This is a genomic window from Bradyrhizobium sp. S3.3.6 (assembly GCF_040546905.1).
Lineage (GTDB): Bacteria > Pseudomonadota > Alphaproteobacteria > Rhizobiales > Xanthobacteraceae > Bradyrhizobium > Bradyrhizobium cytisi.
The window spans coordinates 1-49,278 of sequence record NZ_JBEPOT010000023.1 but is presented as its reverse complement, the minus strand read 5'-3'; the positions used below and the strand labels follow the sequence as shown (position 1 = coordinate 49,278).

Below are 49,278 nucleotides of genomic sequence, written 5' to 3'. Positions count from 1 at the left end.
CTATTGGTCGCATCGTCGACACCTACACGCCCGCAGAATCCACAAACTACTTCGTGGCCGCAGGGTACTTGCAACCTGATCGGCTAACGCTCTAGAACCGAGGAGCCGCGGCGTACTGGATGCCCCGGCCAAGCCGGGGCATGACAGCGGTGTGCGTGGCAGCGCCCCTCACCCGTGCAGATGCAACAAATGCGGCGACCATGCGCCGAGCACGGTCATGCCAAGTCCGGCGAGCGTCAGCAGGCCGGCGATCCAGGCGAGCGGCAGCATGCCGGTGATGATGGTGGCCGACGCCAGCACGATGCCGATCTGGAATGCGGCCGACGCCAGCTCGAAGTGATGGTACTTCGCGGTCGCCTCGTCGCGCACGTGCTCGGCTTCCTTGGCCTTCTCGGCGAGCTGCTCGGTGCCTTCGCCGGTCTCGGGCTCGGAGCGGTAGCGCGCCGCGGTCTTCTGCCAATCGTCGATCTGCTTCTGCACCGCGGCCTTCATGGCGTCGTCGGTGGCGGCGCCCAGTGTCAGCTTGCCCTGGTCGGCGGCGGTCTGGACCACGGTGCGGCGGATGCTCTTGGCCTGGAAGAACGCCCAGAGGTTGGAGGCCTCGACGTTCTTGCTGATCGACTCGGTCTGGGCGCCTTTGCCGAGCGTCTCGGAGATCGCCAGGAACAGCGCCAGCACCGCGATCAACAGGGCGATCTTCTTGTTCTCACCGGATGCGTGCTCGGCATGCTCGGCGTGCTCCATGCTTTCGTGTGCGCTCATAAATCCCTCCTGCCTCGGTTCCGCAACGATTGACCGAACCGCGCGGCCTGCGCAAGAGGCATGCTCGCCAACAGAGCCTGCTATGACAGCTTCATGTCAGGTGTCAGCGCCTTGGATGCGCGCTCGCATAGACTTCCAGCAGCCGCTCGGAATCGATGCCGGTGTAGATCTGCGTGGTCGAGAGCGAGGAGTGGCCAAGCAATTCCTGGATCGCGCGCAGATCGCCGCCGCGCGAGAGCAGATGCGTGGCGAATGAGTGCCGCAGCGCGTGCGGCGTAGCGCTGTCGGGTAGTCCAAGCGCGCCGCGCAGCCGCTCCATCGCGAGCTGGATGATCCGCGGGCTCAGCGGACCGCCGCGGGCGCCGACGAAGATCGGCCCGTCCTGTGGCAGCGCATACGGGCACATCGCAACATATTCCTGCACCAGCGCGAGCACGTTTTGCAGCACCGGCACCATGCGGGTCTTGTTGCCTTTGCCTGTAACGATCAGCACGTCGCCTTCGCCTGCCTTCGGCACCTCGCGGCGCTTCAGGCCCAGCGCTTCGGAGATGCGCAGGCCCGAGCCATACAGCAGTGCCATCACGGCCGCGTCGCGCACCAGAATCCAGGTCTCGCGATCCTCGCCGGCGCGCTCGTCGGCGTCAGCCAGGCGCTTTGCCGACGCCATCGGCAGCGGCTTTGGCAAGGTTTTTGCGACCTTCGGCGCGCGGATCGCGGAGAGTGCTCCGACCTTGCCCTTGCCTTCGCGCTCCAGGAAGCGGCCGAAGGAGCGCAGGCCCGCGAGCGCGCGCATCAGGGAACGGCCGGCAATATCGTCGGCGCGCCGCATCGCCATGAAGGCGCGGATATCGGTGGCTTCCAGCGACGCAAACCGCGCCAGCGTCACGCGTTCACCCCAATGGCTGCACAGGAAATCCAGGCATTGCCGCAAGTCGCGGCCATAGGCCTCCAGCGTCTTCGGCGACAGCCGCCGTTCGGCGCCGAGATGCGCCAGCCAGCGTGCCATCTCCTGCGCGATGTCAGGATCGGCGCTGGCGAGCTCGATTGGAGGGGCGGCCGCTTTGCTCATGCGCTCTGGACGTAATGATTCCGCACAGTATATCGCATCACACCCGTTTACTGTTCGCTAAGGCGACGCCACGGCGCTAGCCTCAACTCCCCCAGGTTCCGATTCTCCGTCCAAAAATCATTCATGGATCATTCGTCGCGCAGCCAGACCGCCCCCGCCACCGCGACCCGCATGGTCGACGTGCTGGTGCCGGTCGCGCTCGACCAGACCTATTCCTACAAGGTGCCGCGCGGCATGGAGCTGAAGGCCGGCGATCTCGTCGGCGTGCCGCTCGGGCCTCGCGAGGTGCTCGCCGTGGTCTGGGCGGAAAACGCCAATCCCGATCCGCGCCTCCACAACCGCCTCAAGGAGGTCAACGAGAAGCTCGATCTTCCCCCGCTCAAGGGTGATCTGCGCGCGGTCGTCGACTGGGTCGCCAATTACACGCTGAGCCCGCGTGGCATGGTGCTGCGCATGTGCCTGCGGATGGGCGAGCATCTCGGGCCCGAGCGCGTGCGTGCCGGCGTGCGTCTGGCCGGCGATCCCCCGCGGCGGCTGACGCCGGCACGTCAACGCGTGATCGAGGTGCTGTCGGACCGGCTGCTGCACGCCAAATCCGAGGCCGCGAAGGAAGCCGGCGTGTCGGCCGGCGTGATCGACGGCCTCGTCGACGAGGGCACGCTCACGGTCGAGCCGATGCCGCCCCCGCCTCCGCCGCCGGCGCCCGATCCGGATTTCGGCCGGCCGGATTTTTCGCCGCTGCAGCGGGCCGGCGTGGATGCGATGCGCGCGCTCGCGGCCAACGGCACCTTCCACGTCGCACTGCTCGACGGCGTCACCGGCTCGGGCAAGACCGAGGTCTACTTCGAAGCCGTTGCGGAATCGATCCGCCGCGGCAAGCAGACGCTGATCCTGATGCCGGAGATCGCGCTCACCGGCCAGTTCCTCGATCGTTTCGCGCAACGTTTTGGCGTGCGCCCGATCGAGTGGCACTCCGAGCTCACGCCGCGTACCCGCGCGCGCAATTGGTCGGCGATTGCCGAGGGCAGCGCGCCGGTCGTGGTCGGCGCGCGCTCGGCGCTGTTTCTGCCTTACGCCAATCTCGGCCTCATCGTCGTCGATGAAGAGCACGACCAGGCCTACAAGCAGGACGAGGGCGTGCATTATCACGCCCGCGACATGGCGGTGGTGCGCGCACATATCGCCAAGATCCCGATCGTGCTGGCCTCTGCCACGCCGTCGGTCGAGTCCGAGGTCAATGCGCGCAAGAACCGCTATCAACGCATCGCGCTGCCGTCGCGCTTCGGCGGCCAGCACATGCCGCATATCGAGGCGATCGACATGCGCCGCGAGCCGCCCGCGCGCGGCCGCTTCATCTCGCCGCGGCTGGCCGGCGAGATCAGAACCGCGATCGAGAAGCGCGAGCAGGCGCTGCTGTTCCTCAATCGCCGCGGTTATGCGCCGCTAACGCTCTGCCGCGCCTGCGGCCATCGCTTCGCCTGCACCATCTGCGATGCCTGGCTGGTCGATCACCGCTTTCGCCAGCGTCTCGTTTGTCATCACTGCGGCTTCTCGATGCCGCGTCCGCAGACCTGCCCGCATTGCGCGGCGGAGGAATCGCTGGTCGCGGTCGGGCCCGGCGTCGAGCGCCTGCAGGAGGAGGCGGCCGCGCTGTTTCCGGAGGCGCGCACCATGGTGCTGTCGAGCGATCTCATCACCTCGATCGAGACCATGCGTTCCGAGCTTGCCGAGATCGCGGAGGGCCGCGTCGACATCATCATCGGCACGCAGCTCGTCGCCAAGGGCCACAATTTTCCGCGGCTCAACCTGGTCGGCGTGGTCGATGCGGATCTCGGCCTTTCCAATGGCGATCCGCGTGCGGCGGAGCGGACCTGGCAATTGCTCAACCAGGTGATCGGCCGTGCCGGGCGTGAGCAGGGCCGCGGCGTCGGCTATCTCCAGACCCATCAGCCGGATCACCCCGTGATGAAGGCGCTGATCGCCTGCGACCGCGAGGCCTTCTACGACAGCGAGATCGATCTGCGCGAGAAGACGCTCTATCCGCCGTTCGGCCGGCTCGCGAGCCTGATCATCTCGGCCGGCGACCGTCCGAGCGCAGAAGGCCTGGGCCGCAAGCTCGTTGCGCTCGCGCCGCGCGACGAGCGCGTGGTGGTGCTGGGCCCGGCCGAAGCCCCACTCGCCGTGATCAAGGGCCGCTACCGCTTCCGCATCCTGGTGAAATCGGCGCGCGGTTTTGATCTCTCCGATTATCTGCGGAACTGGCTCGCGGTATGCCCGAAGCCGAAGGGCAATCAAAAGCTCGAGGTCGATGTCGATCCGCAGAGCTTTTTGTAAGAGATCGCTCTCTCCTCTCGTGCCCCGGACGCGGCGCAGCGTCTCTTCGACGGTGCGCTGCAGAGCCGGGGACCATGTCGCAAGGGAACTCGCTGCTTCTGGGTCCCGGCTCTGCGCCGCAACGCCAAGCGGCGTTGCAGCTTGTCCGGGACACGTGCGTCATGACAGCCAACAAAAAAGCCCGCGGTCCCCCAAGACCACGGGCTTGTCTCACGCGCGCATCAAACTGCTCATGTCCATGCGGACGATGATGAAAACTGCGCGTGCGAGATGAGGCGCGTCGAACGCCGTTAGGAGACGACTTCCGCGGTGACGCGGCCGACGCCGGCGCCGGTGAGGCCGATGGCGCGGGCAGCGCCAGTGGAGAGGTCGAGCACGCGGCCGCGCACGAACGGGCCACGGTCATTGATGGTGACGATGACGCTCGAGCCGCCATGGGTGACGCGCAGCTTGGTCCCGAACGGCAGCGAACGGTGCGCTGCGGTCATGGCGTTCTGGTTGAAGCGCTGGCCCGAGGCGGTGCGGCTGCCGGACTCGTTGCCGTAAAAGGACGCCATGCCCGAGAAGCTGCGGCCCGTGCCCGACGACGGCGTCATCGACGCACTGGCGTTGCGCCAATCGGAGGTCGCGTTGGTATCGTCCTGGGCGTGGTGGCGGTGTTGATGGTGAGAGTAGCTGTGGTGATGCCTGGATTTGGCGGAAGCTTCGGTGGCAGTTCCCCCGACGAGGAGAGTTGCGGCGGCGAAAGCGATCGCCGTAGGCGGCCGGGTCAGAGCGCCCAGCGTCTTCAAAGACAGCATTTAGTGGTCCCTACGCTAGTATTGCCACATATGTGGCCAGTGGAGCCCCCATCAGTTTGTGAGCGGGTTGGCGTTTCGATTCCTAATGAGGCATGAATTGGGCAGTAGTTCTGTTATGTGTCGTGATGAAATATCTTGTGACCCGCGCGGATATTCCCGGGGATGTTCCGTAATCTTTCGCTTTAACAATTTGTTAACCCAAGTATTACTTCAGAATACTGTAGATGGAAGTCGTCGGCTTCAACATTTAGAATTCGATAAGTATTCGACGGACGAGCGCGGCGCGGATCTGGTCACGCCTCAGCGAGCCGTGTTCATGGCCGCTATGCGCTGAGGGCAGGAACGAATGGGCCACTTGCCGACGTAACGGTCGTGGCAATTCCGTGGCATGGCAGGTTCACGGCAGGTTGCTGGCGGGCCGGCGATCGATGACCGCAGCGTGCGACGAACTGGCGGGAAACTGCCGGGCCTTTAAGTTGCCGTCATGTTGCACGTGCGCGCCTGCTATGTTAGCAAAGCCGCGATTTTAACGGACCCGGCACGTCCCGTGTCGGCCGAGAATCAAAGTCCCGCTTGAATTCCAAGGGCTTGGATCGCTAGGCGCCGCTTCGTGGCGACGGTTTTTCCCTTGCGAATTTGACAGCTAAAAGAGCGCGTCTGTGGCTGCAGAAGATACGTCCGTTTCAGGTGTGTCGGGCCGTTATGCAACGGCCTTGTTTGAACTGGCCCGCGACCAGAAGGTGGTCGACGAGGTCAAGGCCGATCTCGAGCGGTTCGAGGGTCTGCTGAATGAAAGCGCCGATCTCAAGCGCCTCGTCCGCAGCCCTGTGTTCGCGGCCGATGCCCAGTCCAGGGCCCTTTCGGCCGTCCTGGACAACGCAGGCCTCGCCGGCATCTCCGCCAATTTCCTGAAAGTGCTGACCGCCAACCGCCGCCTGTTCGTGGTGGCTGACGTCATTCGCGCCTATCGCGCCCTTCTCGCCAAGTTCAAGGGCGAGGCGACCGCGGATGTCACCGTGGCGGAGGCGCTCTCGGACAAGAATCTCGACGCCCTCAAGGTCGCCCTGAAGTCGGTGACCGGCAAGGACGTCGCGCTCAACGTGAAGATCGATCCCTCGATCATCGGTGGCCTCGTCGTGAAGCTTGGCAGCCGCATGATCGATAGCTCGCTTCGCACCAAACTCAATTCGATCAAGCACGCGATGAAAGAGGCAGGCTGATGGACATCCGCGCCGCGGAAATTTCCGCGATCCTCAAGGACCAGATCAAGAATTTCGGCCAGGAAGCTGAGGTCTCCGAAGTCGGACAGGTGCTGTCCGTCGGCGACGGTATCGCTCGCGTCTACGGTCTGGACAACGTCCAGGCCGGTGAAATGGTCGAGTTCGAGAACGGCACCCGCGGCATGGCGCTGAACCTCGAGACCGACAATGTCGGCGTCGTTATTTTCGGTGCCGACCGCGAGATCAAGGAAGGCCAGACCGTCAAGCGTACCCGCGCCATCGTGGACGCGCCGGTCGGCAAGGGCCTGCTCGGCCGCGTTGTCGACGGCCTCGGCAATCCGATCGACGGCAAGGGCCCGATCCAGGCCGACAAGCGCATGCGCGTCGACGTCAAGGCGCCGGGCATCATTCCCCGCAAGTCGGTGAACGAGCCGATGGCGACCGGCCTCAAGGCGATCGATGCCCTGATCCCGATCGGCCGCGGCCAGCGCGAGCTGATCATCGGTGACCGTCAGACCGGCAAGACCGCGATCGCGCTCGACACCATCCTGAACCAGAAGCCGCTCAACGCGCAGCCCGACGAGAACATCAAGCTGTACTGCGTCTACGTCGCGATCGGTCAGAAGCGTTCCACCGTTGCCCAGTTCGTGAAGGTGCTGGAAGAGCAGGGCGCGCTCGAATACTCGATCATCGTCGCCGCCACCGCGTCGGATCCGGCGCCGATGCAGTACATCGCGCCGTTCACCGGCTGCACCATGGGCGAGTATTTCCGCGACAACGGCATGCACGCCGTCATCATCTATGACGATCTGTCCAAGCAGGCCGTCGCTTACCGCCAGATGTCGCTGCTGCTGCGCCGCCCGCCGGGCCGCGAAGCTTATCCCGGCGACGTGTTCTATCTGCACTCCCGCCTGCTCGAGCGCGCGGCGAAGCTGAACAAGGACCAGGGCTCCGGCTCGCTGACGGCATTGCCGGTCATCGAAACCCAGGCCAACGACGTGTCGGCCTACATTCCGACCAACGTCATCTCGATCACCGACGGTCAGATCTTCCTGGAGACCGACCTGTTCTTCCAGGGCATCCGCCCCGCGGTGAACGTCGGTCTGTCGGTGTCGCGCGTCGGTTCTTCGGCGCAGACCAAGGCCACCAAGAAGGTCGCCGGCAAGATCAAGGGCGAGCTCGCGCAGTACCGCGAAATGGCGGCGTTCGCGCAGTTCGGCTCCGACCTCGATGCCTCGACCCAGCGCCTGCTCAATCGCGGCTCGCGCCTGACCGAACTCCTGAAGCAGCCGCAGTTCTCGCCGCTGAAGATGGAGGAGCAGGTCTGCGTGATTTGGGCCGGCACCAACGGCTATCTCGATCCGCTTCCGGTCAACAAGGTGCGCGCGTTCGAGGACGGTCTGCTGTCGCTGCTGCGCGGCAAGAACACCGAGATCCTCAATTCGATCCGCGACACCCGCGACCTCACCGACGACACCGCTGCCAAGCTGAAGTCGGTGGTCGAGGGCTACGCGAAGTCTTTCGCATAAGAACACCGTCACGGCCGGGCTAAAGCGCGAAGCGCGTCTTCGCAATTGATGTCCCGGCCATCCACGCCTTGCCGTGTGGAAGACGAGACGTGGGTGCCCGGGACAGGCCCGGGCATGACGACAGAGACAGGCTAGCGGTTTGACCGCAAGGGATCGAACCGTCGGGGACGAAGAATGGCGTCACTTAAAGACATGCGCGTCCGCATCGCCTCCACCAAGGCGACGCAAAAGATCACCAAGGCCATGCAGATGGTCGCGGCGTCCAGGTTGCGCCGCGCCCAGCAAGCGGCCGAGGCGGCGCGGCCCTATGCCGACAAGATGAGCGCGGTGATCTCCAACATCGCCGGCGCCGCCGCAGGCTCGCCCGGCGCGCCGGCGCTGCTCGCCGGCACCGGCCGTGACCAGGTTCACCTGCTGCTGGTCTGCACCGGCGAGCGCGGCCTGTCCGGCGCCTTCAACTCCTCGATCGTGCGCCTCGCCCGCGAGCGCGCCCAGGCGCTGATCGCCCAGGGCAAGGAAGTCAAATTCTTCTGCGTCGGCCGCAAGGGCTACGAGCAGCTCCGCCGCCTCTACGACAAGCAGATCGTCGAGCACCTCGACCTGCGCGGCGTTCGTCAGCTCGGCTTCATCAACGCCGAGGACATCGCCAGGAAGGTGCTGGCCCGTTTCGACGCCGGCGAGTTCGACGTCTGCACGCTGTTCTACGCGCAGTTCAAGTCGGTGATTGCCCAGATCCCGACCGCGCAGCAGATCATTCCGCTCGTTGTCGAGGAAAAAGCGGCGAACGCGCCGACGACGTCCTATGAATACGAGCCGGAGGAAGATGAACTCCTCTCCGGCCTGTTGCCGCGCAACATCGCGGTGCAGATCTTCCGCGCGCTCCTGGAAAACAACGCCTCGTTCTACGGCGCGCAGATGAGCTCGATGGACAACGCCACCCGCAACGCGGGTGAAATGATTCGCAAGCAAACCCAGATCTACAACCGAACCCGTCAAGCCCAGATCACCAAGGAGCTGATCGAGATCATCTCCGGCGCCGAGGCGGTCTGACGCACGAACCAAACGACGGTCGTTCAAGTACAGAATTTCGAAGGAGAGCTTCATGGCTACAGCAGCTAACCAGGTCGGTCGCGTCACCCAGGTCATGGGCGCCGTCGTCGACGTTCAGTTCGAAGGCCACCTGCCGGCCATTCTCAATTCGCTGGAAACCAAGAACGGCAACATCCGCCTCGTGCTGGAAGTTGCTCAGCATCTCGGTGAGTCCACCGTGCGCACGATCGCGATGGACGTGACCGAAGGTCTGGTGCGCGGCCAGGCCGTGACCGACACCGGCCAGCCGATCGCGGTCCCGGTGGGCGACGGCACCCTCGGCCGCATCATGAACGTCATCGGCGAGCCGATCGACGAAGCCGGTCCGATCAAGTTCGAGGGCAAGCGCGCCATCCATCAGGAAGCGCCGAGCTACACCGACCAGTCGACCGAAGCTGAAATTCTCGTCACCGGCATCAAGGTCGTCGACTTGCTCGCGCCCTACGCCAAGGGCGGCAAGATCGGCCTGTTCGGCGGCGCCGGCGTCGGCAAGACCGTGCTGATTCAGGAGCTGATCAACAACGTCGCGAAGGCGCACGGCGGTTATTCCGTGTTCGCCGGCGTCGGCGAGCGTACCCGCGAGGGCAACGACCTCTATCACGAATTCATCGAGTCCAAGGTCAACGCCGATCCGCACAATCCGGATCCAAGCGTGAAATCGAAGTGCGCGCTGGTGTTCGGCCAGATGAACGAGCCGCCCGGCGCCCGCGCCCGCGTCGGCCTCACCGGTCTGACCGTCGCCGAGCACTTCCGCGACCAGGGCCAGGACGTGCTGTTCTTCGTCGACAACATCTTCCGCTTCACCCAGGCCGGCTCGGAAGTGTCGGCGCTGCTCGGCCGCATCCCGTCGGCGGTGGGTTATCAGCCGACGCTCGCCACCGACATGGGCGCGCTGCAGGAGCGCATCACCACCACGCAGAAGGGCTCGATCACCTCGGTGCAGGCCATTTACGTTCCGGCCGACGACTTGACCGATCCGGCGCCCGCGACCTCGTTCGCGCATTTGGACGCCACCACGGTGTTGAACCGCGCGATCTCGGAAAAGGGCATCTATCCGGCGGTGGATCCGCTCGACTCGACCTCGCGCATGCTCTCGCCGCTCGTCGTCGGCCAGGAGCACTACGACACCGCGCGTCAGGTCCAGCAGGTGCTGCAGCGCTACAAGTCGCTCCAGGACATCATCGCCATTCTCGGCATGGACGAGCTCTCGGAAGAGGACAAGCTGACGGTGGCCCGCGCCCGCAAGATCGAGCGCTTCCTGTCGCAGCCGTTCCACGTCGCCGAAATCTTCACCGGCTCGCCAGGCAAGTTCGTCGACCTCGCGGACACCATCAAGGGCTTCCGCGGCCTCTGCGAAGGCAAGTATGACCACCTGCCGGAAGCCGCCTTCTACATGGTCGGCACCATCGAAGAGGCGATCGAGAAGGGTAAGAAGCTGGCGGCCGAGGCCGCCTAAGCTGGCGAATAGCGAATAGGGAGTGGCGAGTAGAATCTATTCGCCATTCGCTACTCGCCACTCGCCTGGTCGCTACTCACCATTCGCAGGTAACCCATGGCCACCTTCCACTTCGATCTCGTCTCTCCGGAAAAGCTCGCCTTCTCGGGCGAGGTCGATCAGGTCGACATTCCCGGCGCCGAGGGTGATTTCGGCGTGCTTGCGGGTCATGCGCCGGTCGTGGCTGCGATCCGCCCCGGCATCCTCACCATCACCACCGGCGGCCGGCACGAGAAGATCATCGTGCTCGGCGGCCTCGCCGAAGTCTCCGAGAAGGGCCTGACCGTGCTCGCCGACGTCGCGACGTCGCTGGCCGAGCTCGACCGCGCCAAGTTCGCCGAGACCATCTCGGACATGGAAGAGGGCCTCAAGGAGCACGAAGGCACCGAGCTCGATCAGGCCATCGAGCGGCTCGATCACTACAAGAGCATCCAGCAGCAGCTCAGCTCCACGGCTATGCACTAAGCCCCGGCGCACTGCGTCGGGGCTCAAGCCTAGAATTCCTGAAAAAGTTCAGCGCTCGTCACGGTTGTGGCGGGCGCTGAAACTTTGTTGCACCGCGCCGCCGATAGCGGCATTCTGCCGCCGCGGATGAGGTTCCAGGGCTGGTGCAGATGAAGCGCAAGATCGCGGCGATTTTCGCGGCCGATATTGCCGGCTACTCAAGGCTGGTTGCGGAAGACGAGGAGGAGACGCTGCGGCGCCTGGCCTCCTACCGCGAAGTCATCGACGATTTTATCGCAAAGGCAAACGGCCGCATCTTCAACACCGCCGGCGATGCCGTGCTCGCGGAGTTTCCGAGCGCGGTCGATGCGGTGCGCTGCGCGATCGACATTCAGGAAAGCTTGCGAACCCGCAACATGGCCTATCCGCCGAGCCGGCAGATGTCGTTCCGCATCGGCATCACCATCGGCGACGTGGTCGAACGCGACGGCGATCTTCTCGGCGATGGCGTCAACATCGCAGCCCGGCTCGAGGGCCTCGCCGAGGTCGGCGGCATCTGCGTCTCCCGTGCCGTGCATGAGCAGGTCGCCAACAAGCTGTCGGTGCAGTTCGCCGATATCGGCGCGCAGGAAGTGAAGAATATCCCGACGCCCGTGCACGCCTATATGATCGCGATGCGGCGCGAGGACGGGACTTATGCGACGCCGCAGCTGAAGAAGGTCGCCAAGGCGCAGCCCGCGCCGAACTGGATGTGGCCGCTGGTCGTTGGCGTGGTCTCCGTCGTCGCCATCGGCGTCGGCGGCTTCCTCTATTTCACCAAGCTCGAGACCACCCAGCTGTCATCGACTGCGGCTGCGCCTTCGCCGAGCCCGGCCGCTGCGCTATCCCCAAGCCCGACGCCCACGATGGCGACGAAGGCACCGATGCCCTCGCCTGTGCCGACGTCAACACCGACACAAACGGCTGCTCTGACGCCGCCGCCGGCACCGACGCCCTCGCCGCCGGCCGCATCGGGCGGCAAGATCGCCGTGGACGCGGTGCCGTACATCGGCGAGCGCCAGCGCGCCTATCTCAGCAACGAATATTCCGCGGCCGGCGATTACAAGGCCTACGCCCTGAACATCGCCGGCTTCAACGGCTCCGCGCTCAACCAGCCGAACGAGGAGGCCGCGCGCAATGCGGCGCTCGACCAGTGCCAGAAGCGCGCGGACGCGGCGCAATCGCCGCGGCGCTGCGAGCTCTATGCGGTCGGCAACAAGGTCGTCTACAGCCATGGCAGCCCGCCGATGCCGCCGCAGCCCTGGGTGCGGCACGACACCATGACCGAGCGCCCGTTCGTCTCGAAAGACTTTCCGATGCTGCGTGATCAGGCCAGGACCCGGGTCGAGAACATCTACGCGCCAGCGGCAAAGTCGCGCTCGGTCGCGCTCGGCCCGGCCGGGCAATATTTCATGGTGCTGGGGGCGGCATCGGTCGACGAGACGACGCGGCGTTCGCTGGAGTCCTGCGGCGCGATTGCGGGCTCGGCCTGCATGATCGTGGCGGTCGACGACAATTTCGTTGTGCCGATCCCGACTTTGCTCAAGCCCAACGGCTTCTTCCACGCCCCGACCAATCCCTCGATCGTGGCCGATGCGCGCGACGAGGTCGTGCGCAAGCTTGGCGATGGCATGGGCTGGAACGCGGTCGCCGTCGGCACCGCCGGCCGTCCCGGCCTCGGCCTGAAGGCCGCCGACGAGCAGACCGCCGTCAACGGCGCGCTGGCCGACTGCGTCAAGCACGACAGCGACTGCCACGTCATCGCGATCGGCCCATTTACGGTCGGGCCGACCAACTAGTGCGAACGCGATTTCAGCTTGCGAAGGGCGAGAACTGCTGCGCTACCGCGCGGTAGACCTCGCGGCGGAACGGCACCACGACGTCGGCGACGCGGTCGAGCCGCTCCCAGCGCCATGCGTCGAACTCCGCGGGCTGGCCGTTGCGTGGCGTCAGCGGATCGATCTCGTCATCCTTGCCGGTGAAGCGCAGCGCGAACCACTTCTGGCGCTGACCGCGAAATTTTGCCAGCCGATGCGTCTGCGGTCCGTCGTAGGGCGGGAATTCGTAGGTGAGCCAGTCGGTCTCGCCGAGATAGTCGGCGCTGACGACGCTGGTCTCCTCCCAGAGCTCGCGCATGGCGGCATCGCGCAAGACCTCGCCCTCGTCGACGCCGCCTTGCGGCATCTGCCAGTCGAGCCCCGGCAAAATGATCTCGGGGCCGTCGCCCTTGAAGCGGTGCCCGATCAGCACACGGCCGTCGGCGTGGAACAGCGCGATCCCGACATTGGGACGGTAGGGTTTTTCGTTCGTCACGCGTGGATCTCTCGTTGTCAGCCCAGCCGGTGCCTTAGCACCAAAGCCGGATGACAATTCGATTTAGTCATCCGCCAGTGCGGAAAATTCCTTCACCACGCGCTCGTAGACCGGGCGCTTGAACGGGATGATCAGCCCGGTCAGGTTCTTCATCGGCTCCCAGCGCCAGCTGACGAATTCGGCCTTGTGGCCGCCGCCGCCGGGCTTCTCGACGTTGATCTCGCTGTCCTTGCCGGTGAAGCGCACCGCAAACCATTTCTGGCGCTGACCGCGGTAGCGTCCCTTCCAGGCGCGCCCTGCCACCGTGCGCGGGATGTCGTAAATCAGCCAGTCCGGAACCTCGCCGAGCCGCTCGATCGAGTGCACGCTGGTCTCTTCATAGAGCTCGCGTTTCGCGGCATCCCAGGTGTCCTCGCCGGGATCGACGCCGCCCTGCGGCATCTGCCAGACATGGCCGTCGTCGACCTGCTCGAGACCGCCGGCACGACGACCGATGAACACCAGGCCCTTCGCATTGATCAGCATCACCCCGACGCAGGTTCGGTAGGGCAGATCCTCATAACGCGCCATGCCGCCAAACCCCTCGCGTGCTGCCGGCAGGGCTGTCGGGCCCGTGCCGTACCAATTGTTTGATTTAGCTGGATTTTGATTTCAGCATCGCGGTTGTCAATGGCACCAAAAGGATACCTCGGTCGCTCAATGTCTTGATCCAGGCGCCGACCCGCTCGATCGAGACGGGCAGCGCCGAGGCGGTGCCGACGGCAACGCCGCGTTCCCGTGCGGTCGCTTCCAGCTTGTTCAGGGCGCGGTCGATCTCGGTCGGGGTCGGCACCGCGTCGAGCGCGATGTCGCCCTTGCCGAACGGCACGGCGAGGCTTCCTGCGGCCTGCGGCGCGATGCTGCGGGGCGAGGAGCCGTCGTCGAAGAAGCCAAGCCCGCGCCTGGAGGCCTCGCGGATGATCGGCTGCATCGCCGCATCGGTCGCCACGAAGCGGGCGCCCATGAAATTGGTGATGCCGACATAGCCCTGCATCCGGCTGAGGTGCCAGTACAGGCGGTCGGTGTTCTGGTCGGCGGTCAGCGAGGTCAATAGCGTTTGCGGCCCCGGATCGTTGTCCGGGAAGTCATAGGGCTCCATCGGGATCTGGAGGAAGATCTCGTGGCGCTGGGCGCGGGCGCGCTCGGCGAGCTTGCCGGGGTCGGCGCCGTAGGGCGTGAAGGCCAGCGTCACCGCGCCCGGCAGCTTCATGATCGCATCGGTGGTCTTGGCGGCGCCGACGCCGAGGCCGCCGATCACGATCGCCACAACCGGCATTTTCGCGGCCTTGGCGCGGTCGGCCTCGGCTGCGTAGACATTGAAAGGCTTGAGATCGCCTGAGACCGCGGGGATCATGCCGTAGCGGGATTTCTCCAGCAGTTTGGGGTCGATCCCGGCCATGACGGCCGGCATTGCTGCGGCTGCCTCGCCTTTGTCGGCGGCGTCGCCGGCGCCGATCACCACGTCGTGGCGCGCGCCGGTGGAGCCGTCGATCATGGTGACGGTCTTCTGCTCGCCGGAGGCAGCCTCTTTCGGCGCCTCCTTAGTTGCGTGCTTGCTCTCTTGAGCGTGCTCCTCGCCGTGGCCGGCGGCGGGCTTCTCGTCTGTGGCTTTGGGATCGCGAATCGCGAGCCGCGTCATCGGTTCGCCGCCGAGCGGGTCCTTGTTGAAGATGGCGAAGCCGGCAAAGGCGACCAGGAACAGGCCGAGCATCGCGGCCAGCGCCTGCAGGACCGTGAACGGCAGCCGCAGCCGCCGTTTTCGGCGCGGCTTGTCCTGTCCGAGCGGGGCGCTCAGATCATCGGCCGTTTCAGTCATGCGAGATCCCGAATCACTCCACCGACGATACCACGCCGAGGTCAAGCGGCGGCAGGCCGGGATAGGCCGGGGACGTCAGGAGTTCCACGCAAAAAGGGCGGCTCCTAAGAGCCGCCCTTTTCCGTAGATTGCTGAGCTTGCGACTTAGTTCGCGGCTTTGGGCTTATCGGCCGCCGCCTTGTCGGTGGTGCCGGGCGTCGGCGCCGCGGAGGCGCTGTTCTTGATGCCGTGGAGCAGATCGTCGGCGAGCTTGAGCGCCTTGTCGTCCTTGGCATCCGGCGGGACATAGGACTGCGAGCCGGTCTTCTCGTCGCCGTCGTTCTTGAGATGGCCGCGCAGCGAAGCCTCGCCCTTGGTGTCGGTGCGCGACTTCAGCTCGTCCGGCACGTCCTGGAGCACTTCGATGTCGGGCACGATGCCCTTGGCCTGGATCGACTTGCCCGACGGCGTGTAGTAGCGCGCGGTGGTGAGGCGCAGCGCGCCGTTGCCCGAGCCGAGCGGGATGATGGTCTGCACCGAGCCCTTGCCGAACGAGCGCGTGCCGACGATGGTCGCACGCTTGTGGTCCTGCAGCGCGCCGGCGACGATCTCGGACGCCGAGGCTGAGCCGCCGTTGACGAGCACGATGACCGGCTTGCCCTTGGTGAGGTCGCCCGCGTGCGCGGTGCGGCGCTGGGTCTCCTCGGCGTTGCGGCCGCGGGTCGACACGATCTCGCCCTTCTCCAGGAACGAGTCGGAGACGGTGACGGCCTCCTCGAGCAGGCCGCCCGGATTGTTGCGGAGGTCGATGACGTAGCCCTTGAGCTTGTCGCCGATCTGGGTCGAGAGGTTGGCGACCTCCCTCTTCAGGCCTTCGGTGGTCTGCTCGTTGAAGGTGGTGATGCGGATATAGGCGATGTCGTCAGCCTCGACGCGCGCGCGCACCGAACGGACGCGGATGTTGTCGCGCACCAGCGTGACGTCGATCGGATTGTCCTGGCCCTTGCGGATGATCTTGAGCTTGATCTTGGTGTTGACGGGGCCGCGCATCTTCTCGACCGCCTGGTTCAGGGTCAGGCCCTGCACCGCTTCATCGTCGAGATTGGTGATGATGTCGTTGGCCATGACACCGGCGCGCGAGGCGGGCGTGTCGTCGATCGGCGAGACCACCTTGATAAGGCCGTCCTCCATGGTGACCTCGATGCCGAGGCCGCCGAACTCGCCGCGGGTCTGCACCTGCATGTCGCGGAAGCTCTTGGCGTCCATGTAGCTCGAATGCGGATCGAGGCCGGTGAGCATGCCGCTGATCGCTGATTCGATCAGCTTGGTGTCGTCGGGCTTCTCGACATAGTCGGAGCGCACGCGCTCGAAGACGTCGCCGAACAGATTGAGCTGGCGATAGGTGTCGGCGGTCGCGGCTCGCGCGCTGGAGCCCATGAACACCGCGCGCGGCTGGGTCACGAACAGCGTCAGCGCCGCACCGGTCGCAGCGCTGAGGAGGATAACTGAAGTCTTGCGCATCATCCGCGAACCTTCTCGCCTTCATTTGCGGCCCACCATGGGCCTGGATCGATTGGAGTGCCGTCTTTGCGGAACTCGACATACAGCACAGGTTGACTCGCGTTCGTGGCGAGAATGGAGGCGACTTGAGATGTCGACCCCATGGTCGCGACCGGCTCCCCCGTGAGCACAAATTGTCCGATGTTGACCGAAATGCGCTCCATCCCGGCGATCAGGACATGATACCCGCCCCCGGCATTGAGGATCAAGAGTTGTCCATAGCTGCGGAACGGGCCGGCATACACCACCCAGCCGTCGCACGGCGTCGTGACCTGCGAACCGGGCTTGGTTGCCAGCGAAATGCCCTTCTGGAGCCCACCGAGCCCATCGGAACCGCCAAAGTCCCTGATCTTGTTACCGTTAACCGGCAACGGCAGGAGTCCCTTGGCTGAGACGAACAGGATGGCCGGGCTGGTCCGGGAGCGGTCCTTGAACGCGGCCGGGCCGGGTTTGGCGTTGGCGGCCGCGTTTGCCGCTTCCTTGGCCTCGGCCTGCTTTGCGGCCTCGGCCGCCTTCTCGGCCGCCTTGGCTGCGCTTTGCAGGTCCTGCTCCATCTTGGCGATCAGCCCCTGCAGATCGCCGACCTGCTTTGACAGCGTGATGGCGCGCGAATTCTCCGCGTCGAGGTCCTTTTCGCGCGAGGACTGCTGGCGCTGCCGTTCGTCGACCAGGGCGGCGAGCCGGGTCTGGTCGCTGCGGATCTTGTCGCGGTCGGAGGCGAGCTGGTCGCGTTCGCTAGCGATGCTCTTGCGCAAGGTCACGAGCTCGCCGAGCTCGCCTGCGATCTTCTCGGCGCGGCCGCGCAATTCCGGCACGACGGCGCCGAGCAGCATCGCGGTGCGCAGCGATTGCAGCGCATCTTCGGGCCGCACCAGCAGCGCCGGCGGTGTGCGCCGTCCGGCGCGCTGCAGGGCCGCCAGCACCTCGACGATGTCGGCGCGGCGCGAATCGAGCGAGGTGCGGGCCTGCTGCTCGCGGCCGTTCAGCGTCTTCAGCCGCGCCTCGGCCTCGTCGATCTTGGTCTCGACGGTTCGGACATTGGCGGCGGTGTCGATCAATTGCTGATTGAGCTGGGTGCGGTCCTGGCCGAGCGAGGTGATCTCGGCCTTCAGCTTGGCCTGCGCCTCCTCCGCACTCTTCTTGCTTGCGCGCGCGGCTTCCAGCTCCTGCTCGCGCTGCTTGATAGCGTCGGGCGAGATGGCCGCGGTCTGTGGCGCCGGCGCCGCCGTCTGAGCTTGCGCGAGGCTTTCTTCAGCGAAGAGGCTTGCGCCGGCGCAGCTCGCAATCAGCAGCAAATTGAGGATCGGCGCTCGCATCTTGTCGGCAAGGTGCTCGTTGTGGCGCGAATCACGCGCGATGATAGGGATGGCCGGCCAGAATGGTGGCGGCCCGATACAGCTGTTCCAGAAGCATGACGCGGACCATTTGATGCGGCCAGGTCGCAGAGCCGAACGCGATCGCGAGCTTGGCCTTACGGCGCAATTCGGGCGAAAGTCCGTCCGCCCCTCCGATCACGAAGATAGTATGACCGGCGCCCTCGTCGCGCCAGCGCCCGAGATGCCGTGCGAATACGGTGGAATCGAGGTTTTGTCCGCGCTCGTCCAGCGCCACCAGGATCGACTTTTCGGGAATATGCGCGGCGATCGCCGCGGCCTCCTCAGTCATTCGCGTCGCGGTGTCGCGTGCGCGGCTCTCAGGAATTTCGTGGATGGTGAGCTCGCGAAATCCGAGCTTGCGGCCGGCCTCGTCGAACCGCTCGAAATAGCGGTCGGCAAGCTCCCGTTCGGGGCCCTGCTTCAGCCGGCCCACCGCAATGACAGCAACACGCATGAGGTTTCAGAGTCGTGTTTTCGAACCGCGCGCAATCCGCGCGCACGACGCTAGCATGCGCGTCAGCCGATTCGAAATCGGCCAGTCGCCTCTAAGATCGCGTCAGATCGCTTTCGCCGCCCCTGGGCCCTGCGTGTACAATCTCTCGAGATTGTAGAACTCACGGACCTCGGGTCTGAACACGTGCACGATCACATCGCCGGAATCGATCAGCACCCAGTCGCAATTGGGCAAGCCCTCGACGTGGATGTTCTTGATGCCGGTTTCCTTGAGGCTCTTTGCGACGTTCTCCGCGATCGCGCCAACGTGCCGGTTCACGCGGCCGGTGGTGACGATCATGTAGTCGGAGTATGCCGATTTGCCGCGAAGGTCGATGGTGACCGTCTCTTCCGCCTTCATGTCGTCGAGGCGGGAGAGGATCAGGTTCAGCGTCTTGTCGGCGTCGGGTTGCGCCTTCAAGGCCGCAGCTTTTGTCGATGTTTTACGCGTCGGTTTCGTAGCCTTGGGTAAAACAGACTTCGTTGAAGCTGACTTGGACAATACAGACGTGGCCAGGGACCATTCCTTTCACTGTATCGCGAGGACCGAATCCGCCCCTCACGGGTTACACTACATCATGTGGGGTTAAGGGTTTCAATATGCCAGAGAGCCCTCAATCCCGCACACTCTGTCTCACTTCGTACCTTTCCAGCTCCCGTCCGGGTTCCGTAAGCCCGTCGAGGAGAGGTTGAGCTTCAATCCGGTCAGGAAGACCCAGGCCGGCGCCGGCTGGTCCGCAAGTAATGCTGCCTTAGTCTCGGGCAGGCGATAGCGCGCGAGCGCCTGGGCCGCGGGCGAGGCAAGGGCACGAAAACTCTGCGGCGGGCGATCGATGACCGCCATCGGCACCTGATCGGCGATGCGCCGCCAGTGCTGCCAACGATGGAATTGAGCGAGGTTATCGGCGCCCATAATCCAGACAAAGCGCAAGCCACTGAGACGGCGGCGCAAGGTGTTGATCGTGTCGATAGTATAGCGGGTGCGAATGACGGATTCGAGACAGCTGACCTCGATCCTGGAATCGTTGGCGACATCGCGCGCCGCCTGCATGCGCGCGCCGAGCTCATGCAGATTGCCGTTCTCCTTCAGCGGATTCCCCGGCGTCACCAGCCACCACACGCGGTCGAGCTGAAGGCGCTTCAGCGCGAACTGGCTGATCGCGCGGTGGGCCTGGTGCGGCGGATTGAACGAGCCGCCGAGCAGGCCGATGCGCATGCCTTCGGTGTAGGGCGGTATGGCCTGCGCGAAGAAACGTGGCGCGACGAAATTGTTATTCAATGCCCCACGCCTCGCGCCATGCCTTACGGCCGCGTCTGCCCTGTGCCGTGAACGCGATACTTGAAGCTGGTCAACTGCTCGGCACCAACAGGACCACGGGCATGGAAGCGGCCGGTGGCGATGCCGATCTCGGCACCGAAGCCGAACTCGCCGCCATCGGCGAACTGCGTCGAGGCGTTGTGCAGCACGATTGCGGAATCGACCTCGCTGAGGAATTTCTTCGCAGCCAAATCATTCTCGCTCACGATTGCATCGGTGTGATGCGAGCCGTGATCCTGGATGTGCGCGATTGCGCCGTCGACGCCGTCGACCACCTTGGCTGCGATGATCGCGTCGAGATATTCGGTGTCCCAATCGTCTTCGCTGGCAGGTTTTACGCGCGCGTCGGTCTTCTGCACGGCGTCGTCGCCGCGCACCTCGCAGCCGGCCTCGAGCAGCATCTCGACCAGCGGCTTCAGGCTCTTCGCAGCCGCTGCGCGATCGACCAGCAGCGTTTCGGCGGCGCCGCAGACGCCGGTGCGGCGCATCTTGGCATTGAGGACGATCGACTTCGCCATGGTGAGATCGGCGCTGCCATCGATGTAAACGTGATTGACGCCTTCAAGATGCGCGAACACCGGCACGCGCGCTTCCTGCTCGACGCGCGCGACGAGGCTCTTGCCGCCGCGCGGCACGATCACGTCGACGGCGCCGTTGAGGCCGGACAGCATCATGCCGACCGCCGCACGGTCGCGCGTCGGCACCAGCGTGATCGCAGCTTCAGGCAGGCCCGCTTCACGCAGGCCCTGCACCAGGCATTCATGGATGGCGCGGCAGGAGCGGAAACTGTCGGAGCCGCCGCGCAGGATCACGGCATTGCCGGACTTCAAACAGAGCACGCCGGCATCCGCCGCGACGTTCGGCCGGCTCTCGAAAATCACGCCGACGACACCGAGCGGCACGCGCACGCGCTCGATGGTCATGCCGTTCGGCCGCTGCCAGCTCTCGGTGACGATGCCGACAGGGTCGGCGATACCGCGCACGACGGCGATGCCTTCGGCCATGCCTTCGACACGCGCCGGCGTCAGCGTCAGGCGGTCGATGAAGGAGGACGTGGCATTGCTGGAGGCGCGCGCCTCGGCAACGTCCTCGGCATTGGCGGCGAGAATCGCTGCGGAGTTCGCGCGGATCGCCCGCTCCATGGCCTCCAGCGCCCGGTCCTTCTGCTCCGGCGGCGCCAGCGCCAGCACGCGCGCGGCGGCGCGGGCTTTAGCTGCGAGATCGGACATCAGCGCCTGAAGATCGGCATTGCCGTCAACGGCTTTGAGGGGGGCGGCCATCGGGAATTCAACCTTCTGCTAAGGCAGTGTCCTAGCACGGAAATCCCGCTTTTGCGAAGGGTCGGGCGGGTATGGCAGGGCTTCGGTCGGTGGGTTCGGGCTCGGCCACTGGCCCAGCCCGATGTCATGGCCGGGCCTGCCCCGGCCATCCACGTCTTTGTTGGCCCCGAAAGAACGTGGATGCCCGGGACAAGCCCGGGCATGACGGCAAGGCCCTTATCCCCCCACCACCAGATCGTCGCGGTGGATCATCTCGGACCTGCCGCTGATGCCGAGGATGGTCATGACGTCCGGCGACGAGCGGCCCTTGATCCGTTCGGCGACCTCGGCGTCATAGGCGATCAGGCCGCGGCCGACCTCGCTGGCGTCGGGGCCGCGGACAATCACGGCGTCGCCGCGGGCGAACTGGCCCTCGACCTTGATCACGCCGGCCGGCAGCAGGCTTGCGCCGGCGCGCAGCGCCGTCACCGCACCGGCGTCGATGGTCAGCGTGCCCTTCGGCTCCAGCGTGCCCGCGATCCAGCGTTTTCGCGAGGTGATGGGATTGGCAGGCGTCAGGAACCAGGTGCAGCGGCCGCCATTGGCGATCGACTGCAGCGGATGCTCGATCTTGCCGGACGCAATCAGCATGTGCGTGCCGCCGGTGGTGGCGATCTTGGCCGCCTCGACCTTGGTGCGCATGCCGCCGCGCGACAGCTCGGACTCGGCGTCTCCGGCCACCGCCTCGATCTCGGAGGAGATGCTGTCGACGACAGGAATGAGCTTGGCGTTGGGATTGTTCTTCGGCGGGGCGTCGTAGAGCCCGTCGATGTCGGACAGCAGCACCAGCAGATCGGCGCTCGCCATGGTGGCGACGCGCGCGGCGAGGCGGTCATTGTCGCCGTAGCGGATCTCGTTGGTCGCGACAGTGTCGTTCTCGTTGATCACTGGGATCGCGCGCCACTCCAGAAGCTTGCCGATGGTGGAGCGGGCGTTGAGATAACGGCGGCGCTCCTCGGTGTCCTGCAGCGTCACCAGAATCTGTCCGGCGCCGATGCCATGCGCGCCAAGCACCTCCGACCAGATTCGCGCCAGCGCGATCTGGCCGACGGCGGCGGCAGCCTGGCTCTCCTCCAGCTTCAGCGGCCCGCGCGGCAGCTTGAGCCGGCTGCGGCCGAGTGCGATCGAGCCCGAGGACACCACGAGGACGTCGCGCCCCTCCTGGTGCAGCTTGGCCATGTCGTCGGCGAGTGCGGCGAGCCACGATGCCCGCACCTCGCCCCGGTCGGAATCGACCAGCAGTGCGGAGCCGACCTTGACGACGATGCGGCGGAATTGACTGAGCTCGGGGCTGGCCATGTCTGTAGGTGCTGGCGCGTGTGACGAATTGCTCTGGAAACGGCGGCGCGGAGAATGGCGCCGGTTGAGGCCTGCTTTTGCAGCAGGACGATGGCCGGCGCAAGGCGGGCGGGATCGTAAACGGCGAAGGTCGGCCTTGTCTTGCCGGCCAGCCCGGTTCTAATGCCGCCAACCAATAACGGGCTGGACGAGGAAACCAATGGACCGCCGCAAATTCATGGCCGGATGTCTCGGGTTGCCGCTGCTGTCGCAGGTGGGTGGGGCAAGAGCGCAGGCCGGGCTGAGCAAGGTCATCTTCCCGTTCGCGGCGGGGGCGGGCGGCGACACGCTCTGCCGGCTGATCGCGCAGGAGATCGCGCCGGTGCTGCAACGGACCATCGTGGTCGAGAACCGTACCGGCGGTGACGGTCTGATCGGTATCAAGGCGGTGAAAGGTGCAAGCCCCGACGGCAGCATGGTGCTGGTGACGACGGGGCCGACCATGTATCTGCTGCCGATGGTGGAGACGGCACCGAGCTTCGATACGGCGAAGGACTTCATGCCGGTGTCCCTGCTTGCGCGGTTCGAGTTCGCCGTCGTGATCGGTCCGGGGATCGATGCCTCGGATTTCAAGGGATTCGTCGCGTGGCTGAAGGCACATCCCGACAAGACGTCGTTCGGGGTGCCGAGCAACGGCACCATTCCGCATTTCATGGGCTCCAAGCTCGAGAAGGATCTCGGCATTCCGCTGACGCGCGTGCCTTATCGCGGCAGCGCGCCGATCCTCAACGACATCATCGGCGGCCACATCTCGTTTGGGATCACGACGCTGGCGGATGCGCTGCCGCAGCATCGTGCCAAGGGCGTGACGATCATTGCGGTCTCGAGCCCGGAGCGGTCGCCGTTCGCGCCCGAGGTTCCGACGCTGAAGCAGAGCGGCATCGATCTCGTCGCCGATGCCTGGTACGGCATGTGGCTTCCCGCCGGCAGTCCGCCGGAGTTTGCGAGCAAGCTCGGCGCGGCCGCCAGCGCCGCGCTCGCCAGGCCCGAGGTGAGCGAGAAGCTGACGGCGATCGGCCTGATCCCGGTCGGCAGCACCGCGGATGGACTGAGCAAGGAGCTCGCAGCGAACACGGCGTTCTGGCAGCCGATCGTGAAGGCGACGGGATACAAGATCGAGAATTAGGCTCGGCTCGTGCCAAACACTCCGTCGTCATGCCCGGGCTTGTCCCGGGCATCCACGTCTTGCGTCAGGCTCGGCTACGCGTGGATGGCCGGGTCAAGCCCGGCCATGACGAGTTGAGAGAGCTTTGCTCCCTCACTTATAACTTCGCGCGCTGTGCGATGCCGTCCTTGATCGACGCAAGCTCGGCCTCATCCCAGACGCCGATCAGAATCCCGCCCTTCACCTGGAGCTGGCTGTCGGCATAGTTCGCGATCTTCTCGCGCGGCGTGGTGATGTGGTCGTTGGGATGCAGCGCCCAGTCGAACAGCTCGGCCTGTAACCGCGCGATGACGCCGGCACACTCCGGATCGTCGCCGCGATCCAAGAACTCGTCCGGATCGGTTTCGAGGTCGTACAGCATCGGGCGGAAGCCGGAGGCGTGGATGTATTTCCAGCGACCGTCAAATACCATGAACAGGCGGCAGCGCTCGATCGGCTGGTTCAGCTTCAGCCGCACGTCCTGCATCGCGTAGTCGTATTCGGAGAACGCGACCTTGCGCCAATCGGGCGGCTTCGGGCCGCGCAGCAGCGGCAGCAGCGAACGGCCCTCGAGGATATGTCCTGGCACCTTGCCGCCGAAATAATCGACGAAGGTCGGCGCGAGATCGATGCCTTCCACCAGCGCATCGCTGCGCGTGCCGCGCGTGGCGTCGGCTTCGCTCGAGGGGTCGATGATGATCAGCGGGATCTTTGCCGACTGCTCGTGGAACAGATCCTTCTCGCCCATCCAGTGATCGCCGAGATAGTCGCCGTGATCGGAGGTGAACACGATCATGGTTGTTTCCGTGAGGCCGCGTTCCTCCAGGAACTTCATCAGCACGCCCATCTGATCATCGATCTGGGTGATCAGGCCCATATAGGTCGGGATCACCTTCTCGCGGGCATCGTCGCGCGCCATGTTGCGGGAGTAGCGCATGTCCATGTAGGCGCCGAACACCGGATGCGGATTTTGCCGCTCGCGCTCGGAGCGGATCGCGGGGATCATGTCATCAGCCGAATACATGCTCGCGTAAGGCTCTGGCGCGATGTAGGGCCAGTGCGGCTTGATGTAGGACAGATGCAGGCACCACGGCCGGCCGTCGGTCTCGGCCTCGCCGATGAAGTCCATCGCGCGGCGCGTCATGTAGGGCGTCTCGGAATGCTCGTCCGGCACGCGCGCGGCCTTGTCGGCGTGCACCAGCAGCCAGCCGTTCTGCAACGAGCCGTCTTCCGCTGCGCCTGAATTGGCCCAATGCTCCCACGGGTTGGTGGCTTCAAAACCTTGGCTGCGCAGATACTCGTCGTATTTCGGCCTTGGCCGGCCGGTCGGATGCAATCCGTCGTCGCGCTCATAAGGCTCGAAGCCGCACTCGGCGACGTGCACGCCGATCATCGATTCCGGCGGGATGCCGAGCGCCTTCATGCCTTCGAGGTCGGGTGCCATGTGAGTCTTGCCGACCAGCACGTTGCGCACACCGATCTTTTTCAGATGATCGCCGAGGGTGGGCTCGCCGACGCGCAGCGGCCAGCCGTTCCAGTGCGAGCCGTGCGAGCGCATGTAGCGCCCGGTGTAGAACGACATTCGCGACGGGCCGCAGATCGGCGACTGCACATAGGCCTTGCTGAACAACACGCCACGCTTGGCCAAGGCGTCGATGTTCGGTGTCTTGAGGCGGGGATGGCCGGTGCAGCCGAGGTAATCATAGCGAAGCTGGTCGCACATGATCCAGAGAACATTCTTCGCGCGCGCCATGCGTCATCCCTGCAGCTTCTTGATTGCCGGATGCTGCGCTATCGAGGGCGCGAAGACAAGCGGGACGGGATTACGCCGACCACGGCTCCGCTTCGGCCGCGCTCTTCGCCTTGGCCGACACCGGGGCCTCGCCGATCACATCGACGAGTGCGCGGAGCGCTTCCTTGACACCGTCGCCGGTGATCCCTGAGAGCAGCAGCGGCGTCTTCTTGGCGGCGCGCTTCAGCCGCTCCTTCTGCTTCTTCAGCTCGTCCGGCTCGACCGCGTCGATCTTGTTCAGCGCGACGATCTCGATCTTGTCGGTGAGCAACCCGCCATAGGCGTCGAGCTCCTTGCGCACCGTCTTGTAGGCCTTGCCGGCGTGCTCGCAGGTGGCGTCGATCAGATGCAGCAGCACGCGGCAGCGCTCGACATGGCCGAGGAAGCGGTCGCCGAGACCGGTGCCTTCGTGCGCGCCCTCGATCAGGCCGGGAATGTCGGCGAGCACGAATTCGCGGCCGTCGGCGTTCACGACGCCAAGCTGCGGATGCAGTGTGGTGAAGGGATAGTCGGCGATCTTCGGCTTGGCCGCGCTGACCTTGGAGAGGAAGGTCGACTTGCCGGCATTGGGCATGCCGACCAGACCGGCATCCGCGATCAGCTTGAGCCGCAGCCAGATCCAGCGCTCCTCGCCGGGCTGGCCGGGATTGGCGTTGCGCGGCGCGCGGTTGGTCGAGGACTTGAAATGTGCGTTGCCGAAGCCGCCATTGCCGCCCTCGGCGAGCACGAATTTCTCGCCGAGATTGGTGAAGTCGTGGATCAGCGTCTCGCGATCTTCGTCGAAGATCTGCGTGCCCATGGGAACCCTGAGCACGATCGCCTTGCCGTTGGCGCCGTGGCGGTCCGAGCCTGCGCCGTTCTCGCCCTTCTGGGCCTTGAAATGCTGCTGGTAGCGGTAATCGATCAGCGTGTTGAGGCCGTCGGCGACTTCGAGGATGACACTGCCGCCGCGGCCGCCATTGCCGCCCGACGGGCCGCCGAATTCGATGAACTTCTCGCGGCGGAACGCCACGCAGCCGTTGCCGCCGTCACCGGAGCGGATATAGACCTTTGCTTCGTCGAGGAATTTCATGGGTCATAGGTAGGCCAGCCGGTCCCGCGCGGCAACCCGGGCTTACCCGCAAATCGGCCGAATTTCGGCGAATCTGGCCCCTTGCTTAACCAACCGGCCGGCGCCCGATCAGGGAGCACGACAATCCGTTCAATTTGAGGTGGCGGGCTTGCCCCCGTCGCCCACGCCACTAAAACGACCGCAAGCGACTCTAGTCGCTGATTTGCGACGCCCTTTTCGCTCGTCATTGCAATGACGGGTTTTCATGAACGACAGCAATGCCCTTCTTCAAGAATCTCTCCGCCTATGACGACCGCTCGGCGCGGCTGGCCGGCATCGCGCTCATGGTGCTGTCGATCTTCATGTTCTCGTTCGGCGACGCCATGGGCAAGTTCCTGGTCGGGACCTATTCGGTGGGGCAGCTCCTGTTCCTGCGCGCCTGCGCGGCGCTGCTGCTGTTGTCGCCGCTGATCTGGCGACAGCGTCATCAGTTCCTGCAACTGGAGCGGCCGCGCCTGCAGCTGTTTCGCGTGGTGCTGTCGACGCTGGAGGTCGCCGCCTTCTTCCTCGCAACGGTCTATCTGCCGCTCGCCGACGTCATCACCTACTATCTCGCCGGCCCCATCTTCGTCACCGCGATGTCGGCGATCTTTCTGGGCGAGAAGGTCGGCTGGCGGCGCTGGACCGCGATCCTGATCGGCTTTTGCGGCGTGCTGATCGCGCTGCGGCCGTCGGCGCAGACGGTGAGCCTGCCGGCGCTGATCGCGCTCGGCGGCAGCCTGTCGTTTGCAACCTTGATGCTGATCACGCGCAGCCTGCGCAAGACGCCCGACATCGTGATGGCGTCCTCGCAATTCATCGGGACGTTTTCGCTGGGCGCTGTGCTGTCCGCATTCCACTGGGTGCCGCCGACGCCGGGCAGCCTCGTGTTCTTCGCGCTGGCCGGATGCATCTCGGTGACGGCACTGTTCTGCGTCAACCGCTCGCTGAAGCTCGCGCCGGCGAGCGTGGTGGTGCCGTATCAATATTCGATGATCGTCTGGGCCGTGATCTTCGGCTTCGTCGTGTTCGGCGATGTGCCGCAGGTTGCCACCATCGTCGGCGCCGCGATCATCATCGGCGCTGGCTTCTACATCTATCTGCGTGAGCGCGATCTCGGCCGCGCCGGCGGAGATGTTACTCCGCCCGCGTAAACCACGATGTCGTCCCGGACAAGCGAAGCGCAGATCCGGGACCCATACCCACAGGAAGCAGTTTTGCGATGACTCGGAGTGGGAGCGTCGCCTTACACTCCTTCCTGGGATTATGGGTCCCGGGCTCGCGACTTCGTCGCGCCCCGGGACGACAGGGAGAGTGACGCAGCGCCCCGCCTACCTCATCCGCCGCGCGCTGCTCCAGCTCTTCAGCGACGACCACACCCCGCGCGAGAGGCGGAAGCAGTCGACCGGCGTCGACGAGCCCAACGCCAGGAAGCGGTGCAGTTGCACGCCGCTCCACTGGAAGCCGCACTTCTCCAGCACGTTGCGCGAGGCCGGGTTGGTGACGCGCGCACCCGAATAGAGCTGATCGTCCTCGAACTCCTCGAAGAAGAAGTCGATGGCGCCGCGCGCGGCTTCGGTAGCAAAGCCCCGGCCCCAATGCTCGACGCCGAGCCAGTAGCCGAGCTCGGCATTGTCGGGCGTGGAGCGGTCGATACCGACCATGCCGACCGGCGTGGTGTCGTATTCGATCAGGAACACGGTCTCGCTGCCGAGCGCGGCGGTGGCGCGGACGAACGCGACGGCATCGTCCTGCGAATAGGGATGGGGGAGGCGGCGGGTGTTTTCCGCGACGCGGCGGTCGTTGGCGAGGCGGGCGATGGTCCTGACGTCGGCGAGTGTCGGCCGCCGCAAGGTCAGCCGTTCGGTGGCGACGACACCAGGTCTCGCCTCCCGCAAGGTCACGCTCGAGAAATCCTGCAACATGTCCGGCTCCGTCAAAGTCACTAAGTGGAAAGTGAGCTCGTCAAACGAAAAGGGGGAGGCCGGTTTCCCTGCCTCCCCCCGGAGCCTTCGATCTCTATGATCTCTGGAGCTCCGCCGGTTCGGTCAAGGACCCGGCGGACTCCAAATGAGATCCACCGTCTATTCAGCAGCCTCTGCGAGCGGGAGTACCGCTACGAAGGTGCGGCCGTTGGCTTTGGCCTGGAATTCCACACGGCCCTCGATCTTGGCGAACAGGGTGTGGTCCGTGCCCATGCCGACATTAAGGCCGGGATGCCAGGTGGTGCCGCGCTGACGCGCGATGATGTTGCCGGGAATCACGTGCTCCCCGCCGAACACCTTGACGCCGAGGCGCTTACCCTTGGAATCGCGACCGTTGCGCGATGAACCGCCTGCTTTTTTGTGAGCCATGGCTCGTCTCCGAAATCCTGCGTATGTCTAGGTCAATTCCTTGACGGAATCATTTCAAAATCTCTCACGCATCAATTCGTGAATTGGCGTGATCGATTTTATGCGGCGTCGGCTTCCTTGTCGGCTTCCTTCGCCACCTTTTCCCGCTTCGGACGCGGACCCTTGGTGGGCTTGGCGCCGTCCGTCAGGATCTCGGAGATGCGGAGAACCGTGATCTCGTCGCGATAGCCACGCTTGCGGCGCGAATTCTTGCGGCGGCGCTTCTTGAACGCGATGACCTTCGGCCCGCGCTTGTGGTCGAGCACCTCGACGGCCACGGACGCACCGGCCACAGTGGGCAGACCCAGCACCGGCGTGTCGCCGCCGACCATAAGAACTTCGCTCAGCTGCACGATCGTGCCGACTTCGCCTTCGATCTTGCCTACTTCCAGGACATCATCCGGAACGACGCGGTACTGCCGGCCGCCGGTTTTGATGACTGCGAACATCGTTGTTTTCCTTCGTGTTCAATCCCGGCCTCGCGACATCTTGTCGGGGCCGGCTTTTTGTCAGTCGCTATGGGTTTATGCGCGTTTTGTGCGGGCGGGAGTTATCCCTTTGAAAACCCACGCAAAAACAGGCGGCGCGAGAAACGCCCCGCGCCGGTTGTGGGACTTATAGCCGCCATCCCAGGAGAGTCAAGGAAAAGCAGGCGAAAAGGCCCAGGATTGGAAGGATTTGGTGCCAATCCACCGCGCGTCCGAATCTGCCGCCGGCCCTGCAACCAACGGGTTCCCGCGCCGTTGTCTCCGCGAATTCGGACACGGGCAAGGGCTTTCCATGGCAACGGACGAATTGGTCGCGACCACGGGCATCGCGCAGCACGGCGCGGTCCGGCTGCCGTCGGTCGATATCGACAGCCTCAACGTCGAACTGAAGGACGAGGACGGCTTCCTCGGCGACCGCGCCAGCAAGGGCGCGTTCCGGGAGATGCTCGACCGCTGGCGCAAACCCTTGCGCAAATCCGGCGAAGATCCCTTCGGCGACGAGCCCTCGGACCAGATCAGCAAGAAGACCCTGGATGCGATCCTGGTCGGCGACGACACCGAGGCGTCTGCGATCGTGCACAGCGCGATCGAGGAATTCGCCCAGGAGCTCGCCTATGTCACGCGGCGCTTCCTCAAGACCAAGGCCTGGGCCAGGACCGAGCGCATCGTGGTCGGCGGCGGTTTTCGCGACTCCCGGCTCGGCGAGCTCGCGATCGCGCGCACGGAAATCATCCTGAAATCCGAGGATTTCAAGATCGACGTGATGCCGATCCGCGCCCATCCCGACGAGGCCGGCATGATCGGCGCGCTGCATCTGGCGCCATCCTGGATTCTCGAGGCGCATGACAGCATCCTCGCGGTCGATATCGGCGGCACCAACATCCGCTGCGGCCTGGTGGAGACCGGCTGGAAGAAGGCCAGGGACCTGTCGAAGGCCAAGGTCGCGAAGTCCGAGCTGTGGCGTCACGCCGACGACGAGCCGACGCGCGAAGGCGCGGTGAAGCGACTGGCCAAGATGCTGAAGGGGCTGATCACCGAGGCCGAGACCGACGGCTTCAAGCTCGCGCCCTTCATCGGCATCGCCTGTCCCGGCGTGGTCAACGCCGACGGCTCGATCGAGAAGGGCGCGCAGAACCTGCCGGGCAATTGGGAGAGCAGCAAGTTCAACCTGCCGGCGAGCCTGATCGAAGCCATTCCGCAGATCGGCGAGCACGACACCGCGATCCTGATGCACAATGACGGCGTGGTTCAGGGCCTCTCGGAGGTGCCGTTCATGCAGGATGTCGATCGCTGGGGCGTGCTCACCATCGGCACCGGCCTTGGCAATGCGCGCTTTACAAATCGCCGCAAGGATGGCGGCAACGGCAAGGGCCGGGATTCTACCGAGAACGGCAAGAAAAAGGGCAAGGAAAACAACAAGAACGGCCAGAAGGCCGACAAGGAGTAACCTTGACTGGTTAGGTTAAGGGACGGATTGCGTTGCGGCGGAGCATCTGCACGCTAGGGTCGAATCGTCGCCTCACGCAGGCCTGCGAAGCCGCCCTTCCTGGCCAGCATTTCGATGAGCGGCACGGGACCGCCAGTGTTTACCGCGTCTGGCGGTCCCACCCGTTCTCTTTGAGCATGATCGGATCGGACCGGACTCGCGCCCGAACGATTTCCCAGTGGCCATCCTTCGAGACGCCCGCCGTTGGCGGGCCCTCAGGATGAGGACCAGGTGTGAGGCAGCAGTTTCAACGGGCACCGATGCCGCTTAGCCTCATCCTGAGGAGACCGCGAAGCGGTCGTCTCGAAGGACGAGGCGCGCACTCAGCTCGTACAAAATGCCGTATGCGATCGCCCGTTCGACCAGCCCCCGCTTCAGCTGCCCCTGCCCTTCAGCTCCAGCCGATCCGCCGAAAGAACGCCGCGATTTCCGTCGCCGCGCGATCCGGGTCCTCGCGATGCGGAAAGTGTCCGACGCCAGGAAACATCGCCAGATCGAGCTCGGCAAACGTCTCTCCCAGCCGGTCGGTCCATTCATAGGGAAACAGCGGATCGTGCTCGGCCCAGCGCACGCAGGTCGGCACGTCGATCGGCGATAGCTGCGGCGCTTCGCCCTTCATCATCGCGATGCGGCCTGCATGCGACGCCCTATAATGCGCAAAGCCGCCGGCGAGATTGCCCTCCTTGAAGAAGTTGTCGCCGAAGCTGTCGAGGACGTCGTCGAACGCGTCCTTGCGATGGGCCCATGCTTTCAGGAAGTGCGCGATATAGAGCCGGCAGCTCTCACGGCTCGCGCCGACGAGCCGAGGTGCCATCTCCATCTGGTGGAAAGATTGATACCAGATGTGGTTGAGCCTTTCGGGCGCGGCCATCCGCGGCCCGATGCCGGGATAGACGAAATCGAACAGAAACAGCCCGGCCAGCCGCTCCGGCGCCTGGCGGCCGAGCTGCTGCATCACCGCGCCGCCGACATCATGGCCGACCACGCCAAATCGCGCGATGCCGAGCCCGTCCATCAGCGCGAGCATATCGGCCGCATGGCCGTCCGGCCCGAAAACCCCGTCCGGCTTGTCGCTGTCGCCAAAGCCGCGCAGATCGGGCGCGATCAGCGTGAAACGGTCCGAAAGCCTTGAGATCACCGGCTCCCAGGTCAGCCAGAATTCCGGCCAACCATGCAGCAAAAGCAGCGGTTTGCCGCCTCCGGCGCGCACCAGATGGAATTTGGCGCCATTGGCGGAGATCGTCAGGTGCTCCATGGCAGTTCCTCCCGGGACAAGAGCGTTTTCAAGCGAAGTGGACGCCGGTTCGCGCCGAGAAAACGCGGCAAACAAGAATTGAGCTGGTACGGGGCGGAAAGAGGCAGCGGATTTTCCCCTTTCGCGCCTTGTCTGGCCCGCCATCCTCGCCTATTAACGCCCCCAACCACAGGGGCCCTGCTCCTACCATGGCGCCTTCAGGAGAGGTGGCAGAGTGGTTGAATGCACCGCACTCGAAATGCGGCATAGGTGCAAGCCTATCGGGGGTTCGAATCCCTCCCTCTCCGCCAATTCAAGAAACCCGCCCCGCTAGCACCGTCCGTACCGTCGCCACGAACGCCTGCGCCGCCGGCGACAGCGATCGGCCCTGCCGCTGCAGCAGCGACACCGGTCGCGTGATGGCCGGCCGCACCAGAGGCCTTGCGATCAGGGTCGGAAACTGATCGGCCGGCAGCATCGTGGCGGGAAGAATGGCAAGTCCCAGCCCCTGAGCCGTCATGGCGAGCGCGGTGTTGATCAGCGCCACTTCATGGGTGGGCGTGAGCCGCTTGCCCTGCGCGCTCAGCGCCAGATCGATTTGCATGCGGATGCGCGTCTCGCGCCGCATCGCGATTGTCGGCCACTCGGCCAACTCGTCCCATGTCAGCGACGGCTGCGCGGCGAAGTCGGCTGTGCGCCGGCCGATCGCACTCAGCCTGCCGCGGGTCAGGGTCTCGATCGTCATCTCAGGCAATTCACCTTCCACGCTGCCGATCGCGAATTCCGCGTCCGTCGACATCATGCGTGGAACGAGATCGTCGGCCGCCATGTCGCGCATGTCGATCTCGATGTCAGGAAAGCCTGCGCGGAATTTTGCCAGCACCGGCGGCAGCAGCGCCGAGGCCGCGCCGGCCGACGCCAGAAACGCAACGCGGCCGGCGCGCGCCTGCGCGAGGTCGCGCATGCGTCGTGACAGGCCGAGCGCATCGCTCAGCATCCGTTCGGCGGATTGATAGGCCTCGTCGGCCGCCGGCGTCGGCTGCACGGAGCGCGTGGAGCGGTCAAACAACCTGACGCCGAGCTGGACCTCGAGCTGCTGGATCAGGAGGCTTGCGGCGGATTGCGTGATTCCCAGCTCGCGCGCCGCCCGCGTGATGCTGCGCGTACGATACACGCCGGTAAAGGCCCGCAGCTGCCGCAGGGTGACGTTCATAGGCAAAGCTCATGAATTGATGAGTTCTTTCCGGCTAATCTTATAACCGAGCCTGCAATAAAATGCATGCTGCGCAAGCGGCAAAGTTCGCGGCCTTGGGATGGAGACAGACCGTGAGGACACAGGTCCTGATCGTGGGTGCCGGCCCGGTCGGATTGACCGCGGCGATGGATCTGGCCTCGCGCGGCATCGACGTCGTCGTCGCCGAGATCCGCCATGCCGGTGATCCGCCCAACGTCAAATGCAATCACGTGTCGGCGCGCTCGATGGAAGTGTTCCGGAGGCTCGGCGTGGCGACAAAGCTGCGCGATGCGGGCCTGCCCGCGGACTTCCCGAACGATTGCTCCTACCGGACCACGGCGACCGGCATCGAGCTCTGCCGTATCGACATTCCTTCCCGCGCGCGCCGCTACAGCGCGACCGGCGGCCCCGACACCTGGTGGCCGACGCCGGAGCCGCCGCACCGGATCAATCAAGTCTATCTCGAGCCGATCCTGTTCAGCCACGCCGCCGCCCAGGCGGGCATCACTATTCTGGCGCGCACGGAAATCACTGAGATCGAGCAGGACGATGACCACGCGGTTGCGCGTGCGCGCAATCTCGACAGCGGAGAGACGCTTCGAATCGAAGCCAGTTTTATCATCGGGTGCGACGGCAGCCGCTCGTTGGTTCGCAAAGCGATTGGAGCAAGCCTGTCCGGAACGCCGGTGATTCAGCGCGTACAATCGACCTTTATCGAAGCGCCGCAACTGAAGGAGTTGATGGGGGCGCACAAGCCGGCCTGGATGGTGCTGTCGCTCAACCCGCGACGCTCGGGCACGACGGTGGCGATCGACGGTCACGACCGCTGGCTGATCCACAACCACCTCAGGCCCGACGAGCCCGAGTTCGACTCGGTCGATCGCGACTGGTCGATCCGCGCCATTCTCGGCGTCGACGAGCGTTTCGAATACAAGATTGTCAGCAAGGAAGACTGGGTCGGGCGCCGGCTGGTGGCCAATCGCTTCCGCGACCGCAGGGTATTCATCTGCGGCGACGCCGCGCATCTGTGGATGCCCTATGCGGGCTATGGCATGAACGCCGGCATCGCCGACGCCGTCGATCTCTGCTGGCAATTGGCGGCGCATCTGAACGGCTGGGCGTCCGCTGCGATGCTCGACGCCTACGAGGCAGAGCGCCAGCCCATCACCGACCAGGTGTCGCGCTTTGCGATGGACCACGCGATGAAGATGATGGCGCAGCGCGGCGGCGTATCGGCAGAGATCGAGGACGACACGCCGCGGGGCCACGCGGCGCGCGCGGCACTGGCCAAAGCAGCCTATGATCTCAACGTGCAGCAATATTGCTGCGCCGGATTGAACTTCGGCTATTACTACGACACCTCGCCGATCATCGCTTATGATGGCGAGACCCCGCCGGTTTACGCGATGGGCAGCTTCACCCCCTCCACCGTGCCGGGCGCACGCGCGCCGCACGTTTTCCTGCGCGACGGGCGATCACTCTACGACGCATTCGGTACGGGCTACAATCTCTTGCGGTTCGATCCGGCGATCGATGTGGCACGATTGCAGTCCGCCGCAGAAGCGCGTGGCGTTCCGCTCACACTGATCGACATCGCGCCGGACGAGGTCAACGGCGCCTATGCCGAGAAGCTCGTGCTGGTGCGGCCCGACCAGCACATCGCCTGGCGCGGGCAGGCGACGCCTGAAGATCCACAAGCATTGTTGGCGCGTCTCACCGGCGTGGCGGCGTAAGCAATTCATAAAAGAGACCAGGGAGGAGAGCGTGTTTCACGTTGCAAGGCGCCGCATTCTGGCCGTGCTGTCGGGTGCGGTTCTCGCCGCGTTGCCGCTACAGGCAGTCGACGCGGCCTATCCGGAGCAGTTGATCAAGATCATCGTGACCTTCCCGCCCGGCGGCAGTGCCGACACCGTCATCCGCGCGCTCGAGCCGCTCGTCACCGCCGAGCTCAGGCAGAGCCTGGTGATCGAGAATCGCGCCGGGGCCGGGGGCAATATCGGCATGGCGGCTGTCGCTCAGGCCAAGCCCGACGGCTACACGCTCGGCGTCGCGCCGGCGGGCGCGCTGACGGTGAATCCGCACCTCAATTCGTCGATGCCGTTCGATCCGAAGGATCTCGCGCCGATCACGCTGCTTGCGGAAATTCCGTTCGTGCTGGTCTCGTCGGCCGACATTCCCGCGCACAACGTTGCGGAGGCGATCGCACTCGCCAAGGCGAAGCCCGGCGCGCTGTCGATCGGCCATGGCGGCAATTCGACGGCGATGCATTTGACGGCCGCGCTATTCACGCAGAAGACGGGGATCGACATGGAGCTGGTCCCGTATCGCGGCACGGCGCCGGCGTCGGTCGACGTTCTCGCAGGCCATGTGCCCTTCGCGGTGCTGGACATTCCTGCGTCGATGCAATTGATTCTCGACGGCAAGCTCAACGCGATCGGCGTGTCTTCGGCACGCCGTGTTCCGTCCCTGCCCGACGTGCCGACGCTCGCCGAGAGCGGCATTGCGGGCTTCGAATCCGTCGGCTGGTTCGGGCTGGTCGCTCCTTCAGGCACGCCTCTGGACATCGTCGTCAGACTGAATGAGGCCTTCGTAAAAGCCCTGAAGGACCCATCGGTGGCCGGGAGGATCCAGACCCTCGGCGCAGAGCCCGCCCCGACGTCCCCGGAAGAGTTTGGCCGCTTCATTCAGAGCGAAAGCGCGAAATGGGGCAAGCTGATCAGCGAGGCCGGCATCAAGGCGAACTAGCGCTGCCGTTTCGAGTTACGTTGACAATGCACAAAATTGCGCGGCGCGCCCGACCATGAGCGCGCCTGAACTAGGTAGCGTGTCACACGAACTGGAAGCGCCGCCCAGCCGCGTCCGCTTCGATGAGCTCAACAGCGTCAGTGCCGATCAGGCGCTTTGCAATGATGACATCGTGCTCCTGTTTTGCCCGACGTGTCAAACGCCGCGCGAGGTCATCCGAAGTCGCCGACGCTGCGGTCGCCATTTATCTCTGCCGACCTCCGAAAGCGTGATTGGAAACCTGGCGGCAGTGTCGCCAACAACTAGCTACAGTGTCGATTCCGACCCACCTCCACCCGGCGTGCGCCGCTCTCCAAATTTTACCCACCGCATCAGATGCTTCGCCGGTTGCAGCGCGCCTCGCGCCGGCAGCCGCCGTCTACTGTGCATGGGGTTGTTTTCGACTTTTTTGTCGTCAGGCCGGGGAATGCCCCTCAGCGCGGTGATAGGTTGAACCTGCCACCGGCGCGATTCGACCAACATCCCGCGGCCGGCAGGGAGCCAGCCGCAGGCCAGCCGTCAGGTGATCCACCACGATGTTCGACAAGACCTACCGGCAGCGCCTCGAAGCTGATCTTGCGCAATGGGAGGCCGATGGCGTGATTGCGCCGGCGGCCGCCGCCTCCATTCGTGGTGCGCTGCCGCCGCTGTCGCCGGGCATCAACATCGCGGTGATCGTTGCCATCGTCGGGGGCCTGTTGATCGCGGCCGCCTTCCTTGCCTTCGTCGCGGCGCATTGGACCGAGATCGCGCGGCTGTTGCGGTTCGCGATCCTGCTTGCCGGCATGATCGTCGCCGGCGGCCTCGGGGCGTGGTTCGCGGCGAGCGGCCGCATTGTTCTCGCCGACCTCTGTTCGAGCATCGGCGCGATCATCTACGGCGCAGGCATCGCGCTGGTCGGCCAGATGTATCATCTCGGCGATGATTTTGCCGGCGGCATGCTGTTGTGGTCGATCGGCGCATTTGCCGCGGCGCTGCTGACCGGCTCGCGCGGCGCGCTTGCGGTCGGGCTCGCGGCCGCCTGCATCTGGACCTGCATGCGCGCCTATGATGCGCCGGACGCCCTTCACCTTCAATTCGTGGTGGTCTGGCTGATCGCCGCCGCTATCGCGCTCGCGTGGCATTCCCGGGTCGCTGCCCATCTCGTCGCGATCGCGGTGCTGCCGTGGTGGATCGCGACGTCGCTGCGCTTCGACGTCGATGGCGTCCAGCCGTCGTTCGTGCTGGCGAACGGCGCGGCCCTGCTGTTCGGCGGCGGGCTCGCGATCGCCGCCGTGCCGTCGCCGCGGGCGCACCGGCTTGGATCCGTCCTGGCGATCTATGGCGCGTTCGCGCTGGCCGTCGTCGCCTTCCTGGAGGTGACAACGGTCGACGATCTCTTCCGCCTTCGGACAAGCACGACCGCGGCCCAACCATCGTGGGCGATCATGTGCGGCGTCGCGGGTGTGGTGCTCGCGCTCGCATCCGCCGGCGTGACCAGGCGTGCCGGCGAAATCCTCGCGGCCTGCGCGATCGGGCTCGTGCTGCTCGCTGCGCCGATCTGGCCGGCATCTGCGGCGGGCGAGCCCTGGTTCGCTTATGCCGCGCTGCTCTGCGCCATGCTGTGCCTCGTCGTCTCCGGCGTGCTCGACGATGTGCGTCCGCGGATCGTCGCCGGCTGGCTCGGTATCGCCGGCGTCATCGCCGCGATCACCTGGGCGGTGAAGGGCTCGCTGCTGCGCCGCTCGGCCTTCCTGGCGGTGGCCGGCGTCATTGCCGTCGTATTCGCAACCGCACTCAATCGCGCGCTGCCGAGGGCTGAACGATGATCAAGCTCGCCGCGCTATGGCAGCGTATCCCGAAGCCCGTGCTGTTCGGTGCCGCCATCCTGCTGCAATGCGCGCTGCTGGTTCTGATGGTTGCCGACCGCGTGAAGATCCTGCGCGAAGGCCGTGAGGTGATTTTGCAGACCCGGCCGCTCGATCCCCGCGATCTCCTGCGCGGCGACTATGTCGTGCTCGGCTACGACATCTCGCAGGTGCCGGCAGGTGCGCTCGCCGGCCAGCCGACCGCCGAGCGCAATCCGATCGTGTTCATCAAGCTCGCACCCGATGCCAACGGCCTCTATCAGGCGGTTTCCGTGCATGCCGCGCCTGTGACGGTCACGGCGCCCGACGTGCTGATCCGCGGCCGCGTCGTTTATTCCTGCGGTTCGAGTGGCCGCACCTTCTGCGACAAGCTGCAGATCAGATACGGCCTCGAAAGCTATTTCGTGCCGGAAGGCGAGGGCAAGACGCTCGAGCAGGCCCGCAACCAGCAAAAGCTGCGCGTCGTCGCCGCCGTGCTGCCCTCAGGCCGCGCCGCCATCAAGCGGCTGTTGCTCGATGGCCAGCCGGTCTATGAGGAGCCGTGGTACTAGCGATTGGGCTGTGCCTTTAGCGCTCGCCGCAGCACGTCCCAGATCCGTGGATCGCTCATATGCGCCACGTTGAAGCGCATGGAATTCGACGCCGATTGCGACACGCTGAACACGTTGCCGGGCGCGAGCACCACGTCCTCTTCGAGCGCGGCGCGTGCAACGGCGGTGGCATCATGCCCGTCGGCGAGGTGGCACCACAGGAAGAAGCCGCCGCGCGGCATCAGCCAGGGCTCGATGCCCAACGCCCCGAGCTTTCGCGCGACGTCGCGTCGGGTGCGCGCGAGCTTTTGCCTGAGCTCGTCCATGTGCTTGCGGTAACTGCCGCCGGCCAGAACCTTGGCGATGATCTCGGTCGCGACCGGGCTCGGGCCACCAAAGCTGGTGGCGACCTGGAGGTCGACGAGATGCTCGACCCAGTCGGCGCGCGCAGCGATGTAGCCGCAGCGAACCGAGGCCGAGAGCGTCTTGGAGAAGCTGCCGATGCGGATGACGCGGTTCAGGCCATCCAGCGCGGCAAGGCGCGGCGATCGCTCCGGCTCGAAGTCGCCAAAAATGTCGTCCTCGATGATGGTGAGGTCATGCGCAGCCGCCGCGGTCAACAGCCGGTGCGCGGTCTGGAGGGAAAGCGTCGCGCCGGTCGGATTGTGCAGCGCTGAATTGGTGATGTAGAGCCGCGGCCGCTCGCCGCTAAGAATCTGTTCGAAGCGCGCGACATCAGGGCCCGACGGCGTGTAGGGCACGCTGACGATGTTCGCCTGATGCGCGCGCAGCAGCGCACGAAAATCGAAGTAGCAAGGATCGTCGACCAGCACGGTGTCGCCGGGACGGAGCAGGAAGCGGCAAATCAGGTCGGTTGCCTGCGTGCCCGAGCCCGTCAGCATCAGCTGGCTGATCGAGGCCTCGATCTCGTCTTCGGCGAGGCGCGCGAGCAGCAGCCGGCGCAGCGCAAGCGAGCCGGATGTCGAGCCGTAATTGGTCAGCACGCTCGCGTCGGTGCGGGCAAGCGCGCGGGCGGCGCGCCGCAACGCTGCTTCCGGCATCCACTCCGGCGGCAGCCAGCCGCAACCGGGTTTTGGCACGGCCGCATCGGTGTCGAGCGACTGCCTGGAGACCCAGAACGGATCGACCGCCCGATCGCGGCGCGGCTCGACCTCGGTCAAGGCGAGCGGCGGCGTGACCGTCGGCGATACATAGAAGCCCGCGCCGCGGCGCGCGCGGATCAGGCCTTCGGCGGCGAGGCGATCATAGGCCTCCACCACCGTGGACGGCGAGACGCGCATCGTGGCGGCAAGGCTGCGGATCGCCGGCAGGCGGTCGCCGGCACCAAGCGCGCGTCCGGCGATCTTGGCGCGGATCGCGCTCATCACGTCTATGGTCCGGGTGCCGCCGCGCCCCTTCGTTCGCGCTTCGATGTCCAAGGTGTACTGCCTTCCACACCAATACAGATTGGCCGGATTGTACTGGATTGTCACTGGTCTCGCCACCGCCGAAGGCCGAAGATGGCAACTCAAAAAGTGGGACGGACATGCAATCTGCGGGCAGCGGCTGGGGCAACGGGCTTCTCGGCGTCATCATCTTCAGCGGCTCGCTGCCGGCGACGCGCGTCGCGGTCGGCGGCTTCTCCGCGCTGTTCCTGACGTCGGCGCGGGCAATCATCGCGGCGCTGATCGGTGCGGCCGTACTCGGCTTGCTGCGCCAGGCGTGGCCGGCGCGCCGGGATCTCGCCTCGTTGACCATCGTCTCCATCGGCGTCGTGGTCGGCTTCCCCTTGCTGACGGCGCTGGCGCTCCAGCACATCACCTCGGCGCACTCGATCGTCTTCATCGGCCTGCTGCCGCTGTCGACCGCGATCTTCGCCGTGCTGCGTGGCGGCGAGCGGCCGCAGCCGCTGTTCTGGCTGTTCGCAATTCTCGGCAGCGCCACGGTGGCAGGCTTTGCCCTCTCGAATGACGGCACCGCATCAGTCGCTGGCGATCTCCTGATGGTGGCCGCGATCGTGCTGTGCGGGCTCGGCTACGCCGAGGGTGCCGCGCTGTCGCGCCGGATTGGCGGCTGGCAGGTCATCTCCTGGGCGTTGCTTTTGGCGCTGCCGCTGATGCTGCCCGTCATGATCTGGACCTGGCCGTCGACATGGAGCGGCGTCGGTGCGCCGGCCTGGATCGGGCTCGCTTATGTCTCGATCTTCAGCATGTTCGTCGGATTCATCTTCTGGTATCGCGGGCTAGCGATCGGCGGCATCGCTCGCGTCGGCCAGTTGCAGCAGCTCCAGCCGTTCTTCGGCCTGGCGCTGGCCGGCTTCCTGCTGCACGAGCCAGTCGCCTGGAGCATGGTCGCCGCGACCGCGCTCGTCGTCGTCTGCGTGTTCTTCGCGCGACGATATGCCTGAGGCCCTCGCGCTTCACTCTTGCCCCATCACCGTCCGCGTCAGCGCGCTTCTTGCAAATTTCTTCAATGGCATCGGCTTGCCGAACAGATAGCCCTGCACGAGGTCGAAACCGAGCTCGTTGGCGGCCACCAGGTCGGCTCGGCTTTCGATGCCTTCGGCCGCCGTGCGCACACCGTAACCATGCGCGAGTTCGACGATATGGCTGCACACCGTCCGCTTCAGGCGATCATTGCCGCAGCCGGTGATGAATTGCCGGTCGGCCTTCAGGTTGATGAAGGGGATATTGTCCAGGCCCATCAGCTCCGGCCAGTTGGCGCCGAGATTGTCGATCGACAGGCCGATGTTGTGGAAGCGCATTTCGCGCGCAGCTTCGGTGAGGAATTCGATGTCGTGGATCGCCTCTTCGCTGGCGATCTCGACCGTCAGTCCGCCGAAGGCCGGATGCGTCGGCACGCGGCGGCAGAGATCGCGCACGGCCTGCGGCTCCCGGAGGTAGGGCGCAGGCAGGTTGATCGACAGATCGACTGCGCTCTGCCGCTCCAGGAGATAGTGCCAGTCCTGCAGCGCGCGCTCGATCACGAACTCCGAGAGGGCGCGGAAATGCGGATCATGGGCCTCGGGAATGAAATAGGCCGGCGGCACCACGCCCCAGGTCGGATGCCGCATCCGCACCAGCGCCTCGGCGCCGCAGCGGACCAGCGAGCGCGCGTCGATTTTCGACTGGTACCAGAGCTCGAGCCAGCCCGCATGCAGGGCCTCGCCGACATGCACGGCCGGGCTCGGTGCCGGCTCCTCGGGCAGCAGCATCGCCACGCGCTCGCGCAGCGTCTCCGCGGCAAAGGGCGTCGTGAGCGGCGGCAGCATCGCAAGTCCATATTCCTCGCCGACCTGCTGTACCGCCTTCAGGATGATCGACTCGCGCGCGCCGACCGCTACCACCTTGCCGGCAAAGGCCTCGCGCACCAGCGTCTCCAGAAATTTTCCCGGCTCGATGCCATCAGCGGCGACGCCGAACAGGATCAGGTCCGGCAATTCGCTGGCAAGCACCGTTTGCAGCTCGTCCGCGCTGCCGCATTCGCTGGTGACGAAGCCGAGATCCTCGAGCACGTCGCTCAGGAAGGCGCGCAGATGGCGCTTGCCGTCGGCCACGCAGGCGCGCGGCGTCACCTTTCGCCGTCCGAAGGTCTTAGGCCTCCGCTCGGCGACTTCACTGATCCCATCACTCATCGCACACCACTCCCGTTTCGTGACGGTGGTGTTACCGATATGAGCGGATTCAAATATGGAGAGCTTCAGTCGATTGTCGAATTATCCGGGTAACGTTAAAGCCGCCATCATATGTAAAATTGTCCGATTATCTTCGAGAAGATTTCACTTTCGCCGGCGTTTTGCGCGCAGCGGCGCGGCAATCGCTGAGATTTCCAAGAGGACGCCGACCGCACGTGAGCGCAGCCGGTGTCCTGCAATTGGACGAAGCTGCGCGCGCTTCGCCCAAATCAATAACGCCGGTATCAGTTGGCCGTCGCCTTGTCGTGTTCGGCCATGCCGACGGCCTTGTAGTCATAGGTCGGATAGAATTCGGTGCGGTACGGCCCCCAGGCGGTGTCCTCGATGATGCGGTTGACCTCGCGCAGCCGCGAGGCCGGCAGCCGCAGCGTGACCACCTGGCCGATCCCCATCATCACGTACCAGCTCACGACCTCCACGCCCGCCGGTGGAAAGGCTTTGCGGAAGCCTTGCCTGTCGAGCTGCGCGTTCAGCTCACTGAGCGGACGCGACTGGTCGTGCTTGAAGAAGACGGTGAGCAGCACGGCATTGTCGGCGGTCGGCGCGGCGTTGCCGGAGGGCGGTGCCGTCTGCGCCATCGTCGCCGGTGTGAGCGCGCATGCGCCCGTCAGCCACGCCGTCACCATCAACACCAGTCGGATTGATCTCATCGCCTATCTCCTTCCCAATGCAGCATGCGATGCATCGGAGAATAGGAGCGATACGTTCAGTCCACGAATTCATTTTCGCGCGATGCGCGCATGTTCCCCCGCCGCGCGTGTCAGTCATGCGACAACTCGCGCAGGCGCCGGGCCGACAAGTGTGAAGCACCTCACATGCGTCTTGCTGCACCTGCGCTATTGGTCCACCTAGCCGGTGGTGGGCTGTCAGGGATTGCAGCTATGACGACGCGGCGATTGATCTATTGGTGGTTCAGGTTCGTGATGTCAGGGCGATTTCTCGATCGCTTCCTGTGCCTGCCGCACGCGCCCGAATAGCGGGGAGACATTTTCTGTTTGAGCATGATCTTGTCGGAAAACCGCTTCACATTTTTCCGGATCATGCTCTAAGTCGCCCCGATCAATTTGCGAAGCGCCGCCGCGCCGTCCTGCACGGCGTCGCGGCCCTTCCAGGCCAGATAGCTCAGCTTGCCGCCCAGCGTTTCCTGGCTGCGCAGCCGGCGCGATCCGAGGATGTGACCGACATTGGCGGGGAAGCGGCTGACCTCGGCCGACACCAGCGCCGCGATCGCATCCATCAGTTGCTGAAGCCGGGCGCCCCATTCGCTCTGCTCGATGCCGTCGATGCGAAGCTTGAGCGCGTGTTCGGCCTCGTAGATTTCGGTGAGCAGGTCGCGCGCGACGAGGAAACGGTTGTGGCGAAGTGCGATCCGCAGGGCGAGGCGCTTGTCGTCGAGCCGGTCGAGCACCATGGGAACGACGCAAGCATAGGGCGCCGCTGCAATGTCGGCGGCGCTCTTGCTCGCGGCCGCATTGGTCGCAAGGTATGCGAGCTGCCAGAATGTCTTCAGGCGCCTCGCCACCAGCGCCAGTGCAAAAGGCAGCGCATTGGGATTGGCCTTCTTGAACGCGTCGAGCCGCGCGGTGATCTGGGCGACCTGGCCGTCGTCGAATTTCGTGATGGTCTCGGGCAGCTTCGCGTTGAACTTCGGCAGTGCGTCGCCGGCGCGCAGCACCTGCTGCATCTTCTTCACGTCGTTGAAGGCGGTCCGCGAAGCCGTGTATTGCGCGAGCTTGCCGCGCGCGAACTCTGTGCTCTCGGCCGAGGCGAGCGTGTTCTCGAGCACCTTGACGACCTTGAACTGAAAGGTCGTCGCGATCTTCAGCACTTCCTTGGGATTGTTGGCGGTGACCTGGTCGTTGATCGCCTTGACGTAGTCGCGCGCCATGGTCGGCAGCAGGTCGCGGCAGATCCATTCCCAGATCGGGGTGAGCGTGTTGCGCGAGATCCGCCCCGCATTGGCGTGCTCGGGCGCGCCGTCGATCAGGAGCAGCTCGAGCGGCGCGAAGAAGTAGCGCGAAGGATTGGTGGCGCGCGCCTGGTTCGATCCGTCCTTGCGGAACTCGGCGCGCAGTTTTGCCTGCACGCCGGCCGATCCCGGCATGTCGATGCCGCACGATTCGAGCCGCTCGAGTTCGCTCAGCAGACAGCTGCGCGACAACGGTGTCAGCTTCTGCAGGAACTCCGAAAGCTGGTCGACCTCGTCCATGGCACGCAATCTCTCGCAACGATTCCAGCAGGCCTTACCGGCGGCCCAGTGCATGGAGGCATTTGCGCGCTCTCAATTGTGACAAAGAGAAGCAGGCCGCCGTTAATTTATCCGTAAAATCCGGGGCGCCGCGGGCAAGCGAGTCGCGATCGTTGAGGATGCCTCCGGCACTCTGCTTATGATTTAGGCAGGTTTATCAACCCTGACATGGTCAAATATCCCCGCCTGCAAGCATAAATTGTGCCTGCGTCGCCTTTTCCGCACAGAAGCGACGAAATCACCGTAGTCTTACGGAGAAAAAAGTTAACCACAGACCGCCCCGGGTTCCGCTACACAAGTCACATGGGGTCACAGAACGATACGGTTGCTGATTCGCGGCCGTCGGAATGGTTCGAAAGCAGCACTGCTCCGACCGAAGAGCTCGATTTCGTCCGGCTGAATGCCGCCCGCGCCAAGGCGGCCGACGAGATGGGTGCGGCCATCGCCCGCGAGCTCAACGGTCCCCTGACCGCGCTCCTGCTCTACATGGGCGAGATCAAGCACCACAGCGACCAGCTCGCGCCCGTCTCGGCGGACCGTGCCTATTTGCAGCAGGTGGTGGAGAACGCACTGGCGCAGACCGAGCGCGTCTGCGGCCTGGTCAAGCAGCTCGCCGGCTCTCACAAGGGCGCGTTGCCTGCGCCGTCCACAACCGAGGATGCCGAGTCGAGGGCCGGCCGCGTGCTGCCGGCGCCGCGCGAGGCGGGCTCCGAATTATCGAGCCTGTCGGGCAAGCGGTTGACCAAGCGCGAGCGTGAAGTGCTGCGGCTGATCAGCGAGGGATTTTCGAACAAGCAGGGGGCGCTCCGGATGCAGATCAGCCCGCGCACCTTCGAGAGCCATCGGGCCGAAGCGATGCGCAAGCTCGGCGCGCGCAACACCGCGGACCTTGTCCGCGCGGCGCTGCTGCATTCGATCGATTGAGGCCGTCGTCTGGCGCCGCCTGATGGCGGCGCGGTCGCGCCTAAAAATAATCCTCGGCGAAGGGGCGCACGCGCGAATTGGACCGCCGCGCCTTCGGCTCTTCCTTCGGGGCACTTGGGATGATGATGATGGTCCAGCGCGGCGGGATCGTCGAATCCTGCTCCAGCACCGAGCGGACAAAACCCGTCACCGTGGACTCGCCCGCCTTCACCGTGGCCATCCGGCCGTTGAACTGCGCGATGCGGAAGCGACGGACCTCTTTCTGGTCCGCAGTCTCATAGGTGAACATGGAAACCCTCCTGGTTTCCGGCGACTATCGCCACCTATGATTAGTCATCTGTGAAAATTGCAAACCGTATAAGTACGGCGGGGTGCAGGCGGCGATGGTCAGTCCTGCGGTTCCTGCGCCTTCGCGGCGGTGAAAGCCTCATCCATCTGCTGCCGTAGATCGCTGAATTCGGCGTCGTCCAGGGTGCCGGCGGTGCTCTCGAGCCGCAGCGCCAGCGCCGCGAGCCTGAGATAGCCGAACGTCCTGGCCGTGCTCTTCAGCGAATGCGCCTCGCGCGTGATCCGGCCACGATGCTGGCCGAGCGCGAGCGTATGAAACAGCTTGAGCCGCGCGCTCGTCTCGCTCCAGAACACCGCGCGCACTTCACAGGCGCCGTCCTCGCCGATCTCGCGCACGAGCACGATGAACGCGCCAGGCTCGCGCAGCGGTTCAAGCTCGCGCAGGGGCGCGGTAGCGAGCGCGCCCTGCGCGGGCGCGAAAGCGGCGTCGAACATGGTGTCCCGGTCCCCGTGATGCGCGTCGCGGTGCGAGGCGTCCGGGATATCTACGCCATCCCGATTTCGGTTCTGGTCTCGAGATATGCGGTCTTTGCAGGCGGCGTTAAGCACTTGCTTTACCATGCGCCGCAAGCACTTCTTTTGGTACGCGCCGCGCCCGTCAGGGCCCGAGCAGCCGGTCGTACTGGGCCTTGACCGTGGCGTAGCATTCGCACGCCGTCTGGCGCAGCCCCTCCAGATTGAGGATTTGGATGTGTCCGCGGCTGTAGTGGATGAAATTGGCCTGCTGCAAGGTATTGGCGACCAGCGACACGCTGTTGCGCCGCGCCCCGATCATCTGCGCCATGGCCTCCTGGGTCAGCAGCAGCCGGTAGTCGCCCGACAAATCATGGGTGTGCAGCAGGCAGCGCGACAGCCGCGCCTCCACCGGATGCGCTGCGTTGCAGCCCGCGGTCTGCTGCACCTGCGCGTAGACCGCGAGCCCGTGGCGCGTTAGCAGCGTCCGCAGGGTGGAGCTCTGTTCGGCCGCCATGCGCAGCCGATCGAGGTCCATCATCGATGCGACGCCGGGAACCAGCACGACTGCCGTGTTCAGCGCGCAGGCATCGCCCATGGTCGAGAGTGTCCCGAGCAGGCTGTCACGGCCGATCATGGCCACCTGCACATGCTCGCCCTTGGCAAGTTTCACGACCAGCGAGATCACGCCACGGTGCGGGAAATAGGCGCGCTTGAGCGTTTCGCCGGTTTCGACCAGCACCGCATCATGCGGCAGATCGACCGTGCGCAGATGTGCACGGATCAATTCATAATCGTCTGCCGACAGTGCTGATAGGAAACCGTTGGATGGGCGTACCATCGTTTCCAAATCTGCCTCCCGTCTCCTCCGCCGGAGGAACGCCCGCCCCCGCATTCGCTGTCCTCGGCAAGTTCCATCATGTTCGCGGCGGGATATATTGGCAATTGGTTCGTTGTTCACAGCTGCGCCCATCGCCTTGATACCCGCTTGGTGTGCACGCTGCATGCAGCCGAGATCGCCTCCGTGCCCGCCGATCGATGATTTCGAGTAGGCGTGTCGCAGCGCTACGCCTTCACCCAAGACAGTCTTTCTGACCAATTCAGTCGCGATTGAGATGAGGCGCAACAGAGCGAAGTCGGCAGCATCGAGCATTCGCAGCAATTGGTTGGGCGCTGGTCCGCTTGGCTGCGCGCCAAATAGATATATCTCATTGGTTGTGTTGATGTCTATATACCCGTTGAAGGGCAGACAGCCTGCCGCATTTGCGGCGGAAATGAGAACTGCGCGCTGATTCGTGCGTGCGCCCGGCGAGCCAGTCCTGCGTCATCAACCGGGAATGAGTGGCAAGGGGGCCTTCATGAGCCGGAAACGGGCAATCGACGGCAGGCATTGCATCCGCATGTTCATCGGTTGCCAGCTGCTCCGCACCACCTTTCTCCCTCGTCGATTCTTTTCAGCCGTCAGCAATTGCCTCGCGCCATTGAGTGACCTGGCCGCAGATCTCGCGTTCTTCCTGTTCGCGTGCTGCACAAGTTCGACTGTGCGCGCGGACATCACCATTTCAATGCAAGCGAGAGGAGAACGGCGTGCGCTACGGTGCAATTATTGAATCGCCGAAACGAGAAACTCGAACGACGACAGAAAGCTCGCGCCATATTCTGGTCGTCGACGACGACCCGATGGTGTGCATGGCCATCGAAATCTATCTCCAGCGAAACGGTTTTCGGGTGACGATTGCCGACGGGGGAGAAGCGGGACTTCGCGCGCTCGAGCATCAACAGTTCGACCTGATGATCGTCGACATCTTCATGCCGCATATGCGCGGCTTCGAATCGATCCGGTTCTTTCATGACCATGCACCCGCCATTCCGCTGATCGCGATGTCCGGCTACGCCTTTGCAGATCTGAACTCGCCCGCGCCCGACTTCCTGAGGATGGCGCTCGAGCTCGGCGCCGCGCGCTGCCTGCGCAAGCCGTTCACGCCGAACGCGCTGCTCGCTGCCGTCAAGGACTGTCTTGCCGAACGTCATGCCGCTGCTGCGCGGCTGGGTTAGCGCGTTATTGTCCGCGACGCTCGCGAGGTAAGAATCCGTTTACCGCGAGCGCGATCCTTGCGGATTTCAGCACAACATCGATAGACGGTCGCAGAGGCGATTTCGGTCGCGCGTGATTTGTTTCAATTCGCGCGGTCCGTGCATATCTCCCGATTCTGGCGGGATTTTTCTGCGCCTATCCCGGCGCTGTTATCGGCGCGTTTACCTGTTGCGCTTTCGGCCCGATGCCGCATGCGGGATTCGCCGAAAACCGCAGCCTCGCGCGGTCGAACAGCAAACTTCGCTTCAATATCCGTATTAGCACGGAGGATGAAATTAACGGGACCGTGAAATGGGTTGTCTAACGATCTAGGAGCGGACTTCCGCCGATTCCAAGCGCGGTGCAGGCGTCGAGGTCAGCTCAGTCAAGGCGTAGCTCATGGATGATCTGTTACGGGAGTTTCTGACGGAGACCAGCGAGAGCCTGGACACCGTGGACAATCAGCTGGTGAAGTTCGAGCAGGAGCCGAACAACGCCAAGATCCTGGATAACATCTTCCGCCTGGTCCACACCATCAAGGGTACGTGCGGCTTCCTCGGACTGCCGCGGCTCGAAGCGCTGGCGCATGCCGGCGAGACGCTGATGAGCAAGTTCCGCGACGGCATGCCGGTGACCGGCCCGGCGGTGACGCTGATCCTGTCCTCGATCGACCGCATCAAGGAGATCCTCGCAGGGTTAGAGGCGACCGAAGCCGAGCCCGAAGGCACCGACCGCGACCTCATCGACAAGCTGGAAGCGATGGTCGAGCAGGGCATGGCGGCAATGGCTGCGGGGGCTCCTGCTCCCGTTGCTGACGCGCCGCCGCTGGTGCCGGACGCCCCCATTGCCGCGGCGCCTACTCCCGCCAAGGAGCTGACCACGGGCGCGCTGATCGACCAGACCCTGGAGCGTCCGCTGCGTCCGGGCGAGGTGTCGCTGGACGAGCTCGAGCGCGCCTTCCGCGAGACCGCGATCGAAGCGCCGGCGCCCGTTGTCGAGGTCAAGGCCGCGCCCGTCGCTGAGGCGCCCGCGCCCGTTGCCAAGGAAGCTGCCAAGGAAGCTGCCAAGGAAGCTGCCAAGGAAGCTGCGAAGCCGCCCAAGGAGAAGGCCGCGCCGAAGAAGTCGATGGCCGACGAGGGGGCCAGCGAAGGCGACCGCATCGCCAACCAGTCGATCCGCGTCAA

Annotated in this window: 46 protein-coding genes and 1 tRNA gene; 19 read left to right on the top strand and 28 right to left on the bottom strand. The window is 64.9% G+C overall.

All coding sequences use genetic code 11. The features are described from left to right. Positions 1-168 precede the first annotated feature (168 nt). Positions 169-762, bottom strand: coding sequence for a DUF4337 domain-containing protein (locus tag ABID59_RS36685; protein ID WP_148755130.1), 594 nt, complete (start codon positions 760-762; stop codon positions 169-171). A gap of 103 nt (positions 763-865) precedes the next feature. Further along, on the bottom strand, positions 866-1,831 hold the full coding sequence (locus ABID59_RS36680; RefSeq protein WP_148755131.1) for a tyrosine recombinase XerC: 966 nt from the start codon (positions 1,829-1,831) through the stop codon (positions 866-868). 123 nt (positions 1,832-1,954) lie between these two features. Here ABID59_RS36680 and ABID59_RS36675 point away from each other — a divergent pair, with 123 nt between their 5' ends. Continuing rightward, positions 1,955-4,165, top strand: coding sequence for a primosomal protein N' (locus tag ABID59_RS36675; RefSeq protein ID WP_354086585.1), 2,211 nt, complete (start codon positions 1,955-1,957; stop codon positions 4,163-4,165). A gap of 290 nt (positions 4,166-4,455) precedes the next feature. Here ABID59_RS36675 and ABID59_RS36670 read toward each other — a convergent pair whose 3' ends face one another. Beyond that, a complete protein-coding gene (locus ABID59_RS36670) occupies positions 4,456-4,965 on the bottom strand; it encodes a septal ring lytic transglycosylase RlpA family protein (protein ID WP_148755133.1) in 510 nt (169 codons plus the stop codon). A gap of 659 nt (positions 4,966-5,624) precedes the next feature. Here ABID59_RS36670 and ABID59_RS36665 point away from each other — a divergent pair. The 6 genes from ABID59_RS36665 (at position 5,625) to ABID59_RS36640 (ending at position 12,580) form a co-directional block, all read left to right on the top strand. Continuing rightward, complete coding sequence (locus ABID59_RS36665; protein ID WP_354086584.1) at positions 5,625-6,185, top strand: F0F1 ATP synthase subunit delta; 561 nt, start codon at positions 5,625-5,627, stop codon at positions 6,183-6,185. Next, positions 6,185-7,714 (top strand): F0F1 ATP synthase subunit alpha, encoded by a 1,530-nt coding sequence (gene atpA, locus ABID59_RS36660; RefSeq protein WP_148755135.1) that lies wholly within the window; start codon positions 6,185-6,187, stop codon positions 7,712-7,714. Before ABID59_RS36665 ends, atpA begins: the two co-directional genes overlap by 1 nt. A gap of 174 nt (positions 7,715-7,888) precedes the next feature. After that, positions 7,889-8,764, top strand: a complete 876-nt coding sequence (locus ABID59_RS36655) for a F0F1 ATP synthase subunit gamma (protein WP_148755136.1) — start codon at positions 7,889-7,891, stop codon at positions 8,762-8,764. 52 nt (positions 8,765-8,816) lie between these two features. After that, positions 8,817-10,259, top strand: coding sequence for a F0F1 ATP synthase subunit beta (atpD, locus tag ABID59_RS36650; protein WP_148755137.1), 1,443 nt, complete (start codon positions 8,817-8,819; stop codon positions 10,257-10,259). A gap of 96 nt (positions 10,260-10,355) precedes the next feature. Next, positions 10,356-10,763: a F0F1 ATP synthase subunit epsilon gene (locus ABID59_RS36645; protein ID WP_354031114.1), complete on the top strand. Its 408-nt coding sequence runs from the start codon at positions 10,356-10,358 to the stop codon at positions 10,761-10,763. Positions 10,764-10,912: 149 nt separating this feature from the next. Beyond that, positions 10,913-12,580: an adenylate/guanylate cyclase domain-containing protein gene (locus tag ABID59_RS36640; RefSeq protein WP_354086583.1), complete on the top strand. Its 1,668-nt coding sequence runs from the start codon at positions 10,913-10,915 to the stop codon at positions 12,578-12,580. Positions 12,581-12,593: 13 nt separating this feature from the next. Here the strand turns inward: ABID59_RS36640 and ABID59_RS36635 are convergent, their stop codons facing one another. From ABID59_RS36635 to proB, 10 genes are all read right to left on the bottom strand, one after another. Continuing rightward, on the bottom strand, positions 12,594-13,094 hold the full coding sequence (locus tag ABID59_RS36635) for an RNA pyrophosphohydrolase (protein ID WP_148755140.1): 501 nt from the start codon (positions 13,092-13,094) through the stop codon (positions 12,594-12,596). A 63-nt stretch (positions 13,095-13,157) separates the two neighbouring features. Continuing rightward, complete coding sequence (locus ABID59_RS36630) at positions 13,158-13,664, bottom strand: RNA pyrophosphohydrolase (protein ID WP_354031653.1); 507 nt, start codon at positions 13,662-13,664, stop codon at positions 13,158-13,160. A 64-nt stretch (positions 13,665-13,728) separates the two neighbouring features. Then, the gene (locus ABID59_RS36625) at positions 13,729-14,949 is read right to left on the bottom strand and encodes a divergent polysaccharide deacetylase family protein (protein ID WP_354086582.1); all 1,221 of its coding nucleotides are present in this window, start codon (positions 14,947-14,949) and stop codon (positions 13,729-13,731) included. A gap of 144 nt (positions 14,950-15,093) precedes the next feature. Beyond that, complete coding sequence (locus tag ABID59_RS36620; protein ID WP_354031111.1) at positions 15,094-16,452, bottom strand: S41 family peptidase; 1,359 nt, start codon at positions 16,450-16,452, stop codon at positions 15,094-15,096. Further along, entirely contained in the window at positions 16,449-17,804 is a 1,356-nt protein-coding gene (locus ABID59_RS36615) for a murein hydrolase activator EnvC family protein (RefSeq protein WP_354086581.1), read from the bottom strand. Before ABID59_RS36615 ends, ABID59_RS36620 begins: the two co-directional genes overlap by 4 nt. A gap of 31 nt (positions 17,805-17,835) precedes the next feature. Next, positions 17,836-18,318 carry a 23S rRNA (pseudouridine(1915)-N(3))-methyltransferase RlmH gene (rlmH, locus tag ABID59_RS36610; protein WP_148755144.1) on the bottom strand — a complete coding sequence of 161 codons (483 nt, stop codon included), beginning with the start codon at positions 18,316-18,318 and terminating at the stop codon, positions 17,836-17,838. Positions 18,319-18,420: 102 nt separating this feature from the next. Continuing rightward, positions 18,421-18,777: a ribosome silencing factor gene (gene rsfS / locus ABID59_RS36605; RefSeq protein WP_148755145.1), complete on the bottom strand. Its 357-nt coding sequence runs from the start codon at positions 18,775-18,777 to the stop codon at positions 18,421-18,423. Positions 18,778-18,990: 213 nt separating this feature from the next. After that, positions 18,991-19,635, bottom strand: a complete 645-nt coding sequence (locus ABID59_RS36600) for a nicotinate-nucleotide adenylyltransferase (protein WP_148755146.1) — start codon at positions 19,633-19,635, stop codon at positions 18,991-18,993. A gap of 23 nt (positions 19,636-19,658) precedes the next feature. Continuing rightward, on the bottom strand, positions 19,659-20,954 hold the full coding sequence (locus ABID59_RS36595) for a glutamate-5-semialdehyde dehydrogenase (protein ID WP_354086580.1): 1,296 nt from the start codon (positions 20,952-20,954) through the stop codon (positions 19,659-19,661). A 216-nt stretch (positions 20,955-21,170) separates the two neighbouring features. Further along, complete coding sequence (proB, locus tag ABID59_RS36590; protein WP_354086579.1) at positions 21,171-22,292, bottom strand: glutamate 5-kinase; 1,122 nt, start codon at positions 22,290-22,292, stop codon at positions 21,171-21,173. A gap of 199 nt (positions 22,293-22,491) precedes the next feature. Here proB and ABID59_RS36585 point away from each other — a divergent pair, with 199 nt between their 5' ends. Next, a complete protein-coding gene (locus ABID59_RS36585) occupies positions 22,492-23,457 on the top strand; it encodes a Bug family tripartite tricarboxylate transporter substrate binding protein (RefSeq protein WP_354086578.1) in 966 nt (321 codons plus the stop codon). Between the two features lie 136 nt (positions 23,458-23,593). Here ABID59_RS36585 and ABID59_RS36580 read toward each other — a convergent pair whose 3' ends face one another. Next, positions 23,594-25,228, bottom strand: a complete 1,635-nt coding sequence (locus ABID59_RS36580; protein WP_354086577.1) for an alkaline phosphatase family protein — start codon at positions 25,226-25,228, stop codon at positions 23,594-23,596. Between the two features lie 70 nt (positions 25,229-25,298). After that, on the bottom strand, positions 25,299-26,339 hold the full coding sequence (gene obgE, locus ABID59_RS36575; RefSeq protein ID WP_148755150.1) for a GTPase ObgE: 1,041 nt from the start codon (positions 26,337-26,339) through the stop codon (positions 25,299-25,301). Between the two features lie 257 nt (positions 26,340-26,596). On the opposite strand from obgE, the gene ABID59_RS36570 reads away from it, so the two are divergent. Next, entirely contained in the window at positions 26,597-27,511 is a 915-nt protein-coding gene (locus ABID59_RS36570) for a DMT family transporter (protein ID WP_354086576.1), read from the top strand. Between the two features lie 177 nt (positions 27,512-27,688). Here ABID59_RS36570 and ABID59_RS36565 read toward each other — a convergent pair whose 3' ends face one another. From ABID59_RS36565 to rplU, 3 genes are all read right to left on the bottom strand, one after another. Beyond that, positions 27,689-28,282 carry a GNAT family N-acetyltransferase gene (locus ABID59_RS36565; protein ID WP_354031103.1) on the bottom strand — a complete coding sequence of 198 codons (594 nt, stop codon included), beginning with the start codon at positions 28,280-28,282 and terminating at the stop codon, positions 27,689-27,691. Positions 28,283-28,441: 159 nt separating this feature from the next. Continuing rightward, positions 28,442-28,711: a 50S ribosomal protein L27 gene (gene rpmA / locus ABID59_RS36560; RefSeq protein ID WP_128962840.1), complete on the bottom strand. Its 270-nt coding sequence runs from the start codon at positions 28,709-28,711 to the stop codon at positions 28,442-28,444. A gap of 98 nt (positions 28,712-28,809) precedes the next feature. Further along, positions 28,810-29,199, bottom strand: a complete 390-nt coding sequence (gene rplU, locus ABID59_RS36555; protein WP_354086575.1) for a 50S ribosomal protein L21 — start codon at positions 29,197-29,199, stop codon at positions 28,810-28,812. A 331-nt stretch (positions 29,200-29,530) separates the two neighbouring features. On the opposite strand from rplU, the gene ABID59_RS36550 reads away from it, so the two are divergent. Further along, the gene (locus ABID59_RS36550) at positions 29,531-30,685 is read left to right on the top strand and encodes an ROK family protein (RefSeq protein WP_354086574.1); all 1,155 of its coding nucleotides are present in this window, start codon (positions 29,531-29,533) and stop codon (positions 30,683-30,685) included. Positions 30,686-31,115: 430 nt separating this feature from the next. On the opposite strand, the gene ABID59_RS36545 is transcribed toward ABID59_RS36550, so the two are convergent. Continuing rightward, entirely contained in the window at positions 31,116-31,979 is an 864-nt protein-coding gene (locus tag ABID59_RS36545) for an alpha/beta fold hydrolase (RefSeq protein WP_354086573.1), read from the bottom strand. Positions 31,980-32,179: 200 nt separating this feature from the next. On the opposite strand from ABID59_RS36545, the gene ABID59_RS36540 reads away from it, so the two are divergent. Beyond that, a tRNA-Ser gene (locus tag ABID59_RS36540) sits at positions 32,180-32,269 on the top strand. Between the two features lie 2 nt (positions 32,270-32,271). Here the strand turns inward: ABID59_RS36540 and ABID59_RS36535 are convergent. Further along, positions 32,272-33,171, bottom strand: a complete 900-nt coding sequence (locus tag ABID59_RS36535; protein WP_354086572.1) for a LysR family transcriptional regulator — start codon at positions 33,169-33,171, stop codon at positions 32,272-32,274. A 62-nt stretch (positions 33,172-33,233) separates the two neighbouring features. Here ABID59_RS36535 and ABID59_RS36530 point away from each other — a divergent pair, with 62 nt between their 5' ends. Both ABID59_RS36530 and ABID59_RS36525 read left to right on the top strand, forming a co-directional pair. Continuing rightward, positions 33,234-34,925, top strand: coding sequence for an FAD-dependent oxidoreductase (locus tag ABID59_RS36530; RefSeq protein WP_354086571.1), 1,692 nt, complete (start codon positions 33,234-33,236; stop codon positions 34,923-34,925). 31 nt (positions 34,926-34,956) lie between these two features. Beyond that, positions 34,957-35,937 carry a Bug family tripartite tricarboxylate transporter substrate binding protein gene (locus ABID59_RS36525; RefSeq protein ID WP_354086570.1) on the top strand — a complete coding sequence of 327 codons (981 nt, stop codon included), beginning with the start codon at positions 34,957-34,959 and terminating at the stop codon, positions 35,935-35,937. 82 nt (positions 35,938-36,019) lie between these two features. On the opposite strand, the gene ABID59_RS36520 is transcribed toward ABID59_RS36525, so the two are convergent. After that, positions 36,020-36,181 carry a hypothetical protein gene (locus ABID59_RS36520; protein ID WP_354037613.1) on the bottom strand — a complete coding sequence of 54 codons (162 nt, stop codon included), beginning with the start codon at positions 36,179-36,181 and terminating at the stop codon, positions 36,020-36,022. Positions 36,182-36,512: 331 nt separating this feature from the next. Between ABID59_RS36520 and ABID59_RS36515 the strand changes: the two genes are divergently transcribed. Beyond that, on the top strand, positions 36,513-37,784 hold the full coding sequence (locus tag ABID59_RS36515; protein ID WP_354086569.1) for a DUF2157 domain-containing protein: 1,272 nt from the start codon (positions 36,513-36,515) through the stop codon (positions 37,782-37,784). Then, positions 37,781-38,374, top strand: coding sequence for a GDYXXLXY domain-containing protein (locus tag ABID59_RS36510; RefSeq protein ID WP_354086568.1), 594 nt, complete (start codon positions 37,781-37,783; stop codon positions 38,372-38,374). Before ABID59_RS36515 ends, ABID59_RS36510 begins: the two co-directional genes overlap by 4 nt. On the opposite strand, the gene ABID59_RS36505 is transcribed toward ABID59_RS36510, so the two are convergent. Further along, positions 38,371-39,738, bottom strand: a complete 1,368-nt coding sequence (locus ABID59_RS36505; RefSeq protein WP_502916858.1) for an aminotransferase-like domain-containing protein — start codon at positions 39,736-39,738, stop codon at positions 38,371-38,373. The genes ABID59_RS36510 and ABID59_RS36505 overlap by 4 nt on opposite strands. A 161-nt stretch (positions 39,739-39,899) precedes the next feature. On the opposite strand from ABID59_RS36505, the gene ABID59_RS36500 reads away from it, so the two are divergent. Next, positions 39,900-40,760 carry a DMT family transporter gene (locus ABID59_RS36500; protein WP_354086565.1) on the top strand — a complete coding sequence of 287 codons (861 nt, stop codon included), beginning with the start codon at positions 39,900-39,902 and terminating at the stop codon, positions 40,758-40,760. A gap of 12 nt (positions 40,761-40,772) precedes the next feature. On the opposite strand, the gene ABID59_RS36495 is transcribed toward ABID59_RS36500, so the two are convergent. From ABID59_RS36495 to ABID59_RS36485, 3 genes are all read right to left on the bottom strand, one after another. Then, positions 40,773-41,987 (bottom strand): EAL domain-containing response regulator, encoded by a 1,215-nt coding sequence (locus ABID59_RS36495; protein ID WP_354086564.1) that lies wholly within the window; start codon positions 41,985-41,987, stop codon positions 40,773-40,775. Positions 41,988-42,271: 284 nt separating this feature from the next. Next, positions 42,272-42,697, bottom strand: a complete 426-nt coding sequence (locus ABID59_RS36490; RefSeq protein ID WP_354086563.1) for a hypothetical protein — start codon at positions 42,695-42,697, stop codon at positions 42,272-42,274. 395 nt (positions 42,698-43,092) lie between these two features. Further along, entirely contained in the window at positions 43,093-44,256 is a 1,164-nt protein-coding gene (locus ABID59_RS36485) for a hypothetical protein (RefSeq protein WP_354086562.1), read from the bottom strand. Between the two features lie 342 nt (positions 44,257-44,598). Between ABID59_RS36485 and ABID59_RS36480 the strand changes: the two genes are divergently transcribed. Next, positions 44,599-45,219 carry a LuxR C-terminal-related transcriptional regulator gene (locus ABID59_RS36480; protein WP_354086561.1) on the top strand — a complete coding sequence of 207 codons (621 nt, stop codon included), beginning with the start codon at positions 44,599-44,601 and terminating at the stop codon, positions 45,217-45,219. Between the two features lie 40 nt (positions 45,220-45,259). Here the strand turns inward: ABID59_RS36480 and ABID59_RS36475 are convergent, their stop codons facing one another. The 3 genes from ABID59_RS36475 to ABID59_RS36465 all read right to left on the bottom strand — a co-directional run bounded on the left by ABID59_RS36475 (position 45,260) and on the right by ABID59_RS36465 (position 46,861). Continuing rightward, positions 45,260-45,508, bottom strand: a complete 249-nt coding sequence (locus ABID59_RS36475; protein WP_354086560.1) for a hypothetical protein — start codon at positions 45,506-45,508, stop codon at positions 45,260-45,262. A gap of 98 nt (positions 45,509-45,606) precedes the next feature. Next, entirely contained in the window at positions 45,607-46,002 is a 396-nt protein-coding gene (locus ABID59_RS36470; RefSeq protein WP_354037620.1) for an Hpt domain-containing protein, read from the bottom strand. Positions 46,003-46,165: 163 nt separating this feature from the next. Next, complete coding sequence (locus ABID59_RS36465) at positions 46,166-46,861, bottom strand: Crp/Fnr family transcriptional regulator (protein WP_354086559.1); 696 nt, start codon at positions 46,859-46,861, stop codon at positions 46,166-46,168. Positions 46,862-47,625: 764 nt separating this feature from the next. On the opposite strand from ABID59_RS36465, the gene ABID59_RS36460 reads away from it, so the two are divergent. Then, positions 47,626-48,075: a response regulator gene (locus tag ABID59_RS36460; protein ID WP_354086586.1), complete on the top strand. Its 450-nt coding sequence runs from the start codon at positions 47,626-47,628 to the stop codon at positions 48,073-48,075. A gap of 418 nt (positions 48,076-48,493) precedes the next feature. Next, positions 48,494-49,278 (top strand): Hpt domain-containing protein (locus tag ABID59_RS36455; protein ID WP_354086558.1); only part of this gene is annotated, 785 nt, incomplete at its 3' end.

What these genes read in the sequence shown, in the direction of transcription:
- ABID59_RS36685 (WP_148755130.1), bottom strand. Translation starts at nt 762, where the DNA reads ATGAGCGCACACGAAAGCATGGAGCACGCCGAGCATGCCGAGCACGCA.
- ABID59_RS36680 (WP_148755131.1), bottom strand. Translation starts at nt 1,831, where the DNA reads ATGAGCAAAGCGGCCGCCCCTCCAATCGAGCTCGCCAGCGCCGATCCT.
- ABID59_RS36675 (WP_354086585.1), top strand. Translation starts at nt 1,955, where the DNA reads ATGGATCATTCGTCGCGCAGCCAGACCGCCCCCGCCACCGCGACCCGC.
- ABID59_RS36670 (WP_148755133.1), bottom strand. Translation starts at nt 4,965, where the DNA reads ATGCTGTCTTTGAAGACGCTGGGCGCTCTGACCCGGCCGCCTACGGCG.
- atpA (WP_148755135.1), top strand. Translation starts at nt 6,185, where the DNA reads ATGGACATCCGCGCCGCGGAAATTTCCGCGATCCTCAAGGACCAGATC.
- ABID59_RS36655 (WP_148755136.1), top strand. Translation starts at nt 7,889, where the DNA reads ATGGCGTCACTTAAAGACATGCGCGTCCGCATCGCCTCCACCAAGGCG.
- atpD (WP_148755137.1), top strand. Translation starts at nt 8,817, where the DNA reads ATGGCTACAGCAGCTAACCAGGTCGGTCGCGTCACCCAGGTCATGGGC.
- ABID59_RS36645 (WP_354031114.1), top strand. Translation starts at nt 10,356, where the DNA reads ATGGCCACCTTCCACTTCGATCTCGTCTCTCCGGAAAAGCTCGCCTTC.
- ABID59_RS36640 (WP_354086583.1), top strand. Translation starts at nt 10,913, where the DNA reads ATGAAGCGCAAGATCGCGGCGATTTTCGCGGCCGATATTGCCGGCTAC.
- ABID59_RS36630 (WP_354031653.1), bottom strand. Translation starts at nt 13,664, where the DNA reads ATGGCGCGTTATGAGGATCTGCCCTACCGAACCTGCGTCGGGGTGATG.
- ABID59_RS36625 (WP_354086582.1), bottom strand. Translation starts at nt 14,949, where the DNA reads ATGACTGAAACGGCCGATGATCTGAGCGCCCCGCTCGGACAGGACAAG.
- ABID59_RS36620 (WP_354031111.1), bottom strand. Translation starts at nt 16,452, where the DNA reads ATGATGCGCAAGACTTCAGTTATCCTCCTCAGCGCTGCGACCGGTGCG.
- ABID59_RS36615 (WP_354086581.1), bottom strand. Translation starts at nt 17,804, where the DNA reads ATGCGAGCGCCGATCCTCAATTTGCTGCTGATTGCGAGCTGCGCCGGC.
- rlmH (WP_148755144.1), bottom strand. Translation starts at nt 18,318, where the DNA reads ATGCGTGTTGCTGTCATTGCGGTGGGCCGGCTGAAGCAGGGCCCCGAA.
- ABID59_RS36595 (WP_354086580.1), bottom strand. Translation starts at nt 20,954, where the DNA reads ATGGCCGCCCCCCTCAAAGCCGTTGACGGCAATGCCGATCTTCAGGCG.
- proB (WP_354086579.1), bottom strand. Translation starts at nt 22,292, where the DNA reads ATGGCCAGCCCCGAGCTCAGTCAATTCCGCCGCATCGTCGTCAAGGTC.
- ABID59_RS36585 (WP_354086578.1), top strand. Translation starts at nt 22,492, where the DNA reads ATGGACCGCCGCAAATTCATGGCCGGATGTCTCGGGTTGCCGCTGCTG.
- ABID59_RS36580 (WP_354086577.1), bottom strand. Translation starts at nt 25,228, where the DNA reads ATGGCGCGCGCGAAGAATGTTCTCTGGATCATGTGCGACCAGCTTCGC.
- obgE (WP_148755150.1), bottom strand. Translation starts at nt 26,339, where the DNA reads ATGAAATTCCTCGACGAAGCAAAGGTCTATATCCGCTCCGGTGACGGC.
- ABID59_RS36570 (WP_354086576.1), top strand. Translation starts at nt 26,597, where the DNA reads ATGCCCTTCTTCAAGAATCTCTCCGCCTATGACGACCGCTCGGCGCGG.
- ABID59_RS36565 (WP_354031103.1), bottom strand. Translation starts at nt 28,282, where the DNA reads ATGTTGCAGGATTTCTCGAGCGTGACCTTGCGGGAGGCGAGACCTGGT.
- rpmA (WP_128962840.1), bottom strand. Translation starts at nt 28,711, where the DNA reads ATGGCTCACAAAAAAGCAGGCGGTTCATCGCGCAACGGTCGCGATTCC.
- rplU (WP_354086575.1), bottom strand. Translation starts at nt 29,199, where the DNA reads ATGTTCGCAGTCATCAAAACCGGCGGCCGGCAGTACCGCGTCGTTCCG.
- ABID59_RS36550 (WP_354086574.1), top strand. Translation starts at nt 29,531, where the DNA reads ATGGCAACGGACGAATTGGTCGCGACCACGGGCATCGCGCAGCACGGC.
- ABID59_RS36545 (WP_354086573.1), bottom strand. Translation starts at nt 31,979, where the DNA reads ATGGAGCACCTGACGATCTCCGCCAATGGCGCCAAATTCCATCTGGTG.
- ABID59_RS36535 (WP_354086572.1), bottom strand. Translation starts at nt 33,171, where the DNA reads ATGAACGTCACCCTGCGGCAGCTGCGGGCCTTTACCGGCGTGTATCGT.
- ABID59_RS36530 (WP_354086571.1), top strand. Translation starts at nt 33,234, where the DNA reads ATGCATGCTGCGCAAGCGGCAAAGTTCGCGGCCTTGGGATGGAGACAG.
- ABID59_RS36520 (WP_354037613.1), bottom strand. Translation starts at nt 36,181, where the DNA reads ATGGCGACCGCAGCGTCGGCGACTTCGGATGACCTCGCGCGGCGTTTG.
- ABID59_RS36515 (WP_354086569.1), top strand. Translation starts at nt 36,513, where the DNA reads ATGTTCGACAAGACCTACCGGCAGCGCCTCGAAGCTGATCTTGCGCAA.
- ABID59_RS36510 (WP_354086568.1), top strand. Translation starts at nt 37,781, where the DNA reads ATGATCAAGCTCGCCGCGCTATGGCAGCGTATCCCGAAGCCCGTGCTG.
- ABID59_RS36505 (WP_502916858.1), bottom strand. Translation starts at nt 39,738, where the DNA reads ATGAGCGCGATCCGCGCCAAGATCGCCGGACGCGCGCTTGGTGCCGGC.
- ABID59_RS36500 (WP_354086565.1), top strand. Translation starts at nt 39,900, where the DNA reads ATGCAATCTGCGGGCAGCGGCTGGGGCAACGGGCTTCTCGGCGTCATC.
- ABID59_RS36495 (WP_354086564.1), bottom strand. Translation starts at nt 41,987, where the DNA reads ATGAGTGATGGGATCAGTGAAGTCGCCGAGCGGAGGCCTAAGACCTTC.
- ABID59_RS36490 (WP_354086563.1), bottom strand. Translation starts at nt 42,697, where the DNA reads ATGAGATCAATCCGACTGGTGTTGATGGTGACGGCGTGGCTGACGGGC.
- ABID59_RS36485 (WP_354086562.1), bottom strand. Translation starts at nt 44,256, where the DNA reads ATGGACGAGGTCGACCAGCTTTCGGAGTTCCTGCAGAAGCTGACACCG.
- ABID59_RS36480 (WP_354086561.1), top strand. Translation starts at nt 44,599, where the DNA reads ATGGGGTCACAGAACGATACGGTTGCTGATTCGCGGCCGTCGGAATGG.
- ABID59_RS36475 (WP_354086560.1), bottom strand. Translation starts at nt 45,508, where the DNA reads ATGTTCACCTATGAGACTGCGGACCAGAAAGAGGTCCGTCGCTTCCGC.
- ABID59_RS36470 (WP_354037620.1), bottom strand. Translation starts at nt 46,002, where the DNA reads ATGTTCGACGCCGCTTTCGCGCCCGCGCAGGGCGCGCTCGCTACCGCG.
- ABID59_RS36465 (WP_354086559.1), bottom strand. Translation starts at nt 46,861, where the DNA reads ATGGTACGCCCATCCAACGGTTTCCTATCAGCACTGTCGGCAGACGAT.